This is a genomic window from Bradyrhizobium sp. CCBAU 65884 (assembly GCF_028128835.1).
Lineage (GTDB): Bacteria > Pseudomonadota > Alphaproteobacteria > Rhizobiales > Xanthobacteraceae > Bradyrhizobium > Bradyrhizobium ottawaense.
In genome coordinates, this window is the sequence record NZ_LBJU01000134.1 from 230,687 (window position 1) to 287,175 (window position 56,489).

A 56,489-nucleotide genomic window follows, 5' to 3' on the forward strand; every position below is an offset into this window, starting at 1 on the left:
TCTCGGATTCCTGCCAGCATCAGCGTCGACAGCGGGTAGTAGATCATCGGCTTATCATAGATGGGCAGCAACTGCTTGCTCACCACACGCGTGATCGGATAGAGCCGCGTTCCGCTGCCGCCAGCCAGGACTATTCCCTTCAGCATCGGTGTCTCCTTTTCCGACAAGTTGGTCGAGACAGGTTTCGAGAGAGTGGCGCCAGGCCGGCAATCGAATTCCAAACACGCGCTCCACTTTGGACGAGTCCAGGCGGGAGTTCAGGGGCCTGCGCGCAGCGCAGGGGTACTGCTCAGTCGTGATCGCTTCCAGCGCCGGCGGCCGCACTCCACGACGGGATAAACCATCGAAAATTGCCTCGGCGAAGCCGTGCCAGCTCGTTGTTCCCTGGCCGGACACATGGAAGATGCCTGCCGCGATGCGGCGATCATCTGTGATCGACCGCTCTGCGATCTTCAGGAGCGCTGCGGCCAGCTCCGCTGCTGACGTCGGGCTTCCGTGTTGGTCGCAGACCACCCTTGCGATTGGACGCGTTTCGGCCAGCCGCAACATCGTCCGAACGAAGTTGCTGCCTGTTGCGCTGTAGATCCAAGACGACCTGACGACAGTCGCGAGAGGATGCGCCGCCAGAACGGCCGCCTCGCCGGCCAACTTTGACGCGCCATATGTGTTCAACGGCGCCGGAACGTCGGTCTCGTCGTAAGCCTCGCTCTTGGCACCGTCAAAGACGTAATCCGTCGATAAATGCACAAGCGGAATGTTTCTCTGCCATGCGACATCCGCTAACGCAGCTGCACCATCGCGGTTGACACTGAAGGCTTTTCCGACTTCCGACTCTGCCCGATCCACAGCCGTATAAGCCGCGGCATTAATGATCATGCAGGGGGCGATCGAGGCGACCGTCCTGTCGATCCCGTCCCGGACTTCTAGGTCGAGCTCCTCACGTCCGAGGGCCACTGCAGATAGGCCGCTAAGCGCAGCGAGATCACGAAGGCAACTGCCCAATTGGCCGTTTCGACCAGCAATCAGAATCGGTCGTTCGATCATGGCAACCTCAGTGGCGGGTGGCTGGGAGACCAAGGCGCGCGCCGTCGTAGACCATATTGCGAGCCCGCGCCCACCAGGCGCCGCTGGCCAGATACCATTCCACCGTGTCGGCGAGACCTTGTTCGAAGCTTCGGGTCGGCTGCCATCCCAGCTCGCTGCGCGCTTTGGACGCATCGATTGCGTAACGTGCGTCGTGTCCCGGACGGTCCGGCACAAACGAGATCAAGGATCGCCTCGCTGTCGGCCCCGGACGTAGTCGATCAAGCACGTCACAAATCTGGGTGACTACCTCCAGGTTCGAGCGTTCGCTATCGCCGCCGAAATTGTACTTCTCTCCGGCCCTGCCCTCGAACAGCAGCCTGATCAGGCCTGCGGCGTGATCGTCGACATGAAGCCAATCGCGCACATTGCTGCCGTCGCCATAGACAGGCAACGGCTTGTGCTCAATCGCGTTGAGAACCGTCAGGGGAATGAGCTTTTCCGGGAATTGGAATGGTCCGTAATTGTTCGAACAATTGGAGACGATCACCGGCAAGCCATAGGTCTTATACCAGGCGAGCGCGAGGTGGTCCGAGGCGGCCTTGCTCGCCGAATAGGGTGAACTCGGCCGGTAAGGGGTATCTTCCCGGAAGCAGTCGACCGGCCCCAATGAACCGTAGACCTCGTCCGTCGACACGTGAATGAACCTGAACTGACTTCGCCTCTGGCTTGAAAGCCCGTCGTAATATCGTCTGGCAGCTTCCAGTAGAGTATAGGTACCGACGATGTTGGTGCTAACGAACGCTGCCGAGCCTGTAATCGACCGATCGACATGGCTCTCCGCTGCCAAGTGGATGACTGCGCTTGGCTCCCACTCGTAAAACAAGCGAGTGACCGCCTCCTGATCGCAGATGTCATGCTGCTCGAATCGATAACAGCTGGTACCTTCGATGGATGCCAGCGAGGCCAAATTGGCCGCATAGGTCAACTTGTCGACATTGACGACCGAGGCACCGGCTTCCAGCACCAACTGTCGACAGACCGCAGACCCGATAAATCCCGCTCCTCCGGTCACCAGGACACGCATGCCACGCCCTCTATTCAAACACTGAAGCAAGCTGGTCGAAACGGGGAAGCGCCCGATCCTTCGGTGAAAGCTGGGCCGCCGAGGCCCTCACCGGCCACTCGATAGCCAATTCCGGATCGGCCCAATGGATGCCGGCGTCGTGGTCCGGAGAGTAGACCTCGTCGACCTTGTAAAAGACCGTAGTTTGAGGCTCGAGCGTACAGAAACCGTGAGCGAACCCTTTTGGAACGAGCAACTGCTCGTCAGTCTCGCTATCCAGTTTGACCGAGACGTGCCGGCCGAACGTCGGCGACCGCCGCCGAAGGTCGACCACCACGTCAACGATCGCTCCCCTTAACACGCGAACCAGCTTGGTCTGCGCGAAAGGAGGCTGCTGGAAGTGCAATCCGCGAACCGTCCCGACTCGCTCCGAGCAGGATTGATTGTCTTGGATGAAATCGTGAGAAATTCCTCTTTCGGCGAAAGCAGAGCGACGAAACGTCTCGCAAAAATAGCCGCGCGTATCGGAAAAGCGTTTCGATCGGACCAGCTTGACATCCGGAATCGCCAAACTTCGCACTTCCAGCATGACCGCACGCTCCGATAAGCGGCGCTAGCGCCCGGACGGTCGGCCTATTCTCCCCATGTCCTCCCAACTGAGCGGCGCAGCAGACCAAGTCCGCCTCGCTCAGTTCGCGACAAATATCGGGTTTAATCGGACGCCGGCCCTTCATCGAGTTAATTTCCAGACAATTAATGCCTGAGCCAGATTTAATTGGCAATACAAAATTTATCAGATATATTATTTTAAATACGGCCGCGGATTCGAATAACGCCTACGGCCCCGTGCTCCCGCGCGACTGTCAATAGCCGAGAGAATTGTCCGATGCTTCAGACCAATACGCTCCAGACCGATGGGGCACGTCTGCCCTCCTCCATGCCAATGCAGGCTGATCGCCAAGACGCCGCGGGCATCGGCGAGCTCATTAAATTGGCGCTCGTCTTTATAAGGCGGCAATACCTCGTCATCATTTTCACCACCGTCCTGGCAGGTGCCGCCAGCCTCATATACCTCCGACTGGTCTCGCCGGCCTATACGGCGCAGGTTCAGGTCCTGTTCGAAAACCCGAGGGCACAATTCCTCCAGAAGCAATCGTTGCTCTCCGAACCGATCGTCGATGTCACTCAGATCGAAACGCAGCTGCAGATCATCAAGTCGCAGGCAACCGCTGCGGCCGTGATCAAGCAGCTAAAATTGGGCGATCATCCGGATTTCAAGGAGTCCCGGTCGCTGCAGTCCTGGCTACTGAGCTGGCTTCGACGATGGCGATCGAATGCGTCGGAAGCTGCGCAATCTGCCGCGCCAGAGCAACTCTCAGAAGCCGCCATTGCGAGCTTTCTGGATCGCCTATCTGCAGGTCGAGTTGGCTATAGTCACGTTATTGAAGTCAACTTCACCTCGAGCGATCCAGCGCTAGCGGCGGAAATCGCGAACGCAATTGCCAAAGCCTACATCAACGATCAGCTCGACGCGAAATTTGAAGCCAGCCGCACTGCAACAAGTTGGCTGCGGGAACGGCTGCGAAACCTCGGTGAGGAGGCGTTGACCGCCGAACGTGCCGTTGACGCTTACAAATCTCAGAACAACATCGTTTCGCCCGGTGGAAAACCGATCGACGAGCAGCAGATCACGGAACTCAATACTCGGCTGGCTACCGCCCGTGCGCAGAGTTCGGAGGCTGCGGCCAAGCTGTCCCGCTACGAAACTCTCCTCGGCACCGACCCGGCAAAACCATCCGCGATGAGCAATCTGGATGCCATCGGCTCCGACGCGATGAACAGTCCAATCATTACGTCGCTACGCCAGCAATATCTCGAACTCTCCAGGCGTGAGGCCGAGTTATCGGCACGCGTCGGGCGCGATCATCTGGCGGTCGTTAACGTCCGAAACAGGCTCCGTGAATTTCGGGTCTCCATTCTAGACGAGGTGAGGAGACTTTCCGAGATCAGCCGCAGCGAAGCCGAACTCGCAAAGCAACGGCAGCAGGAGATCGAAAAACGTCTGTCCGTTGCCATTGCGCAGTCGCGCCTCACGAACTCGGCAGAGCTGACGATAAGAGATTTGGAAAGTCGCGCAAAAAGCTTGCGGGCCCTCTACGATACCTTCCTTCAGCAGTACATGGGCTCGACGCAACAGGAGACCTTCCCTATCTCTGAAACCCGGGTCATCTTCCCCGCCTCCGCCGCTCAAACCAAGAGCAAACCGAAGACGAAGGTCGTGCTGAGTTTCGGTCTTCTGGGTGGCCTCGCGCTGGGACTACTGCTCGGTTTCGTGAGAGACGTAATGGACCGCGTTTTCCGTACCTCTTCCCAGCTCGAGGCCGCGCTGGAACTGCCGTGCCTGTCTCTCGTGCCAATCCTGAACTTACCCAAGCCGCAGAGGCCGTCGGCCCGGCTTCAACAGACGCAGGAAGACTCGAGCCAACGAATACTTTCGACCGCTCCGGACATTCATCGCGCCGTCGTAGGCATGCCCCTGTCTCGGTACACGGAGGCCATCCGTGCGATCAAGATTGCGATCGATCACAGCCCGGCAAAGACCCCCAACCAGGTGATTGGCCTGACGTCAGCTCTCCCAAACGAAGGCAAGACCACGATTGCTGCTTCCGTGGCGCAACTCATCGGACACAGCGGGAAGAAGGTCATCATAGTGGACTGCGATCTCCGGAATCCATCGCTCTCGGCCCGTCTCGTCCCGAAGGCGGTGGATGGCATTATTGAAGTCATGAACGGTGATCGCCCACTCGAGGAGGTGGTATGGCGGGATCCGAGGACAAATCTTGCCGTTCTTCCGGCCGTTCAACGCGGGCCCGTACTTCACTCGAGCGAACTTCTGTCCGACAGCGCGATATGCAAGCTCTTTGATCGCCTGCGACAAAGCTATGACTATGTCATTGTAGATCTTCCGCCGCTGAGTCCGCTTGTCGACGTACGGGTCACGGCGCCTCTGATCGATTGTTACGTTCTCGTCGTCGAGTGGGGACGCACCAAGATCGAGGTCGTTCAGCATGCACTGCACACCGCCCCGACGATCTCGGACTCGCTGATCGGCGCAGTCTTGAACAAGACGGACATCAAGGCAATGGCGCGATACGACACCCATCGAAGCGACTACTACGACGACAGTCACTATGTTCGTTACGGTCTTTCGAGCTCTTGAGCGGCCCCCTCGCCGCGCACCATCACGATTTGCGCGTTAGACGGTCTGCCGATCGGAGCATCCGGAGGAACGTCAAGCCAGAGAGGTGACGTGGTATGCTCGTCAGGTTCCTGATGCTGGCACTCGTTGTGTCCGTCGCAGCAGCTTTTGCAATGCCCGAGATCCCGCAGCAGCGAGCTCTATCCTCTGCTCTCCTCGCGACGGCGTTGCTGGCAACCGCAATCTTCGCCTCATCCTCCGCAATCGCGAGTCTGGTACGGCGGTCGGGACTCGTTCTCATCCTCATTCTCGCTGTACCGGCGATTTACATGGCCGTCCAGCTCGCGCCAGTTCCTGTCCACGGCCTCGGCAATCCGATATGGGAAACGGCATCGGCCGCCTTGAATGCTCCCCTCGCCGAACGGCTCACGGTGGACGTCCGTGCAACCGTGCAGGCATTCTTGCACTACAGCACTGCCGTCGCCCTCGCGCTCATCACGACCGTCGTCGCGCTGGACAGACAGCGTGCGTGGCAACTCCTCTCCATGCTGGTCGCGATCTCGACGATCGTCAGTGCGTACCTGCTGTTGCGGCAGACGATCGGAGCGGACGGTTTCTCGCGCGGCGATACTCCTGTCCTCGCAGCGACCGGCGCAGTCCCGGCAGTGCTGGGGCTGGTGCTGTCCGCAGCGATGATGACCCGTGCGTTCGAGGACCGCCGCCGTGTCAAGCAACGCCCATTTCGAGTGGCAACGACCCCTTGGTTCGCACTCCTCGCGACACTTCTCTGTCTGTCGGCAATCCTCGCCAGCGGAGACGGGATGGGAACGGCCACAGCGGCATTGCTCGGAGTGGGAATCGTGCTCGCCGCGTTCGCGATCCGGAACTGGTTCTCTGGGGTTTGGGGTATCGCGAGCGTCCTGGCCACGGCTGCCGTGTTGTTTCTGGCGGCCTTCACCCTCATGCCAATAAGGCCTAATGCCGATCTGACAGTCGCCCTGTCCGAGCACGCCCCGGGGGCGACTGAGCGGATGTTGCAGGATGCCGGCCATGCCGGCTCCGGCGCGGGAACCTACGCGGCATTGCTGCCAATCCATCGCGATATTGCCGCGCCGTTGTCACGAGAGCGCCCGACGGCTGCCGCGGCCATCGCAATCGAGATGGGCCGCCCCTTTCTGTACGGCGTGTTGATCGTTGCGGTGGTTGGCGCCGGGGCCTTGCTCAGATGCTCCCTGCGGCGAAGGCATGACTACGTCTACGCGGCCATTGGCGCCGGCGCTGCGACTTCGTTGGTTGTGCTGGCCTTGGTCGAAGACGGCATTCTCGAGTTCGGCGCATCGCTGTTGGCTGCCGCGCTGTTCGGACTTGCGGTCGCCCAAAGCCAGCGTGATACAGGCGCCGTAACCGAGCAGTCGCGGTCGGCGCGGCCCGTCGTTGGACTGGATAGTCCGGGCCCGGCATGCGCGCCAATACGCTCATATGGGATTGGCAATGCATCGATGCGTGTTGGATTGGGCACCATCGCAGTCGCGCTGATCGCGCAAACGGTCTGGCTGCTCGCTCAGCCGTCGTATCCCGGCGGTTTGCCGGTTGAAGCGCTCGTTCCCAATGATGCCTCACGCCAAGCACTTCTGAGAGTGCTGCCGCAGAACTCACTGCGCAGTGATGGCGATTTGCGGTCTGGGAGACCCGCTCCCGCCCCACAGCCCGCGGCCAATGGAGCAGCAGCCTCAAGACCGGAGTTCGGAGTCCATCCTGCCGCGCCGACTGTACTGGCGCAGGCGCTGCGGTCCTCGCCATTACGAGGGGATCTTTGGCTCATGCTTGCGGCACTGTCGAGGGAACAAAGATCGGTCGAATACGACGTCGCGGCCTTGCTGAAACTCTCGTACTACACAGCTCCAAACGATTTGGCCCTGCTTCCGCTACGACTGACTGCCGCTCTCGGCGAGGCTTCGGTCGTCAGCGATCCCGAATTGCGTGAACTGGTGCAGCGCGACGCCAAGATTGCCTTTGCTAGGCAGCCCGCTCTTCGACCCGCTCTCATTGCTGCCTATCAATCGGCGTCGGCGGAGGGGAAGGCCCTGGTGGACAATCTGATTTCGGAATGGGATTCAGCAGCTCTTCAAAGCATGCGCAAGGAAGTCCCGATCCCGGGACCTAAAACGGATCCACCTTTGCCGAGCCGGACATGGGGTCGAGGGGCGGCGCGGTAGTTCCAAACCCGTTCCGCTTCGATGGGCAGTTCTTCGAGCACGCGCCTGATCCGAAGAGCGTCATTTGGTATCATTTAAATTCAGATATTTTGCTTGATATATTCAATATTAATAATAAATTAAATACGAATTCCGAGTGCCCCGCCATGAACTTCGTGAACCGGCACCTCCCCGATCGAAACGATACGGCTCGTGTCAACCTCGAGCCGTCGGTGTCCTCCAGGCATAAATGGCCCCTCCGTTATGACTGGATCGAACCTGTTGCACTCTGTGCCGATATCGCGACGATTTTGTTGGCCAGCATCGTCTCCACATTACTGTACCGGCTCCAAAACGGGCAAGCTGAGGGAGACCATGGCAACGCATTTGGCTTAGCGCTGGTCAGCGCAGCTTGCGTTGCATCCGTGCTGAAGGCTCAAGGTCTTTATCGCCCGATTGAGCTCCTCGTCCTCAAAAACCAGGTTCGGGCCGTCTGCGTGACGTGGGCGTCATTGCTGCTCTTGATTTGGGCCGCCGACGGCTTTGCAATTCGGCCGGGCGTATCTCAGGAAGCAGGCCCGCTCTTCGCCATCCTTGGCCTGGGGTTGCTTGTAGCCGAGCGATGGGCTGTCAAATCGCTGCTGATAAGAGGCCTGAGCGAAAGAAGATTTGCCAGCACGAATATCGTTCTAATCACGGACCAGCCGCTTTCGAAAAATGCCGGCCTACCGGAAACCTTGGCTATGCATGGATATTGCATCCAGGGGCGGTTCAGCCTGCCGCCCATTGGGTTCGGTCCCGCCGGTCGCAAGCGCCTCACGTCTCGCGTAATCGACCACATTCGCAACGCTCGGCTCGACCAGGTGGTGGTCGAAGCCAGCCCGGAGCGATGGCCGGAGCTTCGGGCATTTGTTGCCGAGTTGCGGGTACTGCCGTTTCCGGTCATATTCGTGCCGGTCGGCACAACAGCCGAATTGCTACGACATCCTACGCGCAGCCTTGGTAGTGCCGTTTGCGTGGAATTGCAGCGCGGTCCCCTTACCCCGTTCGAGTGCGCGGCCAAGCGAATCATTGATATCCTTGGTGCGGGGCTGGCCTTGGCGATATCCGCACCGCTGCTTGCGCTTGCCGCAATCGCAATCAAGCTGGATTCTCCCGGCCCCGTGTTCTTCCGACAACAACGCTGTGGTTTTAATGGTCGGACATTCTTGATCCGCAAATTTCGGACCATGCACGTGCTCGAGGACGGCAGCGTGATAGTTCAGGCCACCCCGGTCGACCAACGCATCACCCGCGTGGGCAGATGGCTGCGTCGGTCTAGTTTCGATGAACTGCCGCAACTGCTGAATGTGCTTGAGGGCAGCATGTCGCTGGTGGGTCCGCGCCCCCACGCCTTGGCCCACGACGGACAGTTTGACAAGCTCGTGCGAAACTACGCGTTTCGTCGCAGGGTCAGGCCAGGACTGACCGGATGGGCCCAGATCCACGGCTGCCGCGGCCCAACACCTACAGCGTCCATGATCGAAGCACGTGTACAGTACGACCTCTGGTACGTCGACAATTGGAGCCTTCGGCTGGATCTCGCAATCCTGTTGCAAACTCCGATGGAGGTCTTGCGGGGCCGCAACGCCTACTAGGCTCGATCCCCGCTCAAAGTGCCAAGCTGCGCCGACCTGCTGGCGTAACGACGTCTCACGCCCGCTGCCGAAGCTTCGGAGTCGCTGCCCCTATGCGAAACTCCTCGATCCGTCGGCCGGATTTCATGGCAGCAACCAACCACCGCGGCCGCTTGCCACGTCCTGACCAGGTTTCAGAAGTCTGGGGGTTGCGGTACTTCGGCAGCACACGCGGATATTTACGCCTCTGCTTGCCGGTCGGGGAGACGGCCGGCCCGCCTGTTTCGAACACGGCCATTCCCCCTCCGAGAACCGCCAGGCGCTTCTCCAGTTCCTGCTTTTCCGCCTTGATCCGATCCGACAAAATGCCGCTAATTTCCTCATGAAGCGACCATAGATCGTCCAGAGACATCGCTTCTAGTTCGAGCTTCTTGGTCGACATGCTAGCATCCTGTAGTTGCGCCCATTTAATATTGTCCCGGTCGGCTAATCAAGAACCAAGTGGTCAGCTTAAACAAAAATATGTGGAACCGAACGGCAAGTTCGAGCTCCACATAACTGCGCCGCCGGTTCTAATCAAGACAAAAAAATGAACTTATCCGCTCAATTTAATAGCGGCCAAAGTAACATTACGCGCCTTACGTGCACCGATGCCCCAACTCAAGTGAAGAACGACACGTTAAGCCGGGCCTGGGATCAATCTGCCACGCCGCACTTTCGACAAATATGCTCGGCATCCGAGGCCGCGTTGCATCGTTCTTACCCTCGGCAACAGGGAGCGTACGACTCAGTTACCCTCAGCGCGAGCCATCGCAGCTGGATTTGTGGCTTCAAGCCTGGATATCAATCAATCTAGCCGCGGCAGCGATGAACCGGCTGATTGCTTCCTGAAGGGCGCCCCAGAGGGCAATCGTAACATCCAATGTTTCTCGTCTGGCTCGCATTAAAAACTGATGAAAATAATCCTCGCAATTAATAATTAAATAATATATTATTATTTATTGTCACGCCAATTTGAAAGACCAGCCTTGGACCTATCCGTATTTTGCGCTCGAAAACGATACTCGGCGTGGAGATGACAAGGTAGTCGGGAGCGTGAGTTGAACGGTGACGAGAATGCTATGCGCAGGCAAGATCTCGAAGCCATGGATTTTGAAGAACTATGGCTCCTCCACGAGGAGCTAACAAAGATTCTTGCTGAAAAGATCACGGCCGAAAAGCGGGAGCTGGAGAAGCGCCTGGCGCAACTCAATCAACCGGAACAGGTCGGTGGGCCCGAAAGCGGGGCGGCAGAGATGGGCCTAGGCCAGCCTCCCCGCCGCAAATACCCAAAGGTCGTACCGAAATACTTCAACCCTCTCAAACCGACAGAAACTTGGTCCGGGCGTGGCAAACAGCCGCGCTGGCTGGTCGCCGCACTACAATCCGGGCACACATTGGAGGAGTTCAGGATTCACGAGAACGGTGAAGCCTCCAACCAGAATGCTGGTGGTCAGGGGCACTGATTGCCCTACCACTGCAAATCCCCGCATGCGCAAAGTCGTTGGATCCAGGGAAGCTGGCGCCCGGTCGGAACCGGCCAATTGAGGTCGTTCGCTTCGGAGCTACCGCCCTAACGGAGCGGCTTGTGATTTTAGGCCTTCCCTGCGCGCACCGCGACGGCCGCCTTCAACAGAAACTGCAGGGTTCCCATCCTCGGCAGGGACCACAATCCACGCCGGCGCGCAGTGGGTTGGATGGTGTCATTCGCCACCTTCCGGTAGTTTCCGAGATCCAGCATCATCATTGCGAGGAAGGGCACGCGCGTGGCTGGAAATCGTGCTTGCATCAACTGTCGCATGAACTGCAGACGGGGAATCAGCCGAGAGCGCAACTCTTGCGGAATCTCGACGCCAAGCAACTCAGCAAGAGCAAACAGCTGGGTTTCAACCGCGTTCTTCATCAATTCGCCCGAGACAAGAGAGGCAAGCTCTTTCCAATCCAGGCCCTCGGCGGAATTGCTCATATCGCGCAATTCAACTAGGTGCCGCAGGTCGAGGTCGCCCAGCCAATAACCGTAGTCTTGAAATTGATCATGGATGATCAACATGAGCGCCCGGTAGGTAGGCGCGGGGATATACACGCGTCCGCGCCCCAGCGGCGCGGGCACACAATGGTTCAGCGGGTGCCCGAAGCTCTGGTAGAGGTACGCGGGACCTGGAGCTGCCCGCTGCAGGTCGATGGTCCCGACATCCTGCGAGCGATTCAGCTCGACATGCCATCTGTGGCTTTCGGGAGGGGTCTCATAGTCAACATCGTAGCCAATTGCGCATAGAGCGGAGACTGCCATTCTGGCTTCGTCCGGCATAACCATAATATCCAGGTCGGACATTAGCCGAACGCCCCGTCGCTCTTCAGGCGCGGTCACCAGCGTCGATGCCCCCTTGAGCATGATTGGCGTAATTCCCAGGTCGTTCATCGCAACGACGGCTTCTTCGAGTTGAGCGACGAGCCGATTGTTCCGCAGCACGTTTCGGCCGTGGATCTGGCGAATATATCCGCAGACGTCCTCCGACAGGACCGGTGCAAATTTGTCGACAAAATCGATGAGCGCCGGTGTCGTCAGAGTCTGATTTGCGAGCCCGATTACGGACGTCCATTCGACATCGACAGGTGGCATGCCTTGCAGGCAATTGCAGAGGCTCGTGAGCGCCGCGCTATGCCTTGCCATTGCATAGATCCATAAGCACGCGGCGAGCCTCCACGGCCTCGCAATAGGTGAGTTGAAGCGATGGCGCGCCCGCGACGATCCGCTTCAAAGCGAAAAAGCCGGCCTGCGAAAGTCTTCCGTCAGCAGCAAATCCGTTGTCGATGAGCCGCTTCATCGAATCCAGTTGATCTATCGCGGTTAGTTCGGCCGGACCGCTCGCGACACGGTTCAAGAAGATGATCCAGCCTGCGGAAAAGCTTTGGTGGTACGCATCCGCAATGGGTACGTATCGCACCAGAACGCCGTCGGAGCGGCGATGCGTCGCGTCGTACCGGCCGCCATGTAGTCGCGAGAGCAAGTCCCACGATCCCTCCTTGAGAGTGAGAGCAAACGGGATGCCGCAGATCGCTCCGTCAGCGCCAACCAGCGCAACGTCATCGCCGGCGTACCGAAGTCCGGCATCCACCAGCTGCAATGTGAGGGTAGACTTTCCAGCTCCCGGCTGGCCGCACAACAATAGGCCTACACCGTCCTTCACAAGAGAAGCGGCATGAAGGGAGAAGGTCCAGCGATCGCTTCGAATAAGCCGCTCGGTGATGTGAGCTTTGATCGTTGGGGCAAGTGCTTCGACTTGACATCTGGAGATGCTGGAATCCTCTCCGCGCAAGAGCACTTGCTCGTCCAGCATCATTGCCTCGATCGCAATGTCGTCGTCGCCGCCGGCGCTCTGGTCCGAAACACAAAACAGCGAACACAGCCGCCTCAAGAGGTCCCGATTTGCAGCCCGGACCCCTATTCGGTGCCGGCCTAGTACCGCCGAGAAGGCAAAATCGGTCGGCATTCGCCAGTCGACCTCGAGCAACGCTCGATCGATCCAGACATTTACGACCTGTCGGGTGAACTGGCGCGCGGTCTGCTCGTCGATGCCTAGGGTCCCAAGCCCCTTACAGGTGTCTTCCAGAGAGGCGCCTTGCGCCAGCTTACACCAGATGAATGCCCCTACTCGGTCCAGTTCAAAGATCTTCTGCCCTGCTTCGCTGAAGAGCATTGATCGACCGTCCAGCAGCGCGAACACTGCATCCGAAGCCGGTCTCAACACCATCTCTGCCGACGATCTTTCCAGCACGGTTCCAACCAATGTGAAGACATCTGCCTCGTCCTGTGCCGACGAAGCGACGACAGCGCCCGGGATGCTAGCGTCGCGGCCCTCGGCAGCCACGAAGTTCAATCTGAACCGTCCGCGGCGTGGCAATTCCCGTCTGCCGGGCACAAGTGACCCAATCGGTCTCGTTTCGAAACGACAATCCGGTCCGGCACGCCACAGCTGACCGCCCCTACCCCCTCCCTCCGGAGAAATGTTCAACACCTGCTCTCAAAGAAAGCGCGCTCCCACTCAACCGATGAGCATCCAGGAGGTACCTATAGGCTTCGCGATCGGCACTGCGTTCCCGCAGAATGCGCTCCTTCTCGCCAATACCTACCAATTCGGCACGCATCTGGGCCAACTGCGGCGCATCGGGGGCGAAATCGTACTCGCTAAGAGTTAAATCCCACATTGTCTCCTCCAGCCGAACAAAACCTGGACGAGCTTAGCTTACGTGATCGGCAGCAATTAACAACGATATTTACATCAGTGCCATATAATCAAAATTTATTTCATGTTTGAACCGAACCTAACCACCCGTTTACCAAAGCCAAATTGCGGCGCGCGCCGAACTGATGGCAGGTGGTGAGGGATAGGCTGAGCGTCCGAAAGGGCCCGCCGCGACGGCCCGCGAAATAAATCGGTCGAGAGTCGCAAACCGGACCGACAGCGCGCATTTAATTGCGCATTAAATGAGAAAAGATAATGTTGACGAATTGCGTGAGGGGGAGTGAGACCAGTGATCCGGTTGGCTGATCTGTCCTTCAAAGGGAAGATATTGGCTTCGTTGCGAGCGGAATATTCGGCACGAAGCCGCAGGGATTTGGACATGCTAATTGTGAGGGGCCTCCCAGAAGCCTTCGGTTGAAGCCGAAGCCTCATTTCATAGGCCTGCCGGCCAAAGCCGGCGGTATCCCCCGAGAATTCGCCAAGCAGGAATCCGGTCGGTTGGAGAAGCGTCGTCACGAGCAAGCTGCCCTTTGCTCGACAACGACCCCAGGTGCGATGCCCCCCCAAGTAACCCGCACCGACGAGAGCGCACTCCAGCCGACCGGCCCCTTTTTCAGCAGTATGTTTCTGGGAGGCTCACATGGGTATGGTCATGGTCGAGTGTCCGCAAACGGGTCGCGCGATTCCTACCGGCATCAAATCCGATCGCGAGACTTTCCTGCGGAGCATCGTGTTTTTCGGCAATACTCGTTGCCCAATCTGTGAGGCCAATCATAACTGGTTCGCCCGCGAGGCCTGGGTCGAAGAGTCAATCATCCGGACGGTGGATATCCTTCGTGCGGCTCCTTCGCGCTGACATAAATGCCAAGGCCGTTTGAAAGAGCGCGTCCAAATTCCCTTTTCCGATGCGAGCATTTTGGTGCAATGCACTAGAGTGCTCGAAAATATTTCTGCGTATCGTCGTAAAGCGAACGGACGGCTCCGGGATCCATTGCTTACAAATTATTGGCACGTCGTCACAAATTCGATCTTTCCGTCACGGCTTCGGCAAGGCCTGTTGGGGTATTATAGTGAGTAGTGGGTTTTGCAGCCTGGCTGTTCTGCATCATACAGCGATCGAGCTCGTTAGCCTGCTCGCTCAATTGAAGCGGCTCCGGGAGAGAGTACGAAGGGCGGAAGCACGGCGCTCGGGAGAAAGACGGCAATCGGCGTCGCGTGCGCGAAGGCCCCGAGCAACGAGATATCGCACGCGAACGATTCCCAAGTCAGTGCAATTCTGATCATCATGCTGGCTGAATCAAGGACCAGCATGGATGCGCAAGGCCTATTCACCGCAAGCGTGCCGTGTTCTCTCTAGCCCGCTTTCGACAGGCGCTGGCCGGCATACATCGCAGGCTTGAACCCTGATTCCGGCTTTCATCACGACAAAGCCGCATCACAACAGACGGCGCAGAGCGTGTTGGCGCGAGTCCGATCGAGCTCTTCCAGTTTCCTCGCTTCATACTTCCGGCTTCGTTGGACGGAACGCATCGACGACTTTGGAACCGCTGGCTGTGAAGTGGCTCACATTGCGCAAGACAATATACGTGTATCCGTCGTGCTGGGTGGACATGGCAGACGGAGATGCGCATGAAACGCCTCATGCTCTCGCTCATTGCAGCCTTGCTTCTCGCCGGAGCGGCCAACAGCATGCTCAGATCGCACGCACTGTTCGACCGGAGCGGCATGCCATCCATCCAGGAACTGCAGACAGGTCAGGCAAACAAGCTCCCTGAACAGGAGATGCAGGACCGTTCGATCTTGTTTGCGAAAGAACCGGCGCAATAGAGCGAACCGCCCGCTTTCCCGGCTGTCCGTCTTACTCGGCCGCCTCGGTTGCGGGTCGTGACTGTCCGTCGTTTGGCCCCGCTCGTGCCGTCTCCTGGTCGAACCAGAGGCTATGGTGCTCGCGAGCCCAATTGACGTCGACCTCACCCGTGCCCATGGCCTCGAACGCACCTTCCATTCCGATCGTGCCGATATAGATGTGCGCGAGCATCGCCGCGACAAACAAGACGGCCACTATGGAGTGCACCACCTGGGCAATCTGCATGCCCTCGATCCCCGTGCCGTAGAACGGAAACATCAGCGCATAGCCGGTCGCGGCGACGAGCCCGCCGCCGATCACGACGATCCAGTAAATCGCCTTCTGCCCGCCATTGAAGCGATTGGCCGGCGGATGGTCATGCCCGAACAAGCCGCCGCCACGTTTCGCCCATTCGATATCCACCTTGTTGGGAATGTTGCCGCCAATCCACATCAGGAAGATCAGGACCACGCCGAGCGTGAACGGGAAGCTCAGATAATTGTGGGCGTACTTCGCCCATTGCGACCATTCGGAAAAGGCCTCGAAGCCGATCAGCGGCAAGAGCAGCGGCCGGCCGAAGGTGATGTTGAGGCCGGAGATCGCCAGGATGATGAAGCAGGTTGCCGTCATCCAGTGCACGAAGCGCTCGAAGACGTTGAAGCGCACAATGGTACGACCCGATCGGCCGCTTTCCAGCCGGACCATGCCGCGGGTGAGATAGAAGATCATGATCAGGGCGGTCATCCCGATGATCGCGATGCCACCGATCCAGCGCAGCGTGACATCGCGGAACTCGCGCCACTCACGTCCCTGTGGCTGCTCCAGGACGCCGGACCGCTGGTCCGGAATGCTCACCCGGCCCTGGATCCGGTTCAGCTCCTGCAGAAGCTGCTGCTCCTTGACCGAACTTGCAGTCGGATTGACCTGTTGAGCACTCGCGGGCGCCGCCATCACCAAGAGAAGCAGCGTGCAGACGCCGAAAGCCAGGCGAATGAACCTTCCAAATGACGCCATCACGTCCTCCCCGGTATTGCGCGCCCTCGGCTGCCCACCTCAAGATTCGATCGTCTCGCGATAGGCGGTCTTCCAGCCCCACGCGCCCGAACCATAGCCGCGCTTCATGACCCGCTCTTTGTAGATCTGGGCAATGATCTCGCCGTCGCCGGCGAGCAACGATTTGGTCGAGCACATTTCGGCGCAGAGCGGCAGCTTGCCTTCGGCCAGCCGGTTCGCACCGTATTTCTCGTATTCTTCCTTGCTGCCGTCGGCCTCGGGGCCGCCCGCGCAAAAGGTGCATTTGTCCATCTTGCCGCGCGAGCCGAAATTGCCAACCTTCGGATATTGCGGCGCCCCGAAGGGACAGGCGTAGAAGCAATAGCCGCAGCCGATGCAGAGATCCTTGGAGTGCAGCACCACGGCATCCGCCGTGGTGTAGAAACAGTTCACCGGACACACGGCCGCGCAAGGCGCGTCCGTGCAGTGCATGCAGGCCATCGAGATCGAGCGCTCGCCCGGTTTGCCGTCGTTGATGGTGACGACGCGGCGCCGGTTGATGCCCCAGGGCACCTCGTGTTCGTTCTTGCACGCCGTGACGCAGGCGTTGCATTCGATGCACCGGTCAGCGTCGCAAAGAAACTTCATTCGAGCCATGTTCGTTGCTCCCTCAAGCCGCGACGATCTGACAAAGCGTGACCTTCGGCTCCTGCATGCCCGTCGCCGGGTCGTAGCCGTAGCTCGTGATGGTGTTGGCGCTCTCACCGAGCACGATCGGGTCGGTGCCGGCCGGATAGTTCTTGCGCAGGTCGGCGCCGCCCAGCCAGCCGCCGAAGTGGAACGGCATCCAGGCCACGCCCTTGCCGACACGCTCCGTAACCAGCGCCTTCATCCGGGCGCGCGAATTGTTTTCGGCGCCGCTCACCCAGACCCAGCCGCCGTCCTTGATGCCGCGATCGGCGGCATCGGCGACGCTGATCTCGATGAACATGTCCTGCTGCAATTCGGCGAGCCAGGGATTGGTGCGCGTCTCCTCCCCGCCCCCCTCATACTCCACCAGCCGCCCCGAGGAGAGGATGAGCGGAAACTGCTTTGCGATCCCCTTTTCGACCGCCGCCTTCTGCACGGAGAAGCCGATATTGGGCAGACGGAACTGCTTGGCGTCAGGCAGGGTCGGATACTTCTCCACCAGGTCGACGCGCGGCGTATAAATCGGTTCACGATGCACCGGAATCGGATCCGGCAGACCGAACGCGTTCATGCGCGCCTTGCCGTTGCCGAAGGGCACGCAGCCGTGCTTCAGCGCGACGCGCTGGATGCCGCCTGAGAGGTCGAGTGCCCAGGATACGGCATCCGGATTAGCCGCGTTGACCTTCTGGATCGTCGCCATTTCAGCCTCGGTGAGATCCTTGTCCCAGCCGAGCTTCTTCAGGCTTGCCAGCGTGAACTCGGGGTAGCCGTCCTCGATCTCCGACCCCTTGGAGAAGGATTTGTCGGCAAGCAGGCTCACCTTCCGCGTCGTGCCGTCCGGCAGTTTTTCCTCGCGCTCGATGCCGAAGCGTGGGCGGAAAGCGCCGCCGCCGTCCATGACATGCAAATTGTTGTTGTAGAGCAGCGGCGAGCCGGGATGTTTCACCTCCGGCGAGCCCCAACACGGCCAAGGCAGACCGTAATAGTCGCCGCCGACCTCCGGATCGTCCTTCGGCGCGCGCATCGTCACCAGATCGAATTTGTTCTGGTTCTTCATATGCGCCTTGATGCGCTCCGGCGACTGGCCGCAATAGCCGGTCGACCAGCTTCCGCGGTTGATCTCGCGGAGCACGTCCTCGGCGAGCGGAAGGTTGTTCTCGACCTTGATGTTCTTGAACATCTTGTCGGCGAAGCCGAACTTCTTCGCCATCAGGTAGATGACCTCGAGATCGTCCTTGGATTCGAAGATCGGCTTGACGATCTGCTCGCCCCACTGCATCGAGCGGTTGGAGGCGACGCGCGATCCCGAGCATTCGAATTGCGTGGCGACAGGCAGGATATAGACGCCGTCCTTCCGTCCCGCCTCGACCGCGAGCGACGCCCAGGTGGTCGGGTGCGGATCCGCGATCACCAGCAGGTCCAGTGCCTTCAAACCCTTCATCGACTCCGGAATGCGGGTGATGCTGTTGCTGGCGTGGCCTTGCACGAATACGGCCTTGACGTTGTCCTTCTGTGCAACGTCGGCCTTCGGCAACAGCGCAGCATCGAACCATCGCGTCAGCGGGATGCCTGGGGTCTCCATCTGCTTCTTCTCGTCGAAGCGGGAGACCAGGTACTCGTAGTCGACCTCCCAGACCCGCGACCAGTGCTTCCAGGCGCCTTCCGCAAGGCCGTAATAGAACGGCAGGGTCACGATATCGAGGCCAACGTCGGTTGCGCCTTGCACGTTGTCATGGCCGCGCAGGATGTTGGCACCGGCGCCCGCCTTGCCGACATTGCCGGTCATCAGCAGCGCGATGCAGCTCGCCCGCACATTGGCCGTGCCGACGGTGTGCTGGGTCTGCCCCATGCACCAGATGATGGTCGCGGGCTTCACGGTCGCGAACATCTTGGCGACGCGTTCGAGCTGCGCAGCGGGCACGCCGGTGACGCGTTCGACCTCCTGCGGATTCCACTTCTCGACCTCCTTGCGCAAATCGTCGAAACCGTAGACGCGCGAGGCGATGAACTCCTTGTCCTCCCAGCCGTTCTTCAGGATGTGCCACATCATGCCGTAGAGCACGGGAATGTCCGTGCCGGGACGGATCCGAACATATTCGGTGGCATGGGCCGCGGTGCGGGTCAGGCGCGGATCGAAGACGATGAAGTTCGCCTTGTTGAGCTCCTTCGATTCCAGGAGATGCTGCATGCTGACGGGATGCGCCTCCGCGGCATTGCTACCGATGAACAGCATCGTCTTGGAGTTGCGCATGTCGTTGATGCTGTTGGTCATGGCACCGTAGCCCCAGGTATTGGCGACGCCCGTGACCGTGGTGGAATGGCAGATACGCGCTTGGTGGTCGGTGTTGTTGGTCCCCCAGAACGCGCCGAGCTTGCGGAACAGATAGGAGCCCTCGTTCGTCATCTTGGCGGAACCGAGCCAGTAGACGGAATCGCTGCCCGATTTTTCGCGAACCTGTAAGAGCTTGTCGCCGATCTCGTTCACAGCGGTGTCCCAGGACACGCGCGTCCATTGGCCGTTCACAAGCTTCATCGGATAGCGCAACCGCCGATCACTGTGCACGAGCTCGCGTACGGAGGCACCTTTCGCACAATGTGAGCCGCGGTTGATCGGCGAATCCCAGCTCGGCTCCTGGCCGATCCAGACGCCGTTGAGCACTTCCGCGGTCACCGTGCATCCGACGGCGCAATGAGTGCAGATGCTCTTCTTGACGACGGCCCCGGCCGCGAGCGGTCCGGCCACCGCGGCTTCCGCCTTGCGCACACTGCCGATCGGCATGGTGCTGAGCGCCGCAAGCGCGCCGCCGGCAAGGCCGGACCTGCGCAGGAAGGAACGGCGATCCAGACCGCCGGCCTGACCCGCAAGGGATTCAGCGACGGAGCCGCGACGATCGGAACGCTGGTGTGTTCGCTTGATAAGCACGGGAAGCCTCCCTCAAGCCGGATAGCGATTGACGCGGTAATAGGTTTTTACGTGGTCGGATTCCTTGTAGCGCGCCTTGCGCTTCTCATCGTTGTTCTCGCTGTCGGCTTGTGCCGGCCCGACCAGCGGTGTCGCGAGCGTCGCGCCGGCGCCGACCGTGCCGATGCCGACCTTGCGCAGGAAATCGCGGCGTCCCACCTTGGCTTTCGTCTCGTCACTCATCGCATCTCTCCCGCACCGACGCGCGTCGGTCAGTTGGCGAATGTGAATGCTTCCGTCTCGATCTCGATAAAGGCACGGCCGAGCGCCCCCACGACCCGATAGAATCGGGCGTTGTCGGTGCTTTCCATGTCGGCGAACAGCCGCCCGATCCAGGGCGACACGTGTTTTTCAAAAAAGGCGCGTTGAGCCTCCGGCGAGGCGTCGAGGCTGCCGGCGGCAAAGCCCGACATGATCTCGCAGAGGATGGCGGCGTGATCCTCGGGCTCGGAATTGTTGGCGACCCGCTCGATGCCGAGCGCGGCCATATCCGCGCGCAGCCGTGACAACGGCCGCTCGTTGAGGAAGCCGGTGAGGTAGTACGAGGCATAGGGCAGCAATTCCCCGCGGCCGAGCCCGACGAACAGGTCGAAATATTCGCGCTCGGCTTTCGCCGCGACAGCGCTTGAGGCCGCCTCAGCCAACGCAACATGCGCGCGCCCGAGCGGCGTCGCGTCGCCCGTCAACATGGAAAGCTGGTCGAGCAATCGTCGCGACGGTGGCGCAGATAGAAGCGTTGCCAGAAGCGCGTATTCCTGCGCGCGCGCCGCATCGACGGGATCGAGTGGTTCTGCGGAGAAGGCCTGTTCGCTGTAGAGATCGGGCCGCAGATCGTTGCGAGCTACGCCGGTGGCGGCTTCGACTGCAACCACCCGTTGTGCGGGTACCTTGGTCCAGTTCGAGACGGATGGCTGGCTGATGCCGATTTTGCGCGCAAGCTCGGCTATGCCGCCCGCGGCATCGATCGCGCGATCAAGACCGTCATCCCGCACGTGGACCTCCCATCCGAGTCCCGTCTGCCTAGTCCCACCTGCTCGATTATTCTTTTGTTACAAAGCAGTATGCGGAGGGTAGTCCTGGTTCCACGGACGGTCAATCGCTTGACCATAGCCGGAGGCTATAGCCTTTCGTCGCGCTGCTCAGGACGGCAGTGCACCACCATGCGTGCGCGGCATGACGGGCTCGGCAAAATCCACGTGTCTCTCCGCCACGATCGGTTGCGCTGCAACAGGGGCTGTTGGCAGTTCCGGCGCATTCGCCTGCTCAGGAGCTTCGAGGGCAGCGCTCGTGTCGGCTTGATGCAATTCCTCCGAAGAATCCGCTGATTCACCAAGCGCATCGGGCAATGACTCTGCCACTTCGCGCACACCGCCAATGACGCGATCGACGAGAGCCGCCAGTTCTTCCGAGGTACAATCCAGCGGTCCAAATCCCGGCATTGCGGTCGGGTCGTTGAAATCCCATGCGTTCTCCGCAAGCCCGACGAAGTCGCGGATGGCAGGATCGGCGACCCAAGCGCGGCGAAGGGCCGCACGGCTCAACTCCTGTGGAATACCCTTGCGCAGGAACGCGGTGACGTCGGTCGCAGCGTTGATCTCGTCGATCGATGGCAGGCTTGAGAGGTCGAACTCGCTCTCGCCGTCCTTCGCAACGTCCTTTGCACCATCCTTGGCCTCGGGCGGCGGCGCGGGCTGCGCCTCGGCAGGCTTCGCCGGCTCTGGTCGCGACTCGCGCTTGCGGCGGGACCAACGCGCAAGGAACTCTTCCTCGCTCATTCCTGTCCGCCTTCATGTTCGCGCCGGGCGAGCGCCTCGGGGTCAGCCCGGCGCCGCTTGCGCTTGACGAATTCCCGCTCAACATGGTGCTCGACAATGAAGCTTTCAATCGCCTCCCTCAGCACCTCCGGCATCGGCACCGCCTCGACGAGATTGTCGGCAGCCTCGGTAAAGCCCTCGCCTTCCGAGGGATCGGCGGTAACGGTCGTGACGACATAGGGCCACACGCCTTCCGAAGGGGACAGCACGGTCCAGATGCTCGGACTGCCGGAGGCGAGATTGTCGCGATAGCGCGCCGTCTCGGACGGATAAAGATCCACGGTCGCGCTTCCGGCATAGAACAGCGTCGTGCCGTCCTGGTCGCGAAGCACGGTCCAGGGTCTCATGGCGGGCTCGTCCGGCAGGATGGCGACGCCACGCCAGATGAAATCGACCCAAGGGGAGTCGGCCTTGCGCCGCTCGACCACGACACCGACCGGAATCGACAGCAATGGCAGCGCCGCGGGGCTCATGTCACCATCTCCAGACGTTTGACCGGCAAGCCTGTCAGCAGATTCTGGGGCTTCATGCGCAGTTTTTGATCCGCCGACATCGACAGGATCAGGTAGACCGGCTCGTCCTCGACATCGTCGAGCGCGAGCATTGAATCGACGAAGGTGAGGCGGAAGAGCGCGAGCACACGCTCGGCGCTGGGCCCGTCGAGCTCCTCGCCGTGCCAGAGACGATCGCCGAGCCTTGTGGCATCGGCATCGAGCCCGACATACCAGGTGAGCTTTGCGTCCTGCAGTGCGCGCAGCGGTTCGATCGTGACGTCCAAATCGAGCAGATGAGAGAGCCAGCGCCTCATCACCTGCGCCAGGGCGGTCGGCCCCAAGCCGTCGGCCGTGAGGTCGAAGGCCATGTCGAACTGGTCGCTGCGCTGCCAATAGGCAGCAACATTCTCCGCGTTCAAGACATCGACCACCGCATCGGTTGTGGCGCCTAGCATCGACATCAGCGATAGCACCGGAGTTGGGCTAATTCCGCCGACAATCTCCTCGTCACCGAGCAGCAGGGCCTGCTCATGCGGCAGAATCCGCTGGGCCCGGAAGAACAGTTCGGCCGCGCGCAGCACGAACGGATCGTCGCAACCGTCGAGCGCATTGCGCAGGATGACGTGCACGAGCTGATTGACGAACAGCGGCGGCAGATCGTTCGCGCCTGCGCGCACCGTTGCAAGATAAGCGGCTTCGAGCGTCGGATGCCGCAACAGGAGATCGCGAAAGGCCAGCACGAACTGCCAGTTCTCCCGGGCGTCGGGATCGGCAATAACGGCGATTTCGCCGGCGCTGACCGGTTGGCGCGGATCGGAGAGCAATTCCCGGTGCAGCCGGCGTTCGACCTGACACGCATCCTCCGGCGGCATCAGTTCGGGACGGGCAAAATAGGCCTTGAGGAATTCGTCGGTAACGCGGAGCCCACCGCCCTCGTCGCGATCGAGCAGATGATGGCCGCAGGCAATCCAGAAATCGTTCATCTGGCAGTTGGCCTCCGGCCCAGATCCACAAGCTTGAGATTGCCGTCAGGCTCGATGTCGTCCTCCATTTCCATGAACGAGAACGCCTTGCCGTGCCCCTGCCCTTCGCGCAGTTGCAGTCGGCGGAAGGACTCGCGGACCTCGCCATCGCTTACGGCCCGGTGCACCGCAACAAGGGAGCTGATCGGATGGCTGCAGAGCGACTGCGAAAACGCCACCTCCTCTTCTGCGGCGCTCTTCGCTGTCGCCATATCCGGCGCGCCGAAACGATCGACCAGTTGCCCGGCAAGGAGATCGACCAGGTTGCGGTAATCGTCCTCGGTGGCCGGAACGATCTGCGCCAGCGTCGACCAGCCCCAGGACTGCACCCCGAGGAAACCGCCGCGGAAGGCCGCGCGCGCCTTGCCCTCGAGCTTCGCAGGATCGCAATCCCAAAAGCGGAAAACGCCGGAGACGGCCCATTCGCCCGGCTCTGCCGCCACGTCAAACACGAATGTGTCGGAGGGATCGAGCGCGATGGTACGCAGGAGCTTCACAGCCGCGGCCCCCCGAGTGCCGGATCGAGCCAGGATGGGGTCGCAAGCGCCTGGACGAGGTCGCCACGCTCGATCGCGCCCGCCCCAACCCGGCGCGTCAGCAGATCGCCGAGATCGTCGATGCGCCGCACGGTCTGTCGCTCGCGCGGCATACGCGAGACATAATCGCGCGCGACACCGTCAAAACCGTCTGCCTGCCAGCCGTCAATCACGAGCATCAGGTGCCGGGCAAAGCTCTCTGTCAATTGCTCGGCGCCGGCCTCACCAAACCCTTCCTGGTCGAGCGCCGAGGCAAGCGGGTGAACGCCCGGCTCGTCGTCGTCCATGGCAACCGTCCGGATCATGGCGCCAAACACCAGCCATGGCGGCGGTGTGTCTTCGTCGGCGTCGCGTGGCCATCCCAACCGTCCGCCGCCGACCAATCCCCCGTCGACCCTGACCGCGTCAGGCCAATCGATGGTGATCGGCTTGCTCGGCGGCGCATAGGCGCGCAGCGCATCGGTGAGTGCGACCATGCCGGCGTAGAACGCGCGACGCGCGCTGCACAGGGGCTCTCGGGGCTCAAGGACCACGGCAAACTCAGCAAGATCGAAGCGGCCGACATAGACCAATGTGCCCGCACCACTCTCCGGTGCAATGCGGCATGCATGGGCAAAAGCATCGCCACTCTCGCGCAGCCGCACCAAGGTGAACGGCGGCGGCAGGCGGATCGGTTCCACCGGGGAAACGTGGCTGACTGGGGTCGACGGCAGGCCGTCCTCCGCTTTCCTTTTCTTCCCGATGGATAATGTCTATACGAGGCAAAGGGCCGGCGCGAGTCCACAGTCGGCGCCCGACTAGCGGAGGGATTAACCTGTCGCAGCCGTCGAAGACCGTCTTGATCTGCTCGTGCGAAGACACGATGCGTCTCGACATGGCCGCGATCCGGCGCGGATGTCCGAACAGCGAGATCAGAGGCTTTCGCCATCTCTGCGGGCCCGAACTCGATCATTTTCGCAAGGCAGCCGCTGAGACTGGCCCGCTGACGGTCGCCTGCACGCAGCAGGCCGCGCAGTTTTCGGACGAGGCCGGCGAACGGGCCAAGGCGATCAGCTTTGTCAATATCCGTGAGACGGCCGGCTGGTCACACGAAGGGGCGCGCGCCGGCGCGAAAATGGTCGCCCTGTTGGCGGCCGCCTCCATCCCGGCGCCCGACTATCCGCTGGTCACCCTGTCGAGCGACGGCGTGATCCTGATCTATGGGCGCGACGAAGCTGCGATCGAGGCCGGCCGGCTGCTTGCGGATCACCTCGACGTCACGGTCATGCTGAAGCAGATCAGTGACACCGTGCCGCAGGCGGCAACGGTCTTCCCGATCGTGAGGGGCACCATCCGCTCTGCAAAAGGACACTTTGGCGCCTTCGAGCTCACGATCGACGACTATGCCAGGCCCCGCCCCTCCTCGCGCGATCGCTTCGTGCTTTACGCTCCCCGAGACGGAGTGACGTCGCACTGCGATATCGTGCTGGACCTTTCGGGCGGGATGCCGCTGTTTCCCGCACACGACCTGCGCGACGGGTATCTCCGCGCCGACCCGAACGATCCCGCCGCGGTGCTGCGCGCCGTCTTGACCGCACGCGACCTCGTCGGCAGTTTCGACAAGCCGAAATATGTCGACGTTACGCCCGGTCTTTGCGCCCATTCGCGCTCGAAGCGCACGGGGTGCCATCGCTGCCTCGATCTCTGCCCGACCGGCGCAATCACGCCCGCCGGCGATCATGTCGCTGTTGATCCGAACATCTGCGCGGGCTGCGGGCAATGCGCCGCCGCCTGCCCGACTGGCGCTGCATCTTACACGTTACCGCCCGCCGATACGCAGCTTCAAAGACTTCGCGCCATGCTGCTCGCCTACCACGCGGCCGGCGGCGCCAACGCGGTGCTGCTGTTCCATGACGGCTCGCACGGCACACCGTTGATCGAAGCTCTGGCACGACATGGCGACGGTCTTCCCGCGAACGTGCTTCCCTTTGTCGTCAACGAACTCACGCAGGTCGGGTTGGAAGCGATCGTCGGCGCATTCGCTTATGGTGTAACAGCCGTGCGCTATCTGCTGCGCGCAAAGCCGCGCCACGATGTGACCGGACTATCGCAGACGATCGGCATGGCCGATGCGATCCTTGGCGGTCTCGGCTTTGATGGCCAGCGCGTCGCCACGATCGAGACCGACGACCCTGACGCGCTCGGCAGCCATCTGACCGGCATCGGCCCGCTCGCGGCGGTCGCAACACCGGCGACCTTCAGAACCGTCGGCAAGCGGCGCGACCTCCTGCGCTTCGGCCTCAGCGAGCTGCATCGTCTTTCGCCAAAGCCGGTGGACGTGATTGCGCTGCCGCAGGGCGCACCAGTCGGCGCGATCAGCGTCGACACGGACGGCTGCACGCTGTGTCTCTCGTGTGTCTCCGCCTGCCCGACCGGCGCGCTGCGCGACGACCCCGAGCGGCCCGTGCTGAAATTCATCGAGGACGCCTGCGTGCAATGCGGCCTGTGCCAGACCACCTGTCCGGAAAAGGTCATCACGCTCAAGCCGCAGATCGATTTCCGCGCCGCCCGCGCTCCCGCCGCAGTCATCAAGGAAGAGGAGCCCGCGCTCTGTGTCCGCTGCGGCACCGCGTTCGGGGTGAAGAGCACGATCGACCGGATCGCCGCCAAGCTCGAGGGGCGGCACTGGATGTATCCCGCCGGCGACAAACGGATCGAGGCGCTCAAGATGTGCGCCGACTGCCGCGTCATCGTCATGAGCGAGCAGCAGTTCAATCCGTTCAAGGGCATTCCCGAACGCACGCCGCCGCGAACGACGGACGACTACCTACGTCAGCGCGAGGGCAAGGACTAGGCAAGACCAGCAGACATCTACGCAGGGGCAGGAAACCAGGGGAAGCATCACCATGTCTCGTTTGATCACAGCTCTGTCGACGTGCTTGATCTCCATCGCTTTCGCCGGCGCAGCGGCCGAAGCTGCCGCTCCTCCACTGACCAAGGCACAAAAGGTTGCCGTGAAACAGGCGATCGCCGCCTGCAAAGCCGAGGCCAAGGGCAAGAAGATCGCATGGCTGTCGCGTCGCAAATACGTCAATCACTGCGTCGCGGAAGCGCTCAAGGAGCACCCCAGCATCGACGTCATTCAGATCCTCAAGCAACATCCGGAGATGCGGGATCTTCCGATGGACAATTGGGATTCGATCTGAGAGGCAGCTATCGCGACGTCACGCGGCCCAGGAAATCGGTGAGCGCGCGGCGATCCTCGGGCGAGCCGATGCGCTGCTCCGGCATCTTGGTACCGGGGGTGTAGGCGTTCGGTCCAACCTCGAACAGCTTTGCAACCGTCTCCGGCGTCCAGACGATGTCCATCGTCTTCAGGGCATCGGAGAAGCGGTAGCCCGGCAGCGATGCGATCTTACGGCCAAACAATCCGGCAAGCGTCGGGCCTGCGCGCTGGACCTCCTTGTCCGACAGCGTGTGGCAGGCAACGCACGCCCGGAACACGTCGGCGCCATGATCGCCGGCATAGGCAGCGAGCGGATCGGCCGGTGAGCCCATCAGACTCGAGCCGACGGGATCGCCGGTGCGTGCATTCCACCGCCTGATCTTGCCGTCCGCGCCCCCCGTCATCAGCGTCTCGCGATCCGGAAGGAAGGCAACCGACCACACCGGCAGCCCGGGCCCGACCAGCGTGCGTAGCAGGCTGCGCGACTTGCGATCGATGATCGCAACTGTGCCGCCGATGCCGGCCGCGGCAATCAGCTTGCCGTCGGCCGACATGGTCACGGCCACCACTGGTGTTGGGCCGGCCGATATCTCGCCGCTGACCTTGCCGTCCGTGGTCAGCATCCGCAACATGCCGTCGACCGCGCCTGTGACGATTTCACCGTCCGGCGCCACGGCTACTGCGTTGAGCGGCGCCGGCAACGTCACGACTTCAGGCTGGCCGCCCGACAACCGCCAGATGCGCAACGTAAGGTCATAGCCGGCGCTGACGAGCGACCTGCCGTCCGGCGTGAAGGCGACTCCGTTGACGTTCTGCGAATGCCCTTCGAGCACGCGCGACACGCCGTCCGACAGCGACCAGAGCCGCACCGTCCGATCCCATGAAGCCGATGCGAGCAGTGCGCCGTCGGGGGAGACCGCGAGTGCGACGATTGGACCGACGTGTCCCTCGAACACCCGGTCCGGCTGCCGCCGGCCCGCCTTCCAGACCGCAATTCGTGCATCGGCACCCGCCGTGATCATGCGGCCGTCGTTCAGAAAGGCGACGGCATTGACCGCATCAGCATGATACCGCAGCACCTCCTCCGCTGTCTCCGCCTTTAGCGACCAGCGAATGGCGGCTGAGTCGAAGCTGCCGGACAAGAGGCCGTCCCCATCGGGGGAAATAGCAAGAGCCCGCACGGAGCCGCCGTGTCCCGCCATGTCGGCGTGCACGGATGATACGGCCAAGATGGCCCACAAGGCTGCGGCGCCGCCCGCGCAGAAAGGTAGTGTCATTGACCCTCGCCGCGTCCCGTTCACGCTCTCAAGATTGCCAGAAGAGCCGACGGAGGAGAATATCCGAACCGATCTATTTGGCTGGTGCCGTCGTGGTTTTGGAGGATCCTTGAGGCGCGGCCTGCATTCCAGGCGGGCTCTGACCCTGGGGACTTTCGGCGGGCGCGTCACCCGAGCCTGTATTGATGGGGCCCGTCCAGCCTTGCGGCTGTGGTTGGCCCTTCTCCTCGGGAGGGGTTGGTGCCGCAGATGAGTTGGTTTGCGCGGGTTGGGCGGAGGCGCTCTGGAAGAAGCAGAGTGCCGCGAAGCACAAGATCGTTGTTGGCAATTTCACGTCGGATCCTCCGGTGCGTGTACTAAACAGGGCAACGCTGCCTTCCGTTCCGGAGCGTGCATTGCAACAACCTGACTTCGCTCATCCTCCGCTTGAACGCCGGTGGTCCGAAGACTAGTCTCGCGCTGGTCACGTCAAGGACGACTGGCATGCAGGGGCCAACGCGGCCATTTCTGCGGATGATGGCGCGGCTGCGCGCTGTCCGCGCGCTCGATGGGCCGCAAGATCCCATTTCCCGAGAAGCCTCGCCCTTCCTGATCCTCATTGCCATCGTGCTTGCGCTTCTTTTTTCGATATTAGAGGTCGACCTGAATAGCGCGGCGCTTCAGTCGGTAGGCTTGATGGGCGATGGATTTTCCATCGATCCCATCTTCAAGAGCCCATAAGATCGCTTGTGCCTTGGTGTGCGATCAACGAGTTTGCTCGCGGCAAGCCGTGTCGTATAACACCTTGACGTTTCGATCGAAGGAGGCTGCGGATGAAGGCTTTTCTTCTTGGCTGCGTCGCGGCCATGGTGGTCGCGATTGCGGGAATGGTGGTCTTGAATCGGGTCCAGGAGCCCGTCGCCCAGGCGTTTGCTACGACCGGCGTGCGTCTCTAAGACACTCAAATCTCGCAGAGCGTTAGGCCCCGTCGGCCGGTGCCATTCTCCACGCTTCCGCATGCGAAAGACCCCACGATCGTCACGGCTTTCGAGACCGTCGGGGCATCCTCTATCGGCAAGATGACACGCGAGGAGTTCGAGAGCATCGAGCAACTTTCGTGCACAGGCCTTGGCGTTTGCGGTGCAAGGTATGCTGCAAACGCCGAGGGTGTGGACCATCACAGCGTTCGGCGCACCTTTTCTCGACTATCCCTACCCGTTTTGGCCATTCGGTGCATACGAAAGCTGGAGTGCACATCCGTAGCGGCCTTCACTCAATCGGCATCAGGAAACAGGCGCGTCGGAGCCCGCTACAAGACATTGATGCGACTGAGGCTTTCCGACGGCGCAAGGGCGCCGAAGGATGGGTGACCGCGAAGTCGGCAAGCCAGGCCGGTGCTTCGCGTGGAACCCGGCGAAGGCCGTAAAACCCTGAGTTCGTGCAATATTTTTGGACAGCTATTGCATGATAATCATAATATAAAGGACTATCTCCGCTTCGACCGCAGTTCCGATGGGAGGATAAAATGCGCAGGACTGGTGCACACAATTTTCCGGCAATTGATCGCGTGATCTATGGCAAACCGGCGGCCGAGGCCATCAACGAAGAAGCGGAACGACTGAAGGTAACGCGCGTCTTCCTTATCGTCAGCCGCACCTTGAACACCCAGACCGACGAGATTGAGAAAATCCGGCATACGCTGGGCGACAAACATGCTGCGACCTTCGACGGAATTGCACAGCACACCACGCGCAAGCAAGCTGCCGAAGTTGCGCTCCACGCCAAGGAAGCCCACGCCGACCTCGTCGTGGCCGTCGGCGGCGGTTCTGCCGTTGACCTCGCCAAGATCGTCATCATGGCGATGGAGCACGATATCCGCGATGAAGCTGGCTTCGATCCGTTCCCCATGGGCCCGGGCGTGAGCCATTCCCCGTTCCGCACGCCTGCAGTCCGACAGATCGCCGTGCCGTCAACGCTGAACGGCGGCGAATACAATGCCGCAGCGCTTGTCACCGATGAGCGCAACAAGCTGAAGCAAATATTCTTTCACCCCCACATGATGCCGGTGGCAGTCATCCTCGACCCTGCCCTCACGCTTCATACGCCTTCGAACCTCTGGATGGGATCTGGCACTCGCTCCATGGATCACGGCATCGAAGCATTGTGCTCGCCAGCTGGCACCCCCCTTGCTGACGAAGTGGTTCTGGCGGGTATCCGCACGCTGCGCGATGGAATGCTCCGGACCCTGCAACAACCTGACGATTTCGAGGCGCGCCGCTTGTCTCAATACGGCTCATGGCTTGCGTCCTTTGGACTGCAGGCACGCGTTCCCATGGGCGCAAGCCACGGCATCGGCCACGTGCTTGGTGGGACTTTCGGGGTTCCTCACTATTATTGCACGCCCGTCATCATGCCGAGCCTTCTTCGCTATAACAAGCCGTTCACCGATGACGCGCAGAAGCGTTTGGCGGCAGCTTTGGGGGCTCCCGGTGGGGACGCGGCAGACGCCTTTGCGGAGTTCGTCAGGCAACTTGGACTACCGGGCCGCCTCGCTGAGGTCGGCATCGGCGAAGACAAGTTCGGCAAGATCAGCGAAATCGCGATCAACCATCGCTTCGTCAAAGCCAATCCGCGCCCCTTCAACGACCAAGCCGAAATCGTCGATCTGCTGCGGATGGCCGCGTAGCTGCCAAGGCGGCGGCCGATGGTAGAGGCACGGCCGCTTGCCTCCGCCATCGGCCCGCTCCGCCCAGAAGCCAACGTCAGTTAAGCCGTTTCTCAATTGTCGGCCGAATGCGTTCTCTCGCAGTCGCTCGCGACCGGGCTGCCCAAAGCCTGCCGTCCGGCCTCCAGCAGGAGGTCGGACAAACGCTTGTCGTCGACTGCACGCGCCAGCACGACCGCACCGACCATGGTCGCAATTGCGCCGGCGGCGCTCTGTCTCACATCCGATGACGGCCTCGCCGAGGTCAGCCGCGCGATGATATCGATCATCTTGCTGAGCCCCCGTTCAAGGGTGCGCCGCGCCTCCGGACCTGAACGTCCGATGTCGGCGGCCAAGGCCGGCAGCGCGCAACCGCGCCCCGGATCGTCACGGTGGAGAGGACCCAGGTAAGACTCGACAAGTGCGTCGAATCCCTTCCCGGCGGGCAGCCCCTGCGTGAGGCTGAGCCAATGCACGATCGTTCGATCCATGGCCAGGGCGAGCCCTTCGACGACCAACGCGTCGCGCGATTTGAAGTAAGCGTAGAAGCTGCCATGCGTCAGATTGGCGAGCTTCATCAGGTCGGCCACACTCAGGCCATCGGCGCCGGCCTGGCGCAGACCGCGGGAAGCGCTTTCGACGATGCGTCTGCGGGTATGCTGCCCATGGTCTTTCGGGTAACGCATCGCCTGCTCCGGGATGGCACAAGATATTCGCTGTTGACGATCCCATCCCGGCCGGAGCTTCCAGCCCGCGCGGAGACGACGAAATGTCGTCTGCAGCGCGGATCGCAAGCCGTGGCTTCACGCGACCTTGAGATTGGCCCCAGTGTCGGCATCAAGGAATCCCGTCAGCCTGCCCCTGATCAATCGCTCGGCGTCCGCCATGATGCGGTCGATCAACTCCTTCACGGTCGGAATATCGTGAATGAGTCCGACGACCATGCCGCAGCTCCAGGCGCCCGCGTCCATGTCGCCGTCGATCATCACCCTGGGATAGACGCCCGCTACCTGATCATGGATGTCGTCGATCTTGAGGTTCTTGCCCTTCTCGCGCTCGACCTCGAGCAGATGCTCGACGCCCTTGTTGTTCAGGACCCGCTCGGTGTTGCGGAGAGCGCGCATAACGAGCCTGGTGTCGAGCTCGGACGCCGCGACCAGCGCCTTCTTGACGTTCTCGTGCACCGGCGCTTCCTTGGTGGCGATGAACCGCGTACCCATGTTCATTCCCGCCGCTCCCATCGCAAGCGCCGCAACCAGGCTGCGCGCGTCGGCCATGCCGCCGGATGCCACGAACGGGATCTTCAGTTCTTCGGCCGCACGCGGCAGCAGGATCATGTTGGGCATGTCATCCTCGCCCGGATGGCCGCCGCACTCGAAGCCGTCGACGCTGACGGCATCGCAGCCGATCTGTTCGGCCTTCAACGAATGCCGGACCGAGGTGCATTTGTGGATCACCTTGATGCCGCCCGCCTTCAGGGCCGGCATGTATTGTTCAGGGCTACGTCCGGCCGTCTCGACGATCCTGACGCCGCCCTCCCTGATGGCAGCGATATACTCCGGATAAGGCGGGGCGCTGAAGGTCGGCAGGAAGGTCAAGTTCACGCCGAACGGCTTGTCCGTCATGTCCCGGCAGCGCGCGATCTCCTTGGCAAGCAGCTCCGGCGTCCGCTGGGTGAGGCCGGTGATCAAGCCGAGCCCGCCGGCGTTGGATACCGCGGCCGCCATTTCGGCGAAGCCGACATAATGCATTCCACCCTGGATGATCGGATGCTCGATACCAAACAGTTCAGTGATCGCTGTCTTCACGAATGATCTCCCCGCGTTTCCGCTCAGTGGATGATTTCAAACAAGCCCGCGGCGCCCATGCCACCACCGATGCACATGGTCACCACGCCGTATTTCGCCTTGCGCCGCCGTCCCTCGATCAGGAGGTGGCCGGTGAGCCGCGAGCCGGTCATGCCATAGGGGTGGCCGATCGCGATCGAGCCGCCGTTGACGTTGAGCTTGTCCGGATCGATGCCGAGCTTGTCGCGGCAATAGATCACCTGCACCGCATACGCCTCGTTGAGCTCCCAGAGATCGATGTCGTCGATCCTCAAACCGTGGCGCTTGAGCAGACGCGGGATCGCGGCGACCGGGCCGACGCCCATCTCGTCCGGCTCGACGCCGGCGGCGACGAATCCGCGGAAGATACCGAGCGGCTTCAGCCCCTTGCTGGCTGCAAACTTTCCGCTCGTGACCACACAGGCTGAAGCACCGTCCGAGAGCTGGCTGGCATTGCCCGCGCTGATGGTCTTGCCCTCGAACACCGGCTTGATCTTGGCAAGGCCCTCGGCCGTGGTTTCCGGACGCGGGCCCTCGTCTTTCGTGAGCGTCACCTGTTCGTAGGTGACCTCCTTGGTGTCCTTGTTGACGAGCGCCATCATGGTCGTAAACGGCACGATTTCATCGCTGAAGCGGCCGGCCTGCAGAGCGGCGCCGACGCGGCGCTGGCATTCGAGGCTGTACTCGTCCTGCTTGTCGCGGCCGATCGTGTACCGCTCGGCGACGACCTCCGCCGTATCGAGCATCGACATGTACATTTCGGGCTTCATCGCCATCAGCTCGTCGTCGACGGCGTGGAATTTGTTCATGTGCTCGTTCTGCACGAGGCTGATCGACTCGATCCCGCCGCCGATGGCGACCTCGACCCCGTCCAGCATCACCGAGCGCGCGGCAACGGCGATGGCCTGCAGGCCGGACGCGCATTGCCGGTCGATCGTGGTGCCGGCCACCGTCACGGGCAGGCCAGCGCGGATCGCGCCCTTGCGCGCCACATTCATCACCATGGTGCCTTGCTGCATCGCGCAGCCCATCACCACGTCTTCCACCTCGCCCGGCGCGATGCCGGCGCGCTTCACGGCTTCGGCCATCACATGCCCGGCCATGGTCGGGCCGTCCGTGTTGTTGAGCGCGCCACGATAGGCCTTGCCGACGGCCGTGCGTGCGGTGGAAACGATGACTGCTTCAGTCGTCATGCTGGCCTCTTCTCTTTACGCGGCCGCATCCAGCTGCGCGTAGCGCAGCACGTGGAACGCGGGATCGCCGAACTGGATGTTGATGGAGGAGATTCGCTTGAAATAGTGTCCGACGTTCAGCTCGTCGGTCATTCCCATGCCGCCGTGAAGCTGCACCGCCTGGTCGGCTACGAACTTCCCGGCATAGCCAATCTTCGACTTGGCCCCGGAGGCGAGCCGCGACAGGCCTGAATCACCGGCGTCGAGGCTGAGATTGAGATGCTGCATCAGGGAGAGCGCCTCCTGATGGGCAATGAACATGTCGACCATGCGATGCTGCAACACCTGAAAGGAGCCGATGGCGGTGCCGAACTGCTTTCGGGTCTTTGAATAGTCCAGCGTTGCGGCATTCAGCTCGCCGATCGCGCCGACGACCTCGGCGCAGAGCGCGCCGATCGCGCGGTCACGACAGGTTTCCAGCGCGGCAACGCCCTCGCCTTCTGCTCCCAGCAATTGCCCGCGGACCTCGCGCAAGCTGATCTCGGCGGCGCGGCGTCCGTCGATGGTCTTGAAGCTCTGGAGATTGACGCCCGCGGCATGGCGGTCGACCACGAACAGGCTGACGCCGCCGCGGTCGCGATTGTCGCCGGCGGTCCGGGCCGAAACGATCAGATGATCCGCCCACGGTGCTGCCATCACCATGGTCTTCTCGCCGCTCAGAACGTAGTCGTCTCCCTCACGCCGCGCCTTGGTCGCGATATTGGCGAAATCGAACCGGGAGGCCCTCTCGGTCCAGGCCAGCGCCCAGATCCTGGAGCCGTCGATGATGCCTGGGATGAATGCCTGCTTCTGCTCGGACGTGCCAAGCTGCTCGATCAGGCCGCCAGCAAGCACCACCGTTTCGACGAAAGGCTCGACGACGAGGTGACGGCCGAACTCCTGCATGACGATCATGGTCGACAACGGACCGCCGCCGAGGCCGCCGGCATCTTCGGAAAACGGTGCAGCGAGCAGGCCGAGCTCGGCGAAGGCCCTCCACGGCGTCCGGCTGAACCCCTCCTCGCTCGCCACGATCTTGCGCCGCGTCTCGAAATCATACTGGTCGCGCAGAAGGCGCTGAACGCTGGATCGCAGTAATTCCTGCTCTTCCGTGAACTGAATATCCATCCGGTCCTCCCGATCCGCCGTGGCTTAGAGCCCGAGCACGGCTTTGGCGATGATGTTTCGCTGGATCTCGTTGGATCCGCCGTAGATGCTGAGCTTGCGCGCGTTCAGATATTTCTCGGACGCGGTGTGGCCGTAGTCCGGACCCGGCATGAAGTGGTTGTCACTGACCGGATGCTCGCGGATGGCAAGACCATAATTGCCGATCGCGCGGTGCGTGAGCTCGGTGATGTCCTGGAAGATCTCGGTGCCGCGGATCTTGAACAGCGACGCCGCCGGACCGGGATCGATACCACGCGCCATCTGGGCGACCACGCGTAGTTCGGTCGCCTCCAGCGCCAGCACGTCGAGCTCGACGCGGGCGATGTCGCGTAGAAATCCCAGATGCGCCGGATCGTCGGCCGGTATCTCGGCCTTCACGATCTGCTTCAGCTTCCGGAGATAGCGGGTGGACCGGCCGATGCCCGCCATGCTGGTGCGCTCGTTGCCGAGCAGGAACTTGGCGTACGTCCAGCCCTTGTTCTCCTCGCCGACCAGGTTCTCGACGGGTACGCGGACGTCCTCGAGAAAGACGTCGTTGACCTCGTGACTGCCGTCGATCGTGATGATCGGCCGAACGGTGACGCCGGGCGACTTCATGTCGATCAGCAGGAAGGAGATTCCCGATTGCGGCTTCGCATTCGGATCAGTTCGCACCAGGCAGAAGATCCAGTCGGCGTGCTGGGCCAGCGTGGTCCAGGTCTTGTGCCCGTTGACGACGTAGTGGTCGCCCTCGCGCACCGCCTTGGTTCTGACGGTCGCAAGGTCCGAGCCGGAGCCCGGCTCCGAATAGCCCTGGCACCACCAATCCTCTCCGGAGAGAATTCGCGGCAGAAACTTCTTCTTCTGCGCCTCGTTGCCGAACGTGTAGATCACCGGCCCGACCATGGTCACGCTGAAGGCAAGCGGCGGCAGCGTTCCCGCCCGGGAGGTTTCCTGCTCAAAGATGAACCGCTGTGTGACCGTCCAGCCCGGCCCGCCATACTCCTTGGGCCACAGCGGCGCGATCCAGCCCTTCTTGTGGAGGATCCGGTGCCAGAGCAGTGACTGCTCCTTGGTCAGGTCGGTCTCCGGATTGGGCACGCGCATCTCCGCCGGATAATTGTCCGCGATGAAGGCGCGCACTTCATCGCGGAAAGCCGCGTCATCGGCAGACAGCGCAAGCTCCATCGTAAGGGCCTCCTTACCACTTCTCGCCGAAGGGACGGATTTCCAGCTCGAATGTCCACGCGCTCTTCGGCTGCTGATAAAGCTGCCAATAGGACGCAGCGACGGACGACGGCGGCATCAAGAGATCGGGATCGTCGAGCGCATTCGGACCGAGTGCCTCGAGCCGGCGCTGCCGCACCCATTCCGTATCGACGCCGGAATCGATGATGAGATGCGCGACGTGAATGTTCTTGGGGCCGAGCTCGCGCGCCATCGCCTGGGCCACCGCCCGCAGGCCGAACTTCGCGCTGGCAAAGGCGGCATAACCGCTGCCGCCGCGGAGCGACGCTGTCGCGCCGGTGAAGAAGATCTTGCCGCCGCCGCGAGGCAGCATCAGCCGCGCGGCCTCGCGGCCGGCGAGAAAGCCGGAATAGCAGGCCATCTCCCAGACCTTGCGGAAGACCCGCTCGGTCGTATCGAGGATCGGAAAGTTGACGTTGGCGCCGATGTTGAAGATGCAGACCTCGAGCGGCGCATGCTTGTCGGCATCGGCGAGGAAGGAGATGACCTCCTCCTCCTTGCGGGCATCCAGCGAGCATGCATGGATTTCGCCTCCGGCGGCCTCGATCTCCTTGACGAGCGGCTCGAGCTTGGCCCCGTTCCGGCGCCCGGCGAACACCGTGAAGCCCTCCGAGGCGAACTTCTTGGCGATCTCGCCGCCGATATAGTCGCCGGCACCGATCACTGCGACGGTTGCATTTCTCTTTTGCATGGATCGTCTCCCGGTTGGATTGAACTTCGTTAGCTCGACGGCTCTATGCCGTCCTTGCGACCGGCCTCGTTTGCTCGAGGATGGACTCCTCGACGTCACGAAGCTGATCCTTGCCGAAGAACATCTCCTTGCCGACGAAGAAGGTTGGCGACCCGAACGCGCCTCGGCTGACGGCATCGTTGGTCAGATCAATCAGCCTCTTCTTGACGTCGTCCTGCTGGGCGCGAGCGATCAATCTGTCGATATCGAGCCCCGAAGCCATGAACGCGTTCCGGAAGATTTCGACGTCGTCCATCTTCTTCGGCTCCTCCCACATATGGTGATAGGCCGCGCGAAAATAGGACTCGAACACGCCCTCGAACTGGGCTGCCACGGCGCCCCGCATCAGCATCAGCGTGTTGACGGGAAAGAAGGGATTCTGGCGGAATTTCGTGACGTTGTGGCGGCGGATAAACCGCTGGGTCTCGAGCGCCTGATATTCCGGCTTGTTCTTGATCCCACGAAGCGAGTCGAACGGCGACATGTTGCCCGTCGCCTTGTAGATGCCGCCAAGCAAGACCGGAACATAATCGAATTTCGCACCGGTGCGCTGCTCGATGCCCGGAATCGCCACCTCGGCCAGATAAGCGTTCGGGCTGCCGAAATCGAATTGGAATTCAATCTTCAAGGTCATCTCGGCTCCTCCCGCGGAACATGTGCTTGCACTGGCGATCCGGTCGCCGGCCTGACTTTCCTCAAACATACAGTTCTAAAATAGAACTGTCAAATGCTCCCGCAATCTGCTGATTTGGTCTAGTCTGGAAGGGTATTGTTTGGAGTTTAGTACCTATCTAGAATGGCAAATCCGCGCCGGCCTCTGCAACGATTCGAGACGAGGTCCGTGCCGCGGCGGCGACTGGAGTGTGTGGATGAAGTGGAAGGAACTCGAGGAAGAGCCGTGCTCGATGGCCCGAACTATCGGCGTGATCGGCGATCGCTGGACTCTTCTTATCCTGCGCGAGTGTTTTCTGCGCACGCGCCGCTTCGAGGGATTTCAGTCGGCACTCGGAATCACGCGGCATTTGCTTGCCGAACGTCTGAAGAAGTTGGTTCGGCAGGGCATCCTGCGCCGCATTCCCTACCAGGAATCCCCCAAGCGGCACGAATATATCCTGACCCAGAAGGGGCTCGATCTGTATCCGATCATGATGGCAATCGTGCATTGGGGCGATGTTCACATGGTCGACGAGCGCGGCCGCCCCTTGCTGCACCAGCATCGCAAGTGCGGAAAAGATTTCGATCCGGTCATGGTGTGCTCCGAATGCGGCGAGCCGCTGTCGGCCAAGGAGGTTCATACTCATCCCGGGCCGGGTGCTCGCAGCGCGCCGGCGGCAGCGGCGCCGACGACCTCGAAAACAAAGGCACGCTCGCGGGCCGCCTGAGGCTCGCGCATCGAAGGCCTCCCGCGGCCGGAGGTGCCGCCAGATGCGATCTGGCGGCAAGGGAGTGAGTAACGACCGCACGGGACAGGCTCGCTCTCAGACCCGGATCACATCGGCGCCAGCTTCGTGGGTGTAGAGACGCTCAACCTGTTCGGATCGAACTTTCAGCACCGCGCGTTGGTTGACATAGGCCTTGTCGGTGATCTCTCCTGCCGCCATTGATGGCGGGTCTTTCAGCAGAACGAAGGAGCAGATCCGTTCGCTGCTTCCGACGGTCTCATTGTAGTCCCGAAAGCGACCCAGCAGGAACCCGACCACGGCGGGATCCGCGGTCAAATCCGCACCCGGAGTTTTCGAGATCCGTGCGGCCTCCGTGGGATTCAACCAGCAGAGCAGCGCGCACGCCTCACGATTTTCGCCCGCGACCACCATGTCGAGCAAGACACCGCGCGTTGCGGCCAGGATTGCCGCGCGCATATTGCCGATCGAGACCCAGGTCCCATTCGCAAGCTTGAAGTTCTCGGAAATTCGTCCGGTAAAGCGCAGCCCGAGCTCAGGCTTCTGCGGATCCAGAAACGAGACAGTATCGCCGATGCGATAGAAGCCTTCCTCGTCGAAGGCCATTTCCGTCAAATCCGGCCGCCCGAGATAACCCGGCGTGACGTTGGGTCCCTTGACCCTGACCTCGTAAGTATCCGAGACCGGAATGAGCTTGAGCCGCAGTCCCGGCGCGGGAAGACCGATCTCGCCGGGTCGATCTGTCGCCCAATGGGTCGTACTGATGGTCGGGGCGGTTTCGGTCGTACCGTAACCCGACATGACCGGAATTCGCCGGCCGGTCACCGAGAGTGTCAAGCGATAGAGCTTCTCCAGCGTGTCCTTTGAAATTGCAGCGCCGGCATAACTCATTCGGTCCATCCGCTTGAAGACACTGGCGCCCAGATCGAGATCCTTCTCGACCGCGTCACACAGCAGGTTATAGCCGGCAGGCACGTTGAACATGGCGGTCGGCGACACTTCCTTGAGATTGGCGACAGTCTTATGAAAGAGCTGCGGCAGCGGACGGCCGTCGTCGATATAGAGCGTCCCGCCGTTCTTGAGGATGCCGTGAAGAATGACGTTGCTGCCCATCGTGTGGTGCCAAGGCAGCCACTCCACCTGGACTGGCGCAGCCGGAGGAGACACGAGCTGGCTACCCATTTGCAGGGAGCTTGCCATCATGCGGTGGGTGTTGAGCACGCCTTTCGGAAAGCCTGTCGAACCCGACGTGAAGAGTATCTTGGCGACCGCGTCGCACGAGACCGCACGAGATGCCTCGGCAAATCCGTCGCACGCGGTTTTGGCTGTGAGGGTACGGAAGGGCACCGTGTCCGGCGCGCCATCGACACTGATCCAGGTCGCGGCCGCCAATTCCGGAATGGTACGGCCTGCGGAAAACTCACGTCCGCTTTGGACGAACACGAAGCTCGGGCGCAGCACTTCGGCGATGTCCTTGAGACGAGCAAGTCCACCGGGCATCAGCGTGTAGTTTGGCGATATCGAGGCCAGGATGACGCCGATAGACATCGCCGCAAACGAAACCACGGCGTTCTCGATCGAGTTTCCGGAGAGGATGGCCAGCCTGTCCGCTGGCTTTGCGCCCAGATCAAGCAGACTTTGGCCTACCGCCTGGACCTGAGACCATGCCTCGCTGTAGGTGATCTCGTCCCACCCACCCTTCGCATTGCGCTGCGCGAGGAATATCCGGTCCGGGGTGGTGCTTGCCCAGCTCGGCAGAAAGTCCGTGATACGCCAGTCACACGGCTTCCACTCGAGGGGTGAGCTCAATATGAGCGCGCCATCTGGTCGGCGCTCGATTGAAACCTCGCGCGGCGCAAACGTCAGTGCCTTCGTCGACATCGAATTGATCTCCTGAAGTACCGGAATGGCGATCGCAGCCGTTGCGCTCGTGTCGCGCAGGACGCCGGCGCCGGCACGTCGTCAATGCCGCTCGCCTCTCGCCTGTTACGTGCTCATTCGGACCTGGCGTCCAGCACTTCTCCGAAGGCTTCCCAAGTCGAGCCGGTCCATCGCTGCAGGCGCATCTGCGTCCAGATCATGTTCTCGGTTTCGCTGGTGTTGATCTTGATGCCCGGCAGTGCGGTCGGGACGACGAAGTCCCGGAGGTTCTTGGCCTGCGCCAGGATGTTCTTGCGGGACAGGTCATCGCCGCATTGCTTCAAGATCTGTTCCAGCAGGATGCCCTGCTGATAACCGGTGAGATAGCTGCCGTTGGTGATATCGACGCCGGGCAGATATTTGTCGATAAACGCCCGATAGGCCTGCATGCCGGGATCGTCTTTCCACTTCGGATCCACGACATCCTTGTTGATGGTGCCGACGATCACGCCAGTCGACTTGTCGAGGCCGGCCGGCGTGAGCGTGCCTCCAACCGAGCCGGACGGAAAGTTGATGATGACGGTCGCCTTCCAGCCGATCAAAGAGGCCTGCCGGATCGCCTGCGCAGCGAATTTCGGCGTGCCCGCGATCATCAGGGCATCCGCACCGGAGCTCTTCAGGTTGGTGATCTGCGAATCGACGGTCGGTTCAGTGACCTCATAGGACGCGGTGACGACCCTGCGATCGTAGTCCTTACCGAGAAACGCCTTGAAGGCGTTGACGTAGTCTTTTCCGAGGTCGTCATTCTGGTAGAGGATCGCATATTTGGCGTTCGGCAGAGCCTTCGTGAGGTATTTTGCGTAGATCTTTCCCTCGGTATCGTAGCTGACGAGACCTGTTGTGATCAGCGGGTAACTGGCGACGTCGGTGAACTTGGACGATCCGCTGACGATCGCGATGCTGGGCACCCCTTTCGACTTCAGGTATTTTGACGTTGCCGAAATGGCGGGAGTGCCGAGCTGGCCGAACATGAATGCAACTTCATCGCTCTCAACGAGCTTGCGAACCTGCTCCACCGCCTTGGGCGGGCTATAGGCATCGTCATAGGCGACGTAATTGATCTTGCGCCCGCTGATGCCGCCGCGATCATTCAGGGACTGAATGTAGGCGATCAGCCCCTTGCCCACGAGACCGATCGATGAAGCCGGTCCGCTGAACGGAAACACCCCGCCAATCTTGATTTCCGTCGCCGTAACCCCGGGCTCGTCGGCCGCGAATGCCGGGCTGCCCAACAGCACGAGCAGAACGGCAAGACTCTTCCATCTCGGCAACATCGGCATCCTCCCTGATGCGCACTCTTCGGGTGCGCCGTTCAATTCTTATGCGTCTCTACGACTCGCCAGGCGTCATGCCGTGCGAGATCGAGCGCGCTCGCCAAGCGTCGATGGCCAAGCGCGTCAACCGTTGCGGCTCTTGGATCGGCCGCCTCATTCCTCGAACCTACCGTTCTTTTTTTGAACTCGTCAAGCGCTTAGATGCATCACCCCTGACAAAGGACGAAGCGCTTGCGATTTTGCGAAGAGTTGTACGCATAATTCGACAGCGGCAGGGGTAGAGGCTGATACCGATTCCAGGCGCGGAGACGCCCCTTTCGGCCCCGGATATCGCGCGTCACAATACAAGACCTGTTCATTCTGTTATTGAACTTACGAGATGATCGGAGGTGAACCGTAAAATGGCACCGAGGGCTGCGCTGCAACACGCCCGGCCAGCAGGCCAGCGATCCGCTTAGATGCGCGGCGCTCGATTGAAGGGCTCAGGCCATAGACAAAGGAACGTCAAAGCGGGAGCACGCTTCACTGAGAGGGGAGAATTCCAGGGTCTTCAAGACGTTCCGGGCGCAGGCGACGCCGCCCGTGATCTCGCGACACGCACGCTACGGGTCCAAGTTCGTGGATGGCGCCAAGACGTTCAAGGTCGGACGGCAGCGACCCTGATTCCAAGATGGGGTCGCTCGCCAATCCGCGCTGCGCGGAGCGATTGTCAGACTACAAGGTGCCGGAAACAGTCTCACTGCGCATGACACCGCCACCACGCAATGCAAACGGCAAGGTTCTGAAAGCCGCGTTGCGCGAGAGCAAGACATGAAGGTCGCCACCTGGCACAACGGTACAATAAAGCTGTACCGGCCCTTTCCGCCCTACGGCCCCGCCTTCCCCTTTCGTGCGGCGATCTGCTGTAGCGCCCAGCGCGCGTTCTTGCGCACGTCAGGATCGGGATCGTTGGCGATCACCACGAGGTATGCCTCGCCTTCGGGGGCGGCGATCTCGCCGAGCGCGGCAGCCGCCTCCTTCCGCAAATTGGCCTGCTCATGGTTGATGCAGTTGCCGATCGGACGCAGGGCGCGCTCGACCTTCATCTTGCCGAGGCTGCGGATCGCCTTGAGCCGAACCTGCCAAAACCCGTCGGCAAGTGAGACGATAAGCTGATCGGCGGCGAGCGAGCCGTTGACGTTGAGCCCGAGCGTCTCGGCTGCCATCTCCCGGACCATCCAGTCCGCATCCTTGAGTGCGCGGGTGATCGTCTCGGCCGCTGGCTTCATCTGGGAGAAGGCGAGCGCGCTCACCGCGGCGCGGCGCACATGGGCGTCGGGATCATGGATCAGCGCGGTGAGCGCCGGGATCGACTCTTCGAGCTTCAGGAAACCGATGACGCCGATCGCCTGCACGCGGACGGCCGCGTCGCCATCCTGGAGCGCTTCCAGCGCAGGCTTCAGCGTGTCTTTGCGGCGCAACTCCTTGAGCGCGCGCAGCGCGCCCATGCGGACGAAGGCGTGGGCATGCTTGACCAGCGGCAGGATGATTTCGGCGCAAGCGGGGTCCTTGAATTCGGCCAAACTGTCGGCTGCGGCCGACGCCACGATCCGCTCGGGATCGACGAGCAGCTTGACCAGTGCATTCGCCGCTTCCCGCCCGTCGAACTCGCCGAGCGCCATCGCGACCTGCTGGCGCACGCCCGCGTCGGGATCTGACACCATGTTGGCGAGATGCGCGACCGCAACCGGATCGCCGGAATGGCCGAGCGCAATGATGGCGACGCGCCGCTCGGCCGGATCTGCGGCTTGCAACCGCTCGTCGGCGTCTTCGAGATCGTCATAGGATTCGAACGGACTCGACATGACTACCTCAAGAGATAGGGAATGTTCACGGTGACGGCGCCGGTCGGGCAATCGGCCTCGCAGGGCATGCAGTACCAGCACTCGTCATAGGCCATGTAGGCCTTGTTGGTCATGTCGCTGATGCGGAGCACGTCGAGCGGGCAGACGTCGACGCAGACGGTGCAGCCCTTGTCGGCGATGCATTTGGCGTCGTCGACGACCACCGGGACCGACGTCTGATAGGACGCGAGAGGCATCGTAGATCTCCTGTTGCTTGTCGTTCGATGGATCAGGCGGTCGCGCGGATGCGCTGCTTGTCGTAGAGGTCCTTCTCGTCGTCCGCGATCGGGACGACATAGGGTTCGACCGCGCGCTTCTCACTGGTCATCCTGCCGTTCTGTTTGCTCAGCAGGGTGTGGCAGAACCAGTTCTCGTTGTCCTTCTCCGGGAAATCCGTGCGCCAGTGATAGAGGCCCCAGCGGCTCTCCTCGCGATACAAAGAGGCATGTATCGCCATGTCGGCGCAGTCCATGATCGACTGCACTTCAAGGGCGCGGAGCAGCTCGTGTGCGTTACGTGCGATCATATGCTCCTGCATGTCTTGCCGCGCCTCGGCGAGGCGGCGCATGCCGAGCTCGTATTTGCGCGTGACCTTCGGCGGCTGGAGATAGTCGTTGACGAGGCGCCGCGTCTTGTACTCGACCTGGTTCGGCGGAATGCCGTCCTCGCGCCTGGTCGGCGCCATCACGCGGTCGCGCTCCCTGGCCACGTCGGCGGCATCGAACTCCGCGAAGTCGTGGCTGTCGGCGAACTCCATCGCGTCGATGCCGGCCACCGCGCCGTTGGTGAAGGCGCCGAGCATGTAATTATGCGGCACGCTCGCCATGTCGCCGGCGGCGTAGAGGCCGGGCACGGTGGTGCGCGCATTGTCGTCGACGAACACGCCGGAGGCGCTATGGCCGGAGCAAAAGCCTATCTCGGAGATGTGCATCTCGATCGAATCGTTGCGGTAATCGACCCCGCGTCCCTGCTGGAACAGGCCACGCGTCGGCCGCTCCACCTTGTGCAGCGTTGATTCGATTTCCGAGATCGTATCCGGGTGGAGATGCTTGAGCTGGAGGAACACCGGGCCCTTACCCGACAGCAGCTCGTTGTAGAATTCGAGCATCATCTGTCCGGACCAGTAGTCACATTCGATAAAGCGCGATCCCTCGTTGTTGGCGGTAAAGGCGCCGAAGGGACCGGCGACATAGGCGCAGGCGGGACCGTTGTAATCCTTGATCAGCGGATTGATCTGGTAGCATTCGAGGTTCGCAAGCGCGGCGCCGGCGTGATAGGCCATCGAATAGCCATCGCCGGAATTGGCAGCATTCTCGTAGGTTCCGAACATGTAGCCGGAGGTCGGCAGACCCAGGCGGCCGGCCGCGCCCATGCACAGGATGACGGCCTTGGCCTTGATCACCAGCATCTCTGCGGTACGCGTATTGACGCTGACCGCGCCAGCGATGCGCCCATCTGCCGACTTGAGCAGTCGCGTCGCCATGTAGCGATTGGAGATCAGGATTCGGGCGCGCCGGAGCTGGCGGTAGAGCGCCTTTTTCACTGTCTCGCCGTTCGGCATCGGCAGCACGTAGGTGCCGATATGATGCACCTTCTTGACGGCGTAGTCGCCGTTCTCGTTCTTCAGGAAGCGGATGCCGAAGCTGTCGAGCTCTTCGATGATGCCGTAGCAGTTCTGCGCGTACTTATAGACCGCCTTCTGGTCGACGATGCCGTCATTGGCGATGGTGATTTCCTTGGTGTACTGCTCCGGTGTCGCATAGCCGGGGATGACGGCATTATTCAAGCCGTCCATGCCCATCGAGATCGCGCCGGAGCGCTTGACGTTGGCCTTTTCGAGCAGGACGACATTGGCCTTCGGATTCTTCAGCTTCGCCTTCAGTGCAGCCATCGGGCCGGCTGTGCCGCCGCCGATGACCAGCACATCGCAGGAAACCTCCGAAAGTCCGTCGACGATCTGATCTAGTGCCATCGCTTGCTCCTGGTTCGCCGGCATTTCCGGCGCCTTTGCATCAGATTTGTTCAGAGGGCGTCGCGGCGATAGCAATTAGTTGTCGACGGGACGCGATTTGCGCCTCAGCGCTCGACGAACGCCTTTTCGATCACGAAATGCCCGGGCTGGCTGTGGTTTCCCTCGGCGAGGCCACGCGCGGAGAACATTGCGGGCAGTTCCTCCAGCATCGCCGGGCTGCCGCAGAGCATGATGCGGTCGGTCTCGATATCGAGGCTGCCCTGCCCGATATCGTCGAAGAGCTGGCCCGAGGCGATCAGATCGGTGATGCGGCCACGATTCCTGAACGGCTCTCGGGTGACGGTCGGATAGTAGACGAGCTTGTCGCGGATCAGCGGTCCGAAGAATTCGTGATTGCGGAGGCCTTCGACCACGTGCTCGCCATAGGCGAGCTCAGAGACTTGGCGGCAGCCATGGGCGAGCACGATCGTCTCGTAGTTCTCGTAGACGTCGGGGTCCTTGATCAGGCTGGCGAACGGCGCGAGCCCCGTGCCGGTCGAAAGCAGCAGGAGGCGCTTTCCCGGAATGAGGTTGCCGGTGATCAACGTCCCCGTCGCCTTGCGGCCGACCAGGATGATGTCGCCTTCGCTGATCTTCTGGAGGCGCGAGGTCAGCGGACCGTCCTGCACCTTGATCGAGAAGAACTCGAGCGCTTCCTCGTGATTGGCACTCGCCATGCTGTAGGCCCGCATCAAGGGCTTGCCCTCGACCTCCAGCCCGATCATGGCGAACTGGCCGTTCTGGAAGCGAAAGCCGGGATCGCGCGTCGCGGTGAAGCTGAACAGGGACTCGGTCCAGTGCCGGACCGACAGAACCGTCTCTTTCTGAAATGCGCTCATCTCGTCTCCGTGCCTCGATCGCGCACAAGGTTTCGGAGAGACGGGCATCCGGCAACGCGGAAGTGAAACTCCCGGTCGATTAGTTTCACATTTCGCGGGCGATGATCGGAGAGCGGCCGGCGTTGGCAACTAGTTGCTATTCGCACTCGTCTGCGACGCCGTAGAAGAGGGTCGGAGATACGTCATGACCATGACCTTGGTAGTACCGACCGTGGCCGACTACGAAGCGAGCGCCGATCTGGCGATGCTCCTCGTCCGCACCACGCTGGACGACGCGCTGAGCGTCCCTGCCGAAAAACTTCGCCTCTCCTGCAAATGCGCCCACTGCATCCGTGCCCGCTTCGACGGCCGTTTCCCCGAACACTTTCCCGGCATCGCCATCACCGAGATCGGCGATCTCGGCTATGGGCTGAACATCTCGTTCTCGGACGGACATAACAGGGGGATTTACCCGAAGACGTATTTGCTGAGCCTGGCGGGGCGCTGACCCGCATCCACACACGTCATTCCGGGGCGCCCGAAGGGCGAGCCCGGAATCCATAACCCCCGCTCGTGGCTATGGATTCCGGGCCTGCGCGCTTTGCGCGCATCCCGGAATGACGCAGGAAGTTTGCGCTTTCCCATCTGGCACGGACATTGCTCCTCTTTAGAACGATTTGAACGTTCCGGAGGCAGATGATGTTGCAGGCGGCGAATGCGGTGCGCGGGGCTGTTCCCCCGGCAGTCCGGCCTGCAGGCAGCTCCTCGCTGCTGCTCACCGAGAACCAGCAATGGATCGGCGGGCCCCCGCCGCTGATGGATAAGCTCTCCCCGCGCGAGCGGGAGCAGGTGCTGAAGCAAGGCCGCCGAAAAGTGCTCAACCGCGGCCAGACGCTGTTCAGCCAGGGGGGCAAGCATGACGGCATCTGGCTGATCGAGAGCGGCCGTATCCGGGTGTTCTACACCTCCCCACTTGGGCGCGAGATCACGCTGGCCTATTGGCATGTCGGCAATTTCGTCGGCGGGCCGGAAGTGTTCGAGGGCACCGTGCATCAATGGTCCGGTGTTGCGTCCAGCAATTGCAGCGTCGTGCACCTTCCCGGAAAGGAGCTGCGATCCCTTGCCGTCGAGATCCCGAACCTCGCGATCGGCCTGATCGAAGGCCTGACGTTCAAGGGCAAATGCTATTCGGCTCTCGCCCAGATGCTGGGAACGCGCTCGATCACGCAGCGCCTTTCGCATTTGCTGCTGCATCTCGTCGAGCTCTATGGTGTTGAGGACGCCGATGGCAGGGTGATCGCGGCCGCCTTTACCCATGCCGACATCGCGCACATGGTCGGTGCCACCAGGCAATGGGTCACGATCAGCCTGAAGCGGATGCAGGAGAAGGGAATCGTGCAAACCAGGCGGTCACAGATCGTGGTCTGCCGGACGGACGTGCTGGAGGAGATGCGCGGCCACGCATCCGATTGACCGAATTTGCGACCATCGCCCCTGCTCAGGCAAGCGGCTTTATAGTGCAGAACTGCTCAAGGAGTATGCAATCAGCTTTTCCCGGCAACTAATCGACTGCAGCGCTCATTCCGGATTTGCCCTGTCCGGGCCCTCACCCAATCATGGCAACCACAGCACATCCAACCGAATGAGGATGAGAATGGTCCGCCGTCTTTCCACGCTCTCGATCGCGACGTCGGTGACGTCGCTGGCCCTTCTGGTCGCGCAGCCGGCCTCGGCGGAAACCGTCACGCTTGGCATCGGAACGCAGGATACGACAACCAACACGGTGACCGCCGGTGTCGTCATCCGCCAATTGCACCTGCTCGAAAAATATCTGCCGAAGGACGGCAAATACAGCAACATCAAGTTCGAGCTGGAGTGGCAGAACTTCACCTCCGGCCCCCCCGTCACCAACGCGATGATGGCGAACAAGCTGCAGATCGGCATGATGGGCGACTATCCGCTGATCGTGAACGGCTTCACCTTCGAAAGTAACCCCGAAAGCAAGAGCCGCCTGATCGGTATCGCCGCCTACAGCCTGTCCGGCTCCGGCAACGGCATCGTCGTTCACAAGGACTCGCCCTATTACGATCTCGCTGATCTCAAGGGCAAGCTCGTCAGTGTACCGTTCGGCTCCGCCGCCCATGGCATGGTGCTCAAGGCGATGCAGGACCGTGGCTACACGTCCGACTTCTTCCAGCTCGTCAGCCAGAGCCCGGAGGTCGGCTCGACCAATCTCCAGGAAAAGAAGATCGACGCGCATGCCGACTTCGTTCCCTTCGCCGAGCTGCTGCCGTTCCGCGGCTTCGCGCGGAAGATCTTTGACGGCGTCGAGACCAACGTACCGACCTTCCACGGCATCGTGGTCCGCACCGATTTCGCCGATAAATACCCGGAGGTCGTCACCGCCTATCTGAAGGCGGTCATTGCCGCCAATCAGTGGCTGCGCGACGATCCCAAGCTGGCCGCGGAGAAGATCCAGGAATGGACCGGCATCAGCAAGGAAGTGGTGTACATCTTCCTGGGGCCCAGCGGCAACATGACCACCGATCCCACGGTCAAGCCGGCATTGATCGACGCCGCCACCGCCGACGTCAAGGTTCTGCAAAATCTCGGCCGGATGAAGGAATTCGATCCGAAAAAATGGGTCGACGATGGCCATATCCGCAAAGCCTATGCCGAGATGAAGCTCGATTACGACGCGCAGCTCGCGAGCACCAAGAATTACGAGATCGCCGGCGAAGACACCTTCTGCAAGAAGCCGATCACCGATCCGCGCAAGGCCGGTGAGGTCTGGGTGGATGATGCCGGCATCATGCCGTTTGCGTCCGCGGCGTGCACCCTGGGGGCCTATGCCGACTTCAAGGCCAAGGGCAAGAAGATCAACGTCGCCTACGTCTTCGACACCACGCGCGGCATCAAGCTGTTCGCCGACCAGGCCTTCTTCGCCGTCGGCGATGGCGACGTCGCGCCGTTCCTGCTGAAGAAGGACGCCGAAGCCTATGCCGCCAGGAACGGCGGCAAGGTGCTGGGCTTCGACGACGCGGTGAAGGCGGCGGTCGGCGGAGGCAAGACGTGAGTAGTCCCGCCATCCTCAGACATCCCGAGGACAGCATGCCGGCAACAGCCATTGCAGAGACGGGCGTGGAGCCCGTCGCCACCCCGCCCTCCTTCGGAACGCTCGCGCTGCGCTGGTATCGACTGAACCGCGGCGGCCTGCGCGCGATCGCGATCGGCATCACCTCGCTGCTGGCATTCCTGCTGGTCTGGCACCTGCTCACGACCTATCGCGTCGTGTTCTTCGTGCGATTCACCAATGTGCCCTCGCCGCTCGCGGTCTATGCCAGTTTCACCAAGGCGATCCACGATCCCAAATTCCTGATGCACATCGTCTTGAGCTGCCGGCGCATCCTCGTCGGCTTCTCCCTTGCAGCCATCGTCGGGGTGCCGCTCGGTCTCGTGATGGGCCGCTTCAAGCTCGTCCATGAGATCATCTTCCCGGTCGCCGAAGTGCTGCGACCGATCCCGGCAATCGCCTGGGTGCCGATGGCGATCATGCTGTGGCCGACCAACGAGCAGAGCATCGTCTACATCACCTTCCTCGGCTCGTTCTTCCCGATCCTGGTGAATACACTTCACGGCATGACGCTGGTCGATCCCGTGCTGGTGCGCGCAGCACAGTGCCTCGGCGCGCGGGAGCGCTCGATCTTCCGGGAGGTGTATTTTCCGGCATCGCTGCCGCACATCTTCACCGGCCTCACGGTCGGCATGGGCGTAGCATGGGTCTCGCTGATCGCGGCCGAGATGATCTCCGGCCAGTACGGCATCGGCTACTTCACCTGGGAGGCCTATTCGCTGGTCCAGTACTCCGACATCGCGCTCGGCATGATCGCAATCGGCGTTCTCGGCCTGGGATCGAGCCTGCTGATCCGGGGCGCCGGACAATTGGTGATGCCGTGGAGAGCAAAATGAGCGAGATCCCCGCCAAGGCACCGCAAGGCCATATCGACGTCAGGAGCTTCTCCCTCAGCTATGACAGCATCGAGGGACCGGTCCAGGCGGTCACCGATACGCAGATCCATGTGAAGCCGGGCGAGTTCGTCTCGATCGTCGGGCCCTCCGGCTGCGGAAAATCGACGCTGCTCAATGCGGTCGCGGGCTTCCTCAAGCCGACCACCGGTATTGTCACCGTCGACGGCGAGCGTGTGAGCGGACCCAGTGCCGAGCGCGGCATGGTGTTCCAGCAATATTCGCTGTTCCCCTGGAAGACGGTGCGGGAGAACGTCGAGTTCGGGCTGAAGATGCGCGGCATGCCTCGCTCGCAGCGTGAGCGCGCCGCCCGGACGCTGCTCGGGCTGGCGGGCCTGGAGGCCTTCGAGAAGCACTATCCGGAAAAGCTCTCCGGCGGCATGAAGCAGCGCGTCGGCATCGTCCGCGCGCTCGCCACGGGGCCGAAAGTGCTGCTACTGGACGAGCCCTTCGGTGCACTCGACGCCCAGACCCGCGTCATCATGCAGCAGATCCTCACCAACATGTGGCAACGGCTGAAGATCTCGGTGCTGTTCGTCACCCACGACATCGACGAGGCGATCTTCCTGTCCGACCGGGTCTACTGCATGACCGCGCGCCCCGGCTCGATCAAGGCGGAGATCCCAATTCCGCTGGAACGGCCGCGACAGCAATCCATGATGATGTCCTCGGAATTTTTGGCGCTGCGCCGCGGGCTGATGTCCCTTATCCGCGAGGAGAGCCTGAAGGCGATGGGCGGCGAGATCAACGACCTCGGCATGCGCGGATTGAACATCGAGCTGCATGGCCAATCTTTGGCCGAGGTACTTTAGGCGAAGCCCCCCGCACCGATCTAGATGCTGCGATAGCGCTCGATAGCTGAAAGATCCGGCACTGTTCCGAGCCCCGGGTCGTCACTCAGCTGAACCGTGCCTTCGCGCACGTCGACCAGGGAGCCGCAAAACAAATCGCGCAACGGATTGTCGTTGGCGTCGACCTCCAGCCAGCCATCCCCTCCGATGCCGGCAAGCAGATGAGCCGAGGCAAGCAGTCCAACGCCGCCGCCGAGATAGTGCGGGCAAAACGTCTTGCGCGCGTCGAGGATGTCACGCGCCAGTCCGACACAGACCGTGAGCCCGCCCCACTTCGCGATGTCCGGCTGAACCACGCCGAGCACGTCCTCGGTCAACACCTGCCTGAAGCCTTCGGCGCTCGAGATGTTCTCGCCGGCCGCAATCGGCATGTCCGCGCCTGCCCGCAGTCTTAGCCATTCTTCGCGTGGCCGATCGGCGCGGATAGGCTCTTCCAGCCAACGCAGATCGAACCCGCCAAGCCGCTCCAGCATCTGAAGCGCCTGTTCGACCGACCAGCCCTGATTGGCATCCGCCGCTAGCATGCCCGCGCCGACGATCTGGCGCAGAGCCGCGAGGTTGGCGAGGTCGATGTCGGCGCCGAATCCGACCTTCAACTTCAACGCGCGATGACCTCGCTCGAGTGCGGCTTCGGCCGTCTGCGTGGCTCCGCCGGGATTGATGCCGCTGGCATAGACCTTGATCGTACTGCCGTGCCCCCCGAGCAGCCGCCAGAGCGGCAAGCGCCGACGGCGCGCCGAGAGGTCCCATAGCGCGAGATCGATGCCCGCGATCGCCTGCGCAAACGGACCGGGTTCGCCGCATTGCAGCGCCAGCACTTCGGTGCCCCTCGTCAGGCTCTCGAAGGCTTGAGCCGGACCGTCGAATTTGCGCCCGACGAGACCGGGCGCGAGCACCTCGTTCAAGAGTCGCGCACGATGCTCCGCACCGGGCGCGGGAAAATTCGACCAGGCCTCGCCCCATCCCTCGACGCCATCTTCATCGACGGCGCGAATGAAGACGGCGGGGCGGTTGAGCATGCGGCCGAACGACGTCACCACCGGCGTCGCCAACGGATAGCGATAGCAGAGCGCTTCGATCGAGCGGATGGTGAAGCTGTCAGACGTCATGTTGCAGATCCTGCGATCGAGATCAGACCACGCGGAACGGCCATCAGCTCAATACGCGCGCGCGAAGTCCCCTTCCCGCTTGATATCAGTGAATACGGGAAAGCGCGCCCTCCACGGCGTTCCCTTGGCCTTTGTCAACTCGTTGAGCCGTTCGAGCACACCAAGGCCATCCTTGCGCAGGCTGGCGGAAACCGCCGCGCGGTCCGGGAAATGCTTCAAGACGGCATCGAGCCAGATCGTGCGGCCCGCCAAAAACCCGCCCGCGCCCGCGGCATAGGCAAAGTCGAGTACTCGTTCGAATTTCTCCGGCGCAGCACCGCCGGAGAGCAGCACCCAGGGGATGCTGCGCGCGCGGCAGATGTCGCCGATCGCATCGAACTCCGTCTGCGCGGCTTTCGCCTCGGCGCCGCCATCCCGGGCAGGCAGATTGTTGGCCGCCAGCGGGCTCTCCAGCTTCAGAAGGTCGACGCCATATTCCGGCTTGGCGAACTCGCGCACGCTCTCGATGACCAGACCTGGAAGTTTTTCGGGCGACTCCACGTAGTCAGCGGTGTGATTGGCGCTGCCGAGGAACGGATAGACCAACAGCTCCAGGACGTAGGGAATGTCGTGACGGGCGCAATCCTGCCCGATCTCGCGAACGAACCGCTTCTGATGCTCGTTGACCGCAGCATCGGCGTCCGGCCGGTACCACGCCAGCACCTTGACGGCGTCGCCGCCCATGGCGCGGATCTTCTCAACGCTCCAATCGGTGATCGCCCGCGACTTGCGTCCGCCCGATGTCTCATCCACCCGGTGCTCTTCAAGGGTCATGATGAGACCGCAACGCGGCGGCAGAAGATCGATGGCCGCGGGCACCGCGAAATTCGGATCGAACAGCATCGAGCTGCAATGTGGCGCGAGGTTCTCGACGAGCAGACGCTTTGCTGCCGTCACGTCGGAATACTCGACCTGGTCCCGCGTAATCCCCTTTGCTTTCGCAATAGCGTCAAACAGCGGCGGCCGCTGATCCAGCGCGACCATGCGAAAATGACCGTCCGCGTCGGCCAGACGCGCCAGGCCGCGGTTCTTTCCAATCGTTCTCATGGCTTCGTCCTCATGAATGCAAGACACTCGTTGATGGTGGGGATTCCGTTGCGTCCGCCTGCGTGGCGGCATTTCATTGCGGCCGCCGCGGCGGAAAACGCCATCGCGTCGCGCACGTCGAGGCCGGCACCGACCGCGAGGGCATAGGCGCCATGGAAGACGTCGCCGGCGCCCGTGGTGTCGACCACATCGACCGCGAAGGCCGCCTGCCGGTGCAGGCGGCCGTTCTCGTACCAGCTCACACCCTCGCCACCGCGCGTCACGGCGATGATGCGACACCCGAAGCGGGCGAGCGCGGCGAGGGTTTCATCCTTGGCCGAGCCGCCAAAAGCCGTGAGCGCGGGCTCGGAGAAGATTGCGTGGTCAGTCAGGGGCAACAGCCGCTCGAACACCTCGGCATCGGCCATGTCGCCGTCGAGCACCGTCGGGATCCCGCGCGCGCGGGCTTCGCGGAACAACGTTGCCGCCCCCTCGACCCAGCGCGGATCTGCCAGCACCGAGGATGCGCGGGCAACCGTCTCCAACGGCAGCCAGTCGGCTGCTTCCGGATAGAGACCGCGGAAATTGACGATCTGCCGTTCGCCCGAGCTGTCGACGATGATCCCGGAGACCGACGAGCGGCCATCGGGAAACAGCCGGAAATTCTCGACATCGATGCCCTCGGCGCCGAAGGCGGACCGCATCTCCTGGCCGGCGGCATCATTGCCTGCCCGGCCCCAGAACGCGACCGCCGCGCCGAGCCTTGCAACCGTAACCGCGGCGTTGGCGGCCATGCCGCCGCCGAGGGTCCCGTAGCCGGCGGCCTTGATCTTCTCGCTTCTGCCTGCAAAGAGCCGGTCGACGCGCCAGATCTGGTCGAGCGCCGACAGCCCGAGGCAAATCACCTGCACGCGATCCGCCTTGGACACGAGCTCTGCCAGCGCCGACGGATTTCCAATGTTCGCCGGCGGGTTCACCGCAAGACCCGCCCGTCTGCGGCGTCGAACAGATGCGTCCGGCCGGGTTGCGGGCGGAGGCTGAGGCGATCACCGACCTTCGGTCGTAGCGACGGATCGACCCGCGCGATGGATGCCGCGCCGGCGAGATCGAAATGGATCAGCGTGTCCGAGCCGAGCGGCTCAACGAGCTTGACGTTCACTGCAATGCCGTCGGCGGCATCGGTGGCAACGGCAAAATGTTCGGGACGAATGCCAAGCACAGCGCTGCCGGCCCGCCGCAGCCCGTTTGCCGTCTCCTCGCCCAGCGGCACCACCGTTCCGCCTTGCGAAAGGATCGCACGCTCCTGTCGCCATTCGACCGGAAAGAAATTCATGGCTGGCGAGCCGATGAAGCCGGCCACGAACTGGTTGGCCGGCCGCTCGTAGACCGCCTCAGGCGTGTCGTATTGCTGGATCGTGCCGCTCTGAAGCACCACGATGCGGTCGGCCATGGTCATGGCCTCGATCTGGTCATGCGTCACGAAGACCATGGTGGTCTTGAGCTCCTGCGACAGCGCCTTGATCTCGGCGCGCACCTGCCCGCGCAGCTTGGCGTCGAGATTCGAGAGCGGCTCATCGAACAGGAAGGCTTTTGGATTGCGCACGATCGCACGCCCCATGGCGACGCGCTGGCGCTGGCCGCCGGAGAGCTCCTTCGGCTTGCGGTCGAGATACGGCTCGATGTGCAGCAGCGACGCCGCGCGCTTCACCCGCGCGTCGATCTCCGCCTTCGGCGTTCCCCGCAGCTCCAGCGCAAAGGACATGTTGTCGTAAACCCGCATGTGCGGATAGAGCGCGTAATCCTGGAACACCATCGCGATGTCGCGCTGCGCCGCCTGCACGCCGTTGACGCGCGTATCGCCGATGTAGAGGTCGCCGGAGGAAATCGGCTCGAGGCCTGCGATGATCCGGAGCAAAGTCGACTTTCCGCAACCGGACGGGCCGACGAAAACCACGAATTCGTGGTCCGCAATCTCCAGGTTGAGATCGGGGATCACAGTGAAATTGCCGTAGCGTTTGGTAAGGTTGCGGATCGAGATCGAGGCCATATCGCTTAGTCCAGCGCCAGTACAGGCTTGATCAACTCGCCCTTGGCGAAGCGGGCGAAATTCTCGGGCAAAGCGGACAGGCCGAACTCGCCGTCGACGAGAACGCGGTATTCGTCCTTGTACCTGCGCAGTAGTTCGATGTTCGGCTCGAAATCCGAAACCGGGAAGTAGAAGGTCCGGATCATGTAGAAATCCTTGCGGCGGAACACCTTGCCTTCCTCGATGGTCCAGGGCGCGACGTTCTCGCCGACCAGCACCAGCGCCCCGCGCGGCAGGACGAGCTCGATACCGAGGTTGCGCGCCGCGTGCGCGCCGGAGCATTCCATGATGAGGGCGAACCGTTTCGACGTGTCGCCGACCGGATGCGGTTTCACGCCGAACGATCGGGCGATATTCAAGCGTGCAGCGTTCGGATCGGCCACGTGGATGTCGTCATAGCCGAGACTACGGAGCGCCAGCACGACGCCGAGACCGATAGGCCCCGCTCCCATCACGAGGACCGCACCTGCCTCGTCCGGCTGTACTACGCGACTGACGAACCGCACGGCGTGGCCGGAGGTGCCGATAGTGTCGAGCAAGAGCGGCGCGAGGCTGTCCTCGATATCGTCGGGCACCGGCAGCAGGCAATTCTCCGGCACCGGCACGTATTCGGCGTAGCCGCCCGGCCTGTTCCAGCCGATCAGGCTCGAGACCTCCAGGCACATCTGGGTGTCGCCGCGCTTGCAGGCCGCACAGTGGTCACAGTGCAACGGGATATAGACGGCGCAGCGGCGGCCATGCAGGCGATGGCCGGGCTGCTCGACGACGCCAAAAATCTCGTGGCCGGCGGTGAACTCGGCGCCTTTGTGCCAGAGCTTGAAGTCCGAGCCGCACAGCGCGGTGCGCGAGACCCGCACCAGCACCTCGCCTGCCCCAACGTCGGGCATCCGTACCGGCTCGATGGTGATGCGTTCGTGACCATGGAACACCGCAGCCTGCATGATCGCGTTCGGACGTGGCGTTACGTTCATCAGATACCTA

At 61.9% G+C, this 56,489-nt stretch carries 54 protein-coding genes (2 of these 54 running past the window's edge); 17 read left to right on the forward strand and 37 right to left on the reverse strand.

Features of this window, described 5'->3' with window-relative positions; genetic code table 11:
* The 4 genes in view from rfbA to rfbC are tightly spaced (at most 10 nt apart) and all read right to left on the reverse strand, a layout consistent with a single transcriptional unit that may run on beyond the window.
* On the reverse strand, nucleotides 1-146 hold the beginning of the coding sequence (gene rfbA, locus XI03_RS39045; protein WP_080670220.1) for a glucose-1-phosphate thymidylyltransferase RfbA. It extends 757 nt beyond the left edge of the window; the window shows 146 of its 903 coding nt (coding positions 1-146); it begins with the start codon at nucleotides 144-146; its stop codon lies off the left edge, out of view.
* Complete coding sequence (gene rfbD / locus XI03_RS39050) at nucleotides 55-1,044, reverse strand: dTDP-4-dehydrorhamnose reductase (RefSeq protein ID WP_049801695.1); 990 nt, start codon at nucleotides 1,042-1,044, stop codon at nucleotides 55-57. The genes rfbA and rfbD overlap by 92 nt, the downstream gene beginning before the upstream one ends.
* Before the next feature lie 7 nt (nucleotides 1,045-1,051).
* On the reverse strand, nucleotides 1,052-2,110 hold the full coding sequence (gene rfbB, locus XI03_RS39055) for a dTDP-glucose 4,6-dehydratase (RefSeq protein WP_152103155.1): 1,059 nt from the start codon (nucleotides 2,108-2,110) through the stop codon (nucleotides 1,052-1,054).
* A 10-nt stretch (nucleotides 2,111-2,120) separates the two neighbouring features.
* Nucleotides 2,121-2,678 (reverse strand): dTDP-4-dehydrorhamnose 3,5-epimerase, encoded by a 558-nt coding sequence (rfbC, locus tag XI03_RS39060; protein ID WP_028143636.1) that lies wholly within the window; start codon nucleotides 2,676-2,678, stop codon nucleotides 2,121-2,123.
* Between the two features lie 297 nt (nucleotides 2,679-2,975).
* Here rfbC and XI03_RS39065 point away from each other — a divergent pair, with 297 nt between their 5' ends.
* The 3 genes from XI03_RS39065 (at nucleotide 2,976) to XI03_RS39075 (ending at nucleotide 9,120) form a co-directional block, all read left to right on the forward strand.
* Nucleotides 2,976-5,309, forward strand: coding sequence for an AAA family ATPase (locus tag XI03_RS39065; protein ID WP_038970407.1), 2,334 nt, complete (start codon nucleotides 2,976-2,978; stop codon nucleotides 5,307-5,309).
* A 95-nt stretch (nucleotides 5,310-5,404) separates the two neighbouring features.
* Complete coding sequence (locus XI03_RS39070) at nucleotides 5,405-7,504, forward strand: hypothetical protein (protein WP_271595098.1); 2,100 nt, start codon at nucleotides 5,405-5,407, stop codon at nucleotides 7,502-7,504.
* Nucleotides 7,505-7,650: 146 nt separating this feature from the next.
* Complete coding sequence (locus tag XI03_RS39075; RefSeq protein WP_271595234.1) at nucleotides 7,651-9,120, forward strand: exopolysaccharide biosynthesis polyprenyl glycosylphosphotransferase; 1,470 nt, start codon at nucleotides 7,651-7,653, stop codon at nucleotides 9,118-9,120.
* Between the two features lie 55 nt (nucleotides 9,121-9,175).
* Here the strand turns inward: XI03_RS39075 and XI03_RS39080 are convergent, their stop codons facing one another.
* A complete protein-coding gene (locus tag XI03_RS39080; protein WP_028143633.1) occupies nucleotides 9,176-9,541 on the reverse strand; it encodes an H-NS histone family protein in 366 nt (121 codons plus the stop codon).
* 679 nt (nucleotides 9,542-10,220) lie between these two features.
* On the opposite strand from XI03_RS39080, the gene XI03_RS39085 reads away from it, so the two are divergent.
* Nucleotides 10,221-10,604, forward strand: coding sequence for an H-NS histone family protein (locus XI03_RS39085; RefSeq protein WP_028143632.1), 384 nt, complete (start codon nucleotides 10,221-10,223; stop codon nucleotides 10,602-10,604).
* A 128-nt stretch (nucleotides 10,605-10,732) separates the two neighbouring features.
* Here the strand turns inward: XI03_RS39085 and XI03_RS39090 are convergent, their stop codons facing one another.
* Together XI03_RS39090 and XI03_RS39095 are read right to left on the reverse strand one after the other, a co-directional pair.
* Complete coding sequence (locus XI03_RS39090; protein WP_244439118.1) at nucleotides 10,733-11,809, reverse strand: nucleotidyltransferase family protein; 1,077 nt, start codon at nucleotides 11,807-11,809, stop codon at nucleotides 10,733-10,735.
* Nucleotides 11,796-13,007, reverse strand: a complete 1,212-nt coding sequence (locus tag XI03_RS39095) for a serine/threonine protein kinase (protein WP_271595235.1) — start codon at nucleotides 13,005-13,007, stop codon at nucleotides 11,796-11,798. The genes XI03_RS39090 and XI03_RS39095 overlap by 14 nt, the downstream gene beginning before the upstream one ends.
* A 1,015-nt stretch (nucleotides 13,008-14,022) precedes the next feature.
* Between XI03_RS39095 and XI03_RS39100 the strand changes: the two genes are divergently transcribed.
* Together XI03_RS39100 and XI03_RS39105 are read left to right on the forward strand one after the other, a co-directional pair.
* Complete coding sequence (locus XI03_RS39100; RefSeq protein WP_038948928.1) at nucleotides 14,023-14,238, forward strand: hypothetical protein; 216 nt, start codon at nucleotides 14,023-14,025, stop codon at nucleotides 14,236-14,238.
* A gap of 773 nt (nucleotides 14,239-15,011) precedes the next feature.
* Nucleotides 15,012-15,209 (forward strand): hypothetical protein, encoded by a 198-nt coding sequence (locus XI03_RS39105; RefSeq protein ID WP_271595099.1) that lies wholly within the window; start codon nucleotides 15,012-15,014, stop codon nucleotides 15,207-15,209.
* A gap of 31 nt (nucleotides 15,210-15,240) precedes the next feature.
* Here the strand turns inward: XI03_RS39105 and XI03_RS39110 are convergent, their stop codons facing one another.
* The 10 genes from XI03_RS39110 to XI03_RS39155 all read right to left on the reverse strand — a co-directional run bounded on the left by XI03_RS39110 (nucleotide 15,241) and on the right by XI03_RS39155 (nucleotide 24,419).
* On the reverse strand, nucleotides 15,241-16,242 hold the full coding sequence (locus XI03_RS39110; protein WP_271595100.1) for a formate dehydrogenase subunit gamma: 1,002 nt from the start codon (nucleotides 16,240-16,242) through the stop codon (nucleotides 15,241-15,243).
* Nucleotides 16,243-16,281: 39 nt separating this feature from the next.
* Nucleotides 16,282-16,878 (reverse strand): formate dehydrogenase FDH3 subunit beta, encoded by a 597-nt coding sequence (gene fdh3B / locus XI03_RS39115; protein WP_028143626.1) that lies wholly within the window; start codon nucleotides 16,876-16,878, stop codon nucleotides 16,282-16,284.
* Between the two features lie 13 nt (nucleotides 16,879-16,891).
* Nucleotides 16,892-19,834 (reverse strand): formate dehydrogenase subunit alpha, encoded by a 2,943-nt coding sequence (locus tag XI03_RS39120; protein WP_038948933.1) that lies wholly within the window; start codon nucleotides 19,832-19,834, stop codon nucleotides 16,892-16,894.
* A 12-nt stretch (nucleotides 19,835-19,846) separates the two neighbouring features.
* Entirely contained in the window at nucleotides 19,847-20,056 is a 210-nt protein-coding gene (locus tag XI03_RS39125; protein ID WP_028143624.1) for a twin-arginine translocation signal domain-containing protein, read from the reverse strand.
* Nucleotides 20,057-20,085: 29 nt separating this feature from the next.
* Complete coding sequence (locus tag XI03_RS39130; protein ID WP_271595101.1) at nucleotides 20,086-20,865, reverse strand: molecular chaperone TorD family protein; 780 nt, start codon at nucleotides 20,863-20,865, stop codon at nucleotides 20,086-20,088.
* Between the two features lie 147 nt (nucleotides 20,866-21,012).
* The gene (locus tag XI03_RS39135; protein ID WP_271595102.1) at nucleotides 21,013-21,648 is read right to left on the reverse strand and encodes a DUF3306 domain-containing protein; all 636 of its coding nucleotides are present in this window, start codon (nucleotides 21,646-21,648) and stop codon (nucleotides 21,013-21,015) included.
* Nucleotides 21,645-22,160, reverse strand: a complete 516-nt coding sequence (locus XI03_RS39140; RefSeq protein WP_271595103.1) for a DUF3305 domain-containing protein — start codon at nucleotides 22,158-22,160, stop codon at nucleotides 21,645-21,647. Before XI03_RS39140 ends, XI03_RS39135 begins: the two co-directional genes overlap by 4 nt.
* Entirely contained in the window at nucleotides 22,157-23,164 is a 1,008-nt protein-coding gene (locus XI03_RS39145; protein ID WP_271595104.1) for a DUF6352 family protein, read from the reverse strand. Before XI03_RS39145 ends, XI03_RS39140 begins: the two co-directional genes overlap by 4 nt.
* Complete coding sequence (locus XI03_RS39150) at nucleotides 23,161-23,700, reverse strand: DUF6505 family protein (protein WP_028143619.1); 540 nt, start codon at nucleotides 23,698-23,700, stop codon at nucleotides 23,161-23,163. Before XI03_RS39150 ends, XI03_RS39145 begins: the two co-directional genes overlap by 4 nt.
* Nucleotides 23,697-24,419, reverse strand: a complete 723-nt coding sequence (locus tag XI03_RS39155) for a biotin/lipoate--protein ligase family protein (RefSeq protein ID WP_240536273.1) — start codon at nucleotides 24,417-24,419, stop codon at nucleotides 23,697-23,699. The genes XI03_RS39150 and XI03_RS39155 overlap by 4 nt, the downstream gene beginning before the upstream one ends.
* Before the next feature lie 182 nt (nucleotides 24,420-24,601).
* Between XI03_RS39155 and XI03_RS39160 the strand changes: the two genes are divergently transcribed.
* Both XI03_RS39160 and XI03_RS39165 read left to right on the forward strand, forming a co-directional pair.
* Nucleotides 24,602-26,572, forward strand: a complete 1,971-nt coding sequence (locus XI03_RS39160; protein ID WP_271595105.1) for a 4Fe-4S binding protein — start codon at nucleotides 24,602-24,604, stop codon at nucleotides 26,570-26,572.
* A 52-nt stretch (nucleotides 26,573-26,624) separates the two neighbouring features.
* Nucleotides 26,625-26,924, forward strand: coding sequence for a hypothetical protein (locus tag XI03_RS39165; RefSeq protein WP_038970411.1), 300 nt, complete (start codon nucleotides 26,625-26,627; stop codon nucleotides 26,922-26,924).
* Between the two features lie 7 nt (nucleotides 26,925-26,931).
* Here the strand turns inward: XI03_RS39165 and XI03_RS39170 are convergent, their stop codons facing one another.
* Nucleotides 26,932-28,221, reverse strand: a complete 1,290-nt coding sequence (locus XI03_RS39170; protein ID WP_271595106.1) for a c-type cytochrome — start codon at nucleotides 28,219-28,221, stop codon at nucleotides 26,932-26,934.
* Between the two features lie 483 nt (nucleotides 28,222-28,704).
* On the opposite strand from XI03_RS39170, the gene XI03_RS39175 reads away from it, so the two are divergent.
* The 3 genes from XI03_RS39175 (at nucleotide 28,705) to XI03_RS39185 (ending at nucleotide 30,886) form a co-directional block, all read left to right on the forward strand.
* The gene (locus XI03_RS39175; RefSeq protein ID WP_038970429.1) at nucleotides 28,705-28,941 is read left to right on the forward strand and encodes a hypothetical protein; all 237 of its coding nucleotides are present in this window, start codon (nucleotides 28,705-28,707) and stop codon (nucleotides 28,939-28,941) included.
* Nucleotides 28,942-29,033: 92 nt separating this feature from the next.
* On the forward strand, nucleotides 29,034-29,156 hold the full coding sequence (locus XI03_RS39180) for a hypothetical protein (protein WP_256379433.1): 123 nt from the start codon (nucleotides 29,034-29,036) through the stop codon (nucleotides 29,154-29,156).
* A 569-nt stretch (nucleotides 29,157-29,725) separates the two neighbouring features.
* Nucleotides 29,726-30,886, forward strand: coding sequence for an iron-containing alcohol dehydrogenase (locus XI03_RS39185; protein WP_271595107.1), 1,161 nt, complete (start codon nucleotides 29,726-29,728; stop codon nucleotides 30,884-30,886).
* 92 nt (nucleotides 30,887-30,978) lie between these two features.
* Here XI03_RS39185 and XI03_RS39190 read toward each other — a convergent pair whose 3' ends face one another.
* The 7 genes from XI03_RS39190 to XI03_RS39220 all read right to left on the reverse strand — a co-directional run bounded on the left by XI03_RS39190 (nucleotide 30,979) and on the right by XI03_RS39220 (nucleotide 37,699).
* Nucleotides 30,979-31,590 carry a TetR/AcrR family transcriptional regulator gene (locus XI03_RS39190; RefSeq protein ID WP_271595108.1) on the reverse strand — a complete coding sequence of 204 codons (612 nt, stop codon included), beginning with the start codon at nucleotides 31,588-31,590 and terminating at the stop codon, nucleotides 30,979-30,981.
* A 117-nt stretch (nucleotides 31,591-31,707) separates the two neighbouring features.
* On the reverse strand, nucleotides 31,708-32,712 hold the full coding sequence (locus XI03_RS39195) for an NAD(P)H-dependent flavin oxidoreductase (RefSeq protein WP_271595109.1): 1,005 nt from the start codon (nucleotides 32,710-32,712) through the stop codon (nucleotides 31,708-31,710).
* A gap of 23 nt (nucleotides 32,713-32,735) precedes the next feature.
* A complete protein-coding gene (locus XI03_RS39200; protein ID WP_271595110.1) occupies nucleotides 32,736-33,923 on the reverse strand; it encodes an acetyl-CoA C-acyltransferase in 1,188 nt (395 codons plus the stop codon).
* A gap of 15 nt (nucleotides 33,924-33,938) precedes the next feature.
* Entirely contained in the window at nucleotides 33,939-35,069 is a 1,131-nt protein-coding gene (locus XI03_RS39205) for an acyl-CoA dehydrogenase family protein (RefSeq protein ID WP_271595111.1), read from the reverse strand.
* Between the two features lie 24 nt (nucleotides 35,070-35,093).
* Nucleotides 35,094-36,275 carry an acyl-CoA dehydrogenase family protein gene (locus XI03_RS39210; protein WP_271595112.1) on the reverse strand — a complete coding sequence of 394 codons (1,182 nt, stop codon included), beginning with the start codon at nucleotides 36,273-36,275 and terminating at the stop codon, nucleotides 35,094-35,096.
* A 13-nt stretch (nucleotides 36,276-36,288) separates the two neighbouring features.
* Complete coding sequence (locus tag XI03_RS39215; protein WP_038970433.1) at nucleotides 36,289-37,026, reverse strand: SDR family oxidoreductase; 738 nt, start codon at nucleotides 37,024-37,026, stop codon at nucleotides 36,289-36,291.
* A gap of 43 nt (nucleotides 37,027-37,069) precedes the next feature.
* Entirely contained in the window at nucleotides 37,070-37,699 is a 630-nt protein-coding gene (locus tag XI03_RS39220; RefSeq protein WP_038970434.1) for a 2-hydroxychromene-2-carboxylate isomerase, read from the reverse strand.
* Nucleotides 37,700-37,934: 235 nt separating this feature from the next.
* Between XI03_RS39220 and XI03_RS39225 the strand changes: the two genes are divergently transcribed.
* The gene (locus XI03_RS39225; RefSeq protein ID WP_271595113.1) at nucleotides 37,935-38,447 is read left to right on the forward strand and encodes a winged helix-turn-helix transcriptional regulator; all 513 of its coding nucleotides are present in this window, start codon (nucleotides 37,935-37,937) and stop codon (nucleotides 38,445-38,447) included.
* 96 nt (nucleotides 38,448-38,543) lie between these two features.
* On the opposite strand, the gene XI03_RS39230 is transcribed toward XI03_RS39225, so the two are convergent.
* The 6 genes from XI03_RS39230 to XI03_RS39255 form a co-directional block, all read right to left on the reverse strand.
* Entirely contained in the window at nucleotides 38,544-40,346 is a 1,803-nt protein-coding gene (locus tag XI03_RS39230; RefSeq protein WP_271595114.1) for an AMP-binding protein, read from the reverse strand.
* 113 nt (nucleotides 40,347-40,459) lie between these two features.
* Nucleotides 40,460-41,659, reverse strand: a complete 1,200-nt coding sequence (locus XI03_RS39235) for an ABC transporter substrate-binding protein (RefSeq protein ID WP_038948946.1) — start codon at nucleotides 41,657-41,659, stop codon at nucleotides 40,460-40,462.
* Nucleotides 41,660-42,525: 866 nt separating this feature from the next.
* A complete protein-coding gene (locus XI03_RS39240) occupies nucleotides 42,526-43,503 on the reverse strand; it encodes a HEAT repeat domain-containing protein (protein ID WP_271595115.1) in 978 nt (325 codons plus the stop codon).
* A gap of 2 nt (nucleotides 43,504-43,505) precedes the next feature.
* Nucleotides 43,506-43,739, reverse strand: a complete 234-nt coding sequence (locus XI03_RS39245; protein WP_007593252.1) for a 4Fe-4S dicluster domain-containing protein — start codon at nucleotides 43,737-43,739, stop codon at nucleotides 43,506-43,508.
* A 32-nt stretch (nucleotides 43,740-43,771) separates the two neighbouring features.
* On the reverse strand, nucleotides 43,772-45,514 hold the full coding sequence (locus XI03_RS39250) for a fumarate reductase/succinate dehydrogenase flavoprotein subunit (RefSeq protein WP_271595116.1): 1,743 nt from the start codon (nucleotides 45,512-45,514) through the stop codon (nucleotides 43,772-43,774).
* 104 nt (nucleotides 45,515-45,618) lie between these two features.
* Nucleotides 45,619-46,392, reverse strand: coding sequence for a ferredoxin--NADP reductase (locus XI03_RS39255; protein WP_271595117.1), 774 nt, complete (start codon nucleotides 46,390-46,392; stop codon nucleotides 45,619-45,621).
* Between the two features lie 190 nt (nucleotides 46,393-46,582).
* Between XI03_RS39255 and XI03_RS39260 the strand changes: the two genes are divergently transcribed.
* The 5 genes from XI03_RS39260 (at nucleotide 46,583) to XI03_RS39280 (ending at nucleotide 51,209) form a co-directional block, all read left to right on the forward strand.
* Nucleotides 46,583-46,879: a gamma-butyrobetaine hydroxylase-like domain-containing protein gene (locus XI03_RS39260; protein WP_028143601.1), complete on the forward strand. Its 297-nt coding sequence runs from the start codon at nucleotides 46,583-46,585 to the stop codon at nucleotides 46,877-46,879.
* Between the two features lie 188 nt (nucleotides 46,880-47,067).
* Nucleotides 47,068-47,844 (forward strand): Crp/Fnr family transcriptional regulator, encoded by a 777-nt coding sequence (locus XI03_RS39265; RefSeq protein WP_095426564.1) that lies wholly within the window; start codon nucleotides 47,068-47,070, stop codon nucleotides 47,842-47,844.
* A 181-nt stretch (nucleotides 47,845-48,025) separates the two neighbouring features.
* Nucleotides 48,026-49,447, forward strand: coding sequence for an ABC transporter substrate-binding protein (locus XI03_RS39270; protein WP_271595118.1), 1,422 nt, complete (start codon nucleotides 48,026-48,028; stop codon nucleotides 49,445-49,447).
* A complete protein-coding gene (locus XI03_RS39275; protein WP_271595119.1) occupies nucleotides 49,444-50,340 on the forward strand; it encodes an ABC transporter permease in 897 nt (298 codons plus the stop codon). Before XI03_RS39270 ends, XI03_RS39275 begins: the two co-directional genes overlap by 4 nt.
* Nucleotides 50,337-51,209, forward strand: coding sequence for an ABC transporter ATP-binding protein (locus XI03_RS39280; RefSeq protein WP_271595120.1), 873 nt, complete (start codon nucleotides 50,337-50,339; stop codon nucleotides 51,207-51,209). Before XI03_RS39275 ends, XI03_RS39280 begins: the two co-directional genes overlap by 4 nt.
* A gap of 20 nt (nucleotides 51,210-51,229) precedes the next feature.
* Here the strand turns inward: XI03_RS39280 and XI03_RS39285 are convergent, their stop codons facing one another.
* The 6 genes in view from XI03_RS39285 to XI03_RS39310 are tightly spaced (at most 48 nt apart) and all read right to left on the reverse strand, a layout consistent with a single transcriptional unit that may run on beyond the window.
* Nucleotides 51,230-52,357 carry a mandelate racemase/muconate lactonizing enzyme family protein gene (locus XI03_RS39285; protein ID WP_271595121.1) on the reverse strand — a complete coding sequence of 376 codons (1,128 nt, stop codon included), beginning with the start codon at nucleotides 52,355-52,357 and terminating at the stop codon, nucleotides 51,230-51,232.
* 48 nt (nucleotides 52,358-52,405) lie between these two features.
* Nucleotides 52,406-53,515 carry a tagatose 1,6-diphosphate aldolase gene (locus XI03_RS39290; RefSeq protein ID WP_271595122.1) on the reverse strand — a complete coding sequence of 370 codons (1,110 nt, stop codon included), beginning with the start codon at nucleotides 53,513-53,515 and terminating at the stop codon, nucleotides 52,406-52,408.
* Nucleotides 53,440-54,351, reverse strand: coding sequence for a sugar kinase (locus tag XI03_RS39295; RefSeq protein ID WP_244611280.1), 912 nt, complete (start codon nucleotides 54,349-54,351; stop codon nucleotides 53,440-53,442). Before XI03_RS39295 ends, XI03_RS39290 begins: the two co-directional genes overlap by 76 nt.
* Nucleotides 54,352-54,395: 44 nt before the next feature.
* Nucleotides 54,396-55,469 carry an ABC transporter ATP-binding protein gene (locus XI03_RS39300; RefSeq protein WP_028143593.1) on the reverse strand — a complete coding sequence of 358 codons (1,074 nt, stop codon included), beginning with the start codon at nucleotides 55,467-55,469 and terminating at the stop codon, nucleotides 54,396-54,398.
* 5 nt (nucleotides 55,470-55,474) lie between these two features.
* Nucleotides 55,475-56,479, reverse strand: a complete 1,005-nt coding sequence (locus tag XI03_RS39305; protein WP_271595123.1) for a zinc-dependent alcohol dehydrogenase family protein — start codon at nucleotides 56,477-56,479, stop codon at nucleotides 55,475-55,477.
* A gap of 7 nt (nucleotides 56,480-56,486) precedes the next feature.
* Nucleotides 56,487-56,489, reverse strand: the final stretch of a protein-coding gene (locus XI03_RS39310) for a carbohydrate ABC transporter permease (protein WP_028143591.1). It continues 825 nt past the right edge of the window; 3 of the gene's 828 nt are visible here — the last part of the coding sequence; its start codon lies off the right edge, out of view — the gene reads right to left on this strand; it ends in the stop codon at nucleotides 56,487-56,489.

Bases quoted from the DNA above. Each gene is read 5' to 3' on its own strand.
- rfbD (WP_049801695.1), bottom strand. From the start codon at position 1,044: ATGATCGAACGACCGATTCTGATTGCTGGTCGAAACGGCCAATTGGGC.
- rfbB (WP_152103155.1), bottom strand. From the start codon at position 2,110: ATGCGTGTCCTGGTGACCGGAGGAGCGGGATTTATCGGGTCTGCGGTC.
- rfbC (WP_028143636.1), bottom strand. From the start codon at position 2,678: ATGCTGGAAGTGCGAAGTTTGGCGATTCCGGATGTCAAGCTGGTCCGA.
- XI03_RS39065 (WP_038970407.1), top strand. From the start codon at position 2,976: ATGCTTCAGACCAATACGCTCCAGACCGATGGGGCACGTCTGCCCTCC.
- XI03_RS39070 (WP_271595098.1), top strand. From the start codon at position 5,405: ATGCTCGTCAGGTTCCTGATGCTGGCACTCGTTGTGTCCGTCGCAGCA.
- XI03_RS39075 (WP_271595234.1), top strand. From the start codon at position 7,651: ATGAACTTCGTGAACCGGCACCTCCCCGATCGAAACGATACGGCTCGT.
- XI03_RS39080 (WP_028143633.1), bottom strand. From the start codon at position 9,541: ATGTCGACCAAGAAGCTCGAACTAGAAGCGATGTCTCTGGACGATCTA.
- XI03_RS39085 (WP_028143632.1), top strand. From the start codon at position 10,221: ATGCGCAGGCAAGATCTCGAAGCCATGGATTTTGAAGAACTATGGCTC.
- XI03_RS39090 (WP_244439118.1), bottom strand. From the start codon at position 11,809: ATGGCAAGGCATAGCGCGGCGCTCACGAGCCTCTGCAATTGCCTGCAA.
- XI03_RS39100 (WP_038948928.1), top strand. From the start codon at position 14,023: ATGGGTATGGTCATGGTCGAGTGTCCGCAAACGGGTCGCGCGATTCCT.
- XI03_RS39105 (WP_271595099.1), top strand. From the start codon at position 15,012: ATGAAACGCCTCATGCTCTCGCTCATTGCAGCCTTGCTTCTCGCCGGA.
- XI03_RS39110 (WP_271595100.1), bottom strand. From the start codon at position 16,242: ATGGCGTCATTTGGAAGGTTCATTCGCCTGGCTTTCGGCGTCTGCACG.
- fdh3B (WP_028143626.1), bottom strand. From the start codon at position 16,878: ATGGCTCGAATGAAGTTTCTTTGCGACGCTGACCGGTGCATCGAATGC.
- XI03_RS39125 (WP_028143624.1), bottom strand. From the start codon at position 20,056: ATGAGTGACGAGACGAAAGCCAAGGTGGGACGCCGCGATTTCCTGCGC.
- XI03_RS39135 (WP_271595102.1), bottom strand. From the start codon at position 21,648: ATGAGCGAGGAAGAGTTCCTTGCGCGTTGGTCCCGCCGCAAGCGCGAG.
- XI03_RS39140 (WP_271595103.1), bottom strand. From the start codon at position 22,160: ATGAGCCCCGCGGCGCTGCCATTGCTGTCGATTCCGGTCGGTGTCGTG.
- XI03_RS39145 (WP_271595104.1), bottom strand. From the start codon at position 23,164: ATGAACGATTTCTGGATTGCCTGCGGCCATCATCTGCTCGATCGCGAC.
- XI03_RS39160 (WP_271595105.1), top strand. From the start codon at position 24,602: ATGCGTCTCGACATGGCCGCGATCCGGCGCGGATGTCCGAACAGCGAG.
- XI03_RS39165 (WP_038970411.1), top strand. From the start codon at position 26,625: ATGTCTCGTTTGATCACAGCTCTGTCGACGTGCTTGATCTCCATCGCT.
- XI03_RS39170 (WP_271595106.1), bottom strand. From the start codon at position 28,221: ATGACACTACCTTTCTGCGCGGGCGGCGCCGCAGCCTTGTGGGCCATC.
- XI03_RS39175 (WP_038970429.1), top strand. From the start codon at position 28,705: ATGCAGGGGCCAACGCGGCCATTTCTGCGGATGATGGCGCGGCTGCGC.
- XI03_RS39180 (WP_256379433.1), top strand. From the start codon at position 29,034: ATGAAGGCTTTTCTTCTTGGCTGCGTCGCGGCCATGGTGGTCGCGATT.
- XI03_RS39185 (WP_271595107.1), top strand. From the start codon at position 29,726: ATGCGCAGGACTGGTGCACACAATTTTCCGGCAATTGATCGCGTGATC.
- XI03_RS39190 (WP_271595108.1), bottom strand. From the start codon at position 31,590: ATGCGTTACCCGAAAGACCATGGGCAGCATACCCGCAGACGCATCGTC.
- XI03_RS39200 (WP_271595110.1), bottom strand. From the start codon at position 33,923: ATGACGACTGAAGCAGTCATCGTTTCCACCGCACGCACGGCCGTCGGC.
- XI03_RS39205 (WP_271595111.1), bottom strand. From the start codon at position 35,069: ATGGATATTCAGTTCACGGAAGAGCAGGAATTACTGCGATCCAGCGTT.
- XI03_RS39210 (WP_271595112.1), bottom strand. From the start codon at position 36,275: ATGGAGCTTGCGCTGTCTGCCGATGACGCGGCTTTCCGCGATGAAGTG.
- XI03_RS39215 (WP_038970433.1), bottom strand. From the start codon at position 37,026: ATGCAAAAGAGAAATGCAACCGTCGCAGTGATCGGTGCCGGCGACTAT.
- XI03_RS39220 (WP_038970434.1), bottom strand. From the start codon at position 37,699: ATGACCTTGAAGATTGAATTCCAATTCGATTTCGGCAGCCCGAACGCT.
- XI03_RS39225 (WP_271595113.1), top strand. From the start codon at position 37,935: ATGAAGTGGAAGGAACTCGAGGAAGAGCCGTGCTCGATGGCCCGAACT.
- XI03_RS39230 (WP_271595114.1), bottom strand. From the start codon at position 40,346: ATGTCGACGAAGGCACTGACGTTTGCGCCGCGCGAGGTTTCAATCGAG.
- XI03_RS39235 (WP_038948946.1), bottom strand. From the start codon at position 41,659: ATGTTGCCGAGATGGAAGAGTCTTGCCGTTCTGCTCGTGCTGTTGGGC.
- XI03_RS39240 (WP_271595115.1), bottom strand. From the start codon at position 43,503: ATGTCGAGTCCGTTCGAATCCTATGACGATCTCGAAGACGCCGACGAG.
- XI03_RS39245 (WP_007593252.1), bottom strand. From the start codon at position 43,739: ATGCCTCTCGCGTCCTATCAGACGTCGGTCCCGGTGGTCGTCGACGAC.
- XI03_RS39250 (WP_271595116.1), bottom strand. From the start codon at position 45,514: ATGGCACTAGATCAGATCGTCGACGGACTTTCGGAGGTTTCCTGCGAT.
- XI03_RS39255 (WP_271595117.1), bottom strand. From the start codon at position 46,392: ATGAGCGCATTTCAGAAAGAGACGGTTCTGTCGGTCCGGCACTGGACC.
- XI03_RS39260 (WP_028143601.1), top strand. From the start codon at position 46,583: ATGACCTTGGTAGTACCGACCGTGGCCGACTACGAAGCGAGCGCCGAT.
- XI03_RS39265 (WP_095426564.1), top strand. From the start codon at position 47,068: ATGATGTTGCAGGCGGCGAATGCGGTGCGCGGGGCTGTTCCCCCGGCA.
- XI03_RS39270 (WP_271595118.1), top strand. From the start codon at position 48,026: ATGGTCCGCCGTCTTTCCACGCTCTCGATCGCGACGTCGGTGACGTCG.
- XI03_RS39280 (WP_271595120.1), top strand. From the start codon at position 50,337: ATGAGCGAGATCCCCGCCAAGGCACCGCAAGGCCATATCGACGTCAGG.
- XI03_RS39285 (WP_271595121.1), bottom strand. From the start codon at position 52,357: ATGACGTCTGACAGCTTCACCATCCGCTCGATCGAAGCGCTCTGCTAT.
- XI03_RS39290 (WP_271595122.1), bottom strand. From the start codon at position 53,515: ATGCCGCCACGCAGGCGGACGCAACGGAATCCCCACCATCAACGAGTG.
- XI03_RS39300 (WP_028143593.1), bottom strand. From the start codon at position 55,469: ATGGCCTCGATCTCGATCCGCAACCTTACCAAACGCTACGGCAATTTC.
- XI03_RS39305 (WP_271595123.1), bottom strand. From the start codon at position 56,479: ATGAACGTAACGCCACGTCCGAACGCGATCATGCAGGCTGCGGTGTTC.